The organism is Streptococcus sp. HMSC066E07, assembly GCF_001814695.1.
GTDB classification, from domain to species: Bacteria; Bacillota; Bacilli; order Lactobacillales; family Streptococcaceae; genus Streptococcus; species Streptococcus hominis.
The window spans coordinates 1-56,027 of the sequence record NZ_KV817464.1 but is presented as its reverse complement, the minus strand read 5'-3'; the positions used below and the strand labels follow the sequence as shown (position 1 = coordinate 56,027).

The 56,027-nt window shown below is 37.8% G+C and carries 48 protein-coding genes and 3 pseudogenes; 12 read left to right on the top strand and 39 right to left on the bottom strand.

Translation table 11 applies throughout. The annotated features are described in order from the left end of the window. Window positions 1–121: 121 nt before the first annotated feature. The 6 genes from csn2 to HMPREF2984_RS07990 form a co-directional block, all read right to left on the bottom strand. Window positions 122–784 (bottom strand): type II-A CRISPR-associated protein Csn2, encoded by a 663-nt coding sequence (gene csn2, locus HMPREF2984_RS08015; protein WP_049533110.1) that lies wholly within the window; start codon window positions 782–784, stop codon window positions 122–124. Continuing rightward, entirely contained in the window at window positions 774–1,118 is a 345-nt protein-coding gene (cas2, locus tag HMPREF2984_RS08010; RefSeq protein WP_049533111.1) for a CRISPR-associated endonuclease Cas2, read from the bottom strand. The genes csn2 and cas2 overlap by 11 nt, the downstream gene beginning before the upstream one ends. Next, window positions 1,115–1,981, bottom strand: a complete 867-nt coding sequence (cas1, locus tag HMPREF2984_RS08005; RefSeq protein ID WP_003041519.1) for a type II CRISPR-associated endonuclease Cas1 — start codon at window positions 1,979–1,981, stop codon at window positions 1,115–1,117. Before cas1 ends, cas2 begins: the two co-directional genes overlap by 4 nt. Then, window positions 1,981–6,141 carry a type II CRISPR RNA-guided endonuclease Cas9 gene (cas9, locus tag HMPREF2984_RS08000; protein WP_049533112.1) on the bottom strand — a complete coding sequence of 1,387 codons (4,161 nt, stop codon included), beginning with the start codon at window positions 6,139–6,141 and terminating at the stop codon, window positions 1,981–1,983. Before cas9 ends, cas1 begins: the two co-directional genes overlap by 1 nt. A 712-nt stretch (window positions 6,142–6,853) precedes the next feature. Then, the gene (gene sufB, locus HMPREF2984_RS07995) at window positions 6,854–8,239 is read right to left on the bottom strand and encodes a Fe-S cluster assembly protein SufB (RefSeq protein WP_003030005.1); all 1,386 of its coding nucleotides are present in this window, start codon (window positions 8,237–8,239) and stop codon (window positions 6,854–6,856) included. A 133-nt stretch (window positions 8,240–8,372) separates the two neighbouring features. Then, the gene (locus HMPREF2984_RS07990; RefSeq protein ID WP_003030007.1) at window positions 8,373–8,816 is read right to left on the bottom strand and encodes a flavodoxin; all 444 of its coding nucleotides are present in this window, start codon (window positions 8,814–8,816) and stop codon (window positions 8,373–8,375) included. Between the two features lie 151 nt (window positions 8,817–8,967). On the opposite strand from HMPREF2984_RS07990, the gene HMPREF2984_RS07985 reads away from it, so the two are divergent. Both HMPREF2984_RS07985 and HMPREF2984_RS07980 read left to right on the top strand, forming a co-directional pair. Further along, complete coding sequence (locus HMPREF2984_RS07985; RefSeq protein WP_070671040.1) at window positions 8,968–9,906, top strand: DHH family phosphoesterase; 939 nt, start codon at window positions 8,968–8,970, stop codon at window positions 9,904–9,906. Between the two features lie 103 nt (window positions 9,907–10,009). Beyond that, window positions 10,010–10,255: a type B 50S ribosomal protein L31 gene (locus tag HMPREF2984_RS07980; protein WP_003041527.1), complete on the top strand. Its 246-nt coding sequence runs from the start codon at window positions 10,010–10,012 to the stop codon at window positions 10,253–10,255. Window positions 10,256–10,384: 129 nt separating this feature from the next. Here the strand turns inward: HMPREF2984_RS07980 and HMPREF2984_RS07975 are convergent, their stop codons facing one another. The 13 genes and pseudogenes from HMPREF2984_RS07975 to HMPREF2984_RS07915 form a co-directional block, all read right to left on the bottom strand. After that, on the bottom strand, window positions 10,385–10,675 hold the full coding sequence (locus HMPREF2984_RS07975; RefSeq protein ID WP_003030010.1) for an AraC family ligand binding domain-containing protein: 291 nt from the start codon (window positions 10,673–10,675) through the stop codon (window positions 10,385–10,387). Window positions 10,676–10,700: 25 nt separating this feature from the next. Beyond that, window positions 10,701–11,264 (bottom strand): annotated as a pseudogene (gene ldcB, locus HMPREF2984_RS07970) (LD-carboxypeptidase LdcB/DacB); the annotation flags it as partial. A 240-nt stretch (window positions 11,265–11,504) separates the two neighbouring features. Further along, window positions 11,505–12,471, bottom strand: a pseudogene (locus HMPREF2984_RS07965) (zinc-binding dehydrogenase). A gap of 11 nt (window positions 12,472–12,482) precedes the next feature. Then, a complete protein-coding gene (locus HMPREF2984_RS07960) occupies window positions 12,483–13,202 on the bottom strand; it encodes an ATP-binding cassette domain-containing protein (protein ID WP_070671038.1) in 720 nt (239 codons plus the stop codon). Beyond that, window positions 13,199–14,731: an ABC transporter permease/substrate-binding protein gene (locus HMPREF2984_RS07955; RefSeq protein WP_070671036.1), complete on the bottom strand. Its 1,533-nt coding sequence runs from the start codon at window positions 14,729–14,731 to the stop codon at window positions 13,199–13,201. The genes HMPREF2984_RS07960 and HMPREF2984_RS07955 overlap by 4 nt, the downstream gene beginning before the upstream one ends. Next, window positions 14,728–15,180: a MarR family transcriptional regulator gene (locus HMPREF2984_RS07950; protein ID WP_003030016.1), complete on the bottom strand. Its 453-nt coding sequence runs from the start codon at window positions 15,178–15,180 to the stop codon at window positions 14,728–14,730. Before HMPREF2984_RS07950 ends, HMPREF2984_RS07955 begins: the two co-directional genes overlap by 4 nt. Before the next feature lie 241 nt (window positions 15,181–15,421). Next, window positions 15,422–16,003, bottom strand: a complete 582-nt coding sequence (locus HMPREF2984_RS07945; protein ID WP_003041385.1) for a uracil-DNA glycosylase family protein — start codon at window positions 16,001–16,003, stop codon at window positions 15,422–15,424. Window positions 16,004–16,012: 9 nt separating this feature from the next. Beyond that, entirely contained in the window at window positions 16,013–16,870 is an 858-nt protein-coding gene (locus tag HMPREF2984_RS07940; RefSeq protein WP_070671034.1) for an SDR family oxidoreductase, read from the bottom strand. 55 nt (window positions 16,871–16,925) lie between these two features. Continuing rightward, window positions 16,926–18,326 carry a dipeptidase PepV gene (gene pepV, locus HMPREF2984_RS07935; protein ID WP_049533136.1) on the bottom strand — a complete coding sequence of 467 codons (1,401 nt, stop codon included), beginning with the start codon at window positions 18,324–18,326 and terminating at the stop codon, window positions 16,926–16,928. Window positions 18,327–18,348: 22 nt separating this feature from the next. After that, window positions 18,349–18,951 (bottom strand): annotated as a pseudogene (locus HMPREF2984_RS07930) (nitroreductase family protein); the annotation flags it as partial. 106 nt (window positions 18,952–19,057) lie between these two features. After that, a complete protein-coding gene (gene uvrC, locus HMPREF2984_RS07925; RefSeq protein WP_070671031.1) occupies window positions 19,058–20,857 on the bottom strand; it encodes an excinuclease ABC subunit UvrC in 1,800 nt (599 codons plus the stop codon). A gap of 151 nt (window positions 20,858–21,008) precedes the next feature. Next, a complete protein-coding gene (gene ptsP, locus HMPREF2984_RS07920) occupies window positions 21,009–22,742 on the bottom strand; it encodes a phosphoenolpyruvate--protein phosphotransferase (protein WP_003030024.1) in 1,734 nt (577 codons plus the stop codon). A gap of 1 nt (window position 22,743) precedes the next feature. Beyond that, window positions 22,744–23,007, bottom strand: a complete 264-nt coding sequence (locus HMPREF2984_RS07915) for a phosphocarrier protein HPr (RefSeq protein WP_003023815.1) — start codon at window positions 23,005–23,007, stop codon at window positions 22,744–22,746. 396 nt (window positions 23,008–23,403) lie between these two features. On the opposite strand from HMPREF2984_RS07915, the gene nrdH reads away from it, so the two are divergent. The 3 genes from nrdH to nrdF all read left to right on the top strand — a co-directional run bounded on the left by nrdH (window position 23,404) and on the right by nrdF (window position 27,099). After that, on the top strand, window positions 23,404–23,622 hold the full coding sequence (gene nrdH, locus HMPREF2984_RS07910) for a glutaredoxin-like protein NrdH (RefSeq protein ID WP_003023812.1): 219 nt from the start codon (window positions 23,404–23,406) through the stop codon (window positions 23,620–23,622). Window positions 23,623–23,877: 255 nt separating this feature from the next. Beyond that, window positions 23,878–26,037 (top strand): class 1b ribonucleoside-diphosphate reductase subunit alpha, encoded by a 2,160-nt coding sequence (nrdE, locus tag HMPREF2984_RS07905; RefSeq protein WP_070671029.1) that lies wholly within the window; start codon window positions 23,878–23,880, stop codon window positions 26,035–26,037. A 90-nt stretch (window positions 26,038–26,127) separates the two neighbouring features. Beyond that, window positions 26,128–27,099, top strand: a complete 972-nt coding sequence (gene nrdF / locus HMPREF2984_RS07900; protein ID WP_070671027.1) for a class 1b ribonucleoside-diphosphate reductase subunit beta — start codon at window positions 26,128–26,130, stop codon at window positions 27,097–27,099. 118 nt (window positions 27,100–27,217) lie between these two features. Here the strand turns inward: nrdF and HMPREF2984_RS07895 are convergent, their stop codons facing one another. The 6 genes from HMPREF2984_RS07895 to HMPREF2984_RS07870 all read right to left on the bottom strand — a co-directional run bounded on the left by HMPREF2984_RS07895 (window position 27,218) and on the right by HMPREF2984_RS07870 (window position 33,050). After that, window positions 27,218–27,919 carry a CPBP family intramembrane glutamic endopeptidase gene (locus tag HMPREF2984_RS07895; protein ID WP_059220954.1) on the bottom strand — a complete coding sequence of 234 codons (702 nt, stop codon included), beginning with the start codon at window positions 27,917–27,919 and terminating at the stop codon, window positions 27,218–27,220. 301 nt (window positions 27,920–28,220) lie between these two features. After that, entirely contained in the window at window positions 28,221–28,934 is a 714-nt protein-coding gene (locus HMPREF2984_RS09505; protein ID WP_224785079.1) for a DUF3169 family protein, read from the bottom strand. Beyond that, window positions 28,912–29,139 carry a helix-turn-helix transcriptional regulator gene (locus tag HMPREF2984_RS07885; RefSeq protein WP_037607910.1) on the bottom strand — a complete coding sequence of 76 codons (228 nt, stop codon included), beginning with the start codon at window positions 29,137–29,139 and terminating at the stop codon, window positions 28,912–28,914. The genes HMPREF2984_RS09505 and HMPREF2984_RS07885 overlap by 23 nt, the downstream gene beginning before the upstream one ends. 189 nt (window positions 29,140–29,328) lie before the next feature. Further along, complete coding sequence (locus HMPREF2984_RS07880) at window positions 29,329–31,428, bottom strand: C69 family dipeptidase (protein ID WP_070671025.1); 2,100 nt, start codon at window positions 31,426–31,428, stop codon at window positions 29,329–29,331. Between the two features lie 192 nt (window positions 31,429–31,620). Then, entirely contained in the window at window positions 31,621–32,262 is a 642-nt protein-coding gene (locus tag HMPREF2984_RS07875) for a DJ-1/PfpI family protein (protein ID WP_070671022.1), read from the bottom strand. 47 nt (window positions 32,263–32,309) lie between these two features. After that, on the bottom strand, window positions 32,310–33,050 hold the full coding sequence (locus HMPREF2984_RS07870; RefSeq protein ID WP_037567033.1) for a lysophospholipid acyltransferase family protein: 741 nt from the start codon (window positions 33,048–33,050) through the stop codon (window positions 32,310–32,312). 119 nt (window positions 33,051–33,169) lie between these two features. On the opposite strand from HMPREF2984_RS07870, the gene HMPREF2984_RS07865 reads away from it, so the two are divergent. The 3 genes from HMPREF2984_RS07865 (at window position 33,170) to HMPREF2984_RS07855 (ending at window position 36,623) form a co-directional block, all read left to right on the top strand. Further along, complete coding sequence (locus HMPREF2984_RS07865) at window positions 33,170–35,524, top strand: cation-translocating P-type ATPase (protein ID WP_070671020.1); 2,355 nt, start codon at window positions 33,170–33,172, stop codon at window positions 35,522–35,524. 105 nt (window positions 35,525–35,629) lie between these two features. After that, window positions 35,630–36,376 (top strand): tRNA1(Val) (adenine(37)-N6)-methyltransferase, encoded by a 747-nt coding sequence (locus HMPREF2984_RS07860; RefSeq protein WP_070671017.1) that lies wholly within the window; start codon window positions 35,630–35,632, stop codon window positions 36,374–36,376. Further along, window positions 36,366–36,623 carry a GIY-YIG nuclease family protein gene (locus HMPREF2984_RS07855; protein WP_070671015.1) on the top strand — a complete coding sequence of 86 codons (258 nt, stop codon included), beginning with the start codon at window positions 36,366–36,368 and terminating at the stop codon, window positions 36,621–36,623. Before HMPREF2984_RS07860 ends, HMPREF2984_RS07855 begins: the two co-directional genes overlap by 11 nt. A gap of 33 nt (window positions 36,624–36,656) precedes the next feature. Here the strand turns inward: HMPREF2984_RS07855 and HMPREF2984_RS07850 are convergent, their stop codons facing one another. The 10 genes from HMPREF2984_RS07850 to HMPREF2984_RS07805 form a co-directional block, all read right to left on the bottom strand. Continuing rightward, the gene (locus HMPREF2984_RS07850) at window positions 36,657–38,885 is read right to left on the bottom strand and encodes a glycosyl hydrolase 53 family protein (protein ID WP_070671013.1); all 2,229 of its coding nucleotides are present in this window, start codon (window positions 38,883–38,885) and stop codon (window positions 36,657–36,659) included. A 112-nt stretch (window positions 38,886–38,997) separates the two neighbouring features. After that, on the bottom strand, window positions 38,998–40,653 hold the full coding sequence (locus HMPREF2984_RS07845) for a PTS lactose transporter subunit IIBC (RefSeq protein ID WP_049533131.1): 1,656 nt from the start codon (window positions 40,651–40,653) through the stop codon (window positions 38,998–39,000). A gap of 4 nt (window positions 40,654–40,657) precedes the next feature. Continuing rightward, window positions 40,658–40,981: a PTS sugar transporter subunit IIA gene (locus HMPREF2984_RS07840; protein WP_003030041.1), complete on the bottom strand. Its 324-nt coding sequence runs from the start codon at window positions 40,979–40,981 to the stop codon at window positions 40,658–40,660. A gap of 13 nt (window positions 40,982–40,994) precedes the next feature. Further along, window positions 40,995–42,395, bottom strand: coding sequence for a 6-phospho-beta-galactosidase (gene lacG / locus HMPREF2984_RS07835; RefSeq protein WP_049533132.1), 1,401 nt, complete (start codon window positions 42,393–42,395; stop codon window positions 40,995–40,997). Window positions 42,396–42,405: 10 nt separating this feature from the next. Then, window positions 42,406–43,242: a PRD domain-containing protein gene (locus HMPREF2984_RS07830; RefSeq protein WP_003023779.1), complete on the bottom strand. Its 837-nt coding sequence runs from the start codon at window positions 43,240–43,242 to the stop codon at window positions 42,406–42,408. Between the two features lie 254 nt (window positions 43,243–43,496). Next, a complete protein-coding gene (locus HMPREF2984_RS07825; RefSeq protein WP_049533133.1) occupies window positions 43,497–44,030 on the bottom strand; it encodes an isoprenylcysteine carboxyl methyltransferase family protein in 534 nt (177 codons plus the stop codon). Between the two features lie 98 nt (window positions 44,031–44,128). Next, complete coding sequence (locus HMPREF2984_RS07820; RefSeq protein ID WP_049533134.1) at window positions 44,129–45,061, bottom strand: 1-phosphofructokinase family hexose kinase; 933 nt, start codon at window positions 45,059–45,061, stop codon at window positions 44,129–44,131. Window positions 45,062–45,139: 78 nt separating this feature from the next. Then, window positions 45,140–46,615: a PTS galactitol transporter subunit IIC gene (locus HMPREF2984_RS07815; protein ID WP_049493402.1), complete on the bottom strand. Its 1,476-nt coding sequence runs from the start codon at window positions 46,613–46,615 to the stop codon at window positions 45,140–45,142. Window positions 46,616–46,736: 121 nt separating this feature from the next. Continuing rightward, window positions 46,737–47,042, bottom strand: coding sequence for a PTS sugar transporter subunit IIB (locus HMPREF2984_RS07810; RefSeq protein WP_003023769.1), 306 nt, complete (start codon window positions 47,040–47,042; stop codon window positions 46,737–46,739). Window positions 47,043–47,065: 23 nt separating this feature from the next. Then, window positions 47,066–47,545, bottom strand: a complete 480-nt coding sequence (locus HMPREF2984_RS07805; RefSeq protein ID WP_022525046.1) for a PTS sugar transporter subunit IIA — start codon at window positions 47,543–47,545, stop codon at window positions 47,066–47,068. A gap of 165 nt (window positions 47,546–47,710) precedes the next feature. On the opposite strand from HMPREF2984_RS07805, the gene lacA reads away from it, so the two are divergent. Both lacA and lacB read left to right on the top strand, forming a co-directional pair. After that, window positions 47,711–48,142 carry a galactose-6-phosphate isomerase subunit LacA gene (gene lacA / locus HMPREF2984_RS07800; RefSeq protein WP_003030052.1) on the top strand — a complete coding sequence of 144 codons (432 nt, stop codon included), beginning with the start codon at window positions 47,711–47,713 and terminating at the stop codon, window positions 48,140–48,142. Between the two features lie 18 nt (window positions 48,143–48,160). Continuing rightward, entirely contained in the window at window positions 48,161–48,679 is a 519-nt protein-coding gene (gene lacB, locus HMPREF2984_RS07795; RefSeq protein WP_003030053.1) for a galactose-6-phosphate isomerase subunit LacB, read from the top strand. Window positions 48,680–48,814: 135 nt separating this feature from the next. Here lacB and HMPREF2984_RS07790 read toward each other — a convergent pair whose 3' ends face one another. Further along, window positions 48,815–49,561 (bottom strand): DeoR/GlpR family DNA-binding transcription regulator, encoded by a 747-nt coding sequence (locus HMPREF2984_RS07790; protein ID WP_003030054.1) that lies wholly within the window; start codon window positions 49,559–49,561, stop codon window positions 48,815–48,817. A gap of 170 nt (window positions 49,562–49,731) precedes the next feature. Here HMPREF2984_RS07790 and lacD point away from each other — a divergent pair, with 170 nt between their 5' ends. Next, complete coding sequence (gene lacD / locus HMPREF2984_RS07785) at window positions 49,732–50,682, top strand: tagatose-bisphosphate aldolase (RefSeq protein ID WP_003030055.1); 951 nt, start codon at window positions 49,732–49,734, stop codon at window positions 50,680–50,682. 64 nt (window positions 50,683–50,746) lie between these two features. On the opposite strand, the gene HMPREF2984_RS07780 is transcribed toward lacD, so the two are convergent. Beyond that, window positions 50,747–52,303, bottom strand: a complete 1,557-nt coding sequence (locus tag HMPREF2984_RS07780) for a degradosome RNA helicase CshA (protein ID WP_070671084.1) — start codon at window positions 52,301–52,303, stop codon at window positions 50,747–50,749. A gap of 279 nt (window positions 52,304–52,582) precedes the next feature. Between HMPREF2984_RS07780 and HMPREF2984_RS07775 the strand changes: the two genes are divergently transcribed. Further along, complete coding sequence (locus tag HMPREF2984_RS07775; RefSeq protein ID WP_003030057.1) at window positions 52,583–52,981, top strand: hypothetical protein; 399 nt, start codon at window positions 52,583–52,585, stop codon at window positions 52,979–52,981. Between the two features lie 23 nt (window positions 52,982–53,004). Here the strand turns inward: HMPREF2984_RS07775 and HMPREF2984_RS07770 are convergent, their stop codons facing one another. Both HMPREF2984_RS07770 and HMPREF2984_RS07765 read right to left on the bottom strand, forming a co-directional pair. Then, window positions 53,005–53,913: a magnesium transporter CorA family protein gene (locus HMPREF2984_RS07770; RefSeq protein ID WP_003030058.1), complete on the bottom strand. Its 909-nt coding sequence runs from the start codon at window positions 53,911–53,913 to the stop codon at window positions 53,005–53,007. Window positions 53,914–54,233: 320 nt separating this feature from the next. After that, the gene (locus HMPREF2984_RS07765) at window positions 54,234–55,778 is read right to left on the bottom strand and encodes a peptide chain release factor 3 (protein ID WP_003041312.1); all 1,545 of its coding nucleotides are present in this window, start codon (window positions 55,776–55,778) and stop codon (window positions 54,234–54,236) included. Between the last annotated feature and the right edge of the window lie 249 nt (window positions 55,779–56,027).

Sequence of the window (56,027 nt, the reverse complement as noted above, 5' to 3'; positions counted from 1 at the left end):
GAACCATTCGAAACAGCACAGCTCTAAAACCTCGTGGACCAATTTTTGTCTCGAAATTTCGTAATCGCGCCATTCGTCCCAGCTAGACTTCAGCTCAAATGATTCCTTATATTTACTAATATTATATCATATTCTCACAAGATAAGAAATAGTCCTCATCCACTACATATTGAGGGAAGTCGTATACTTTTCTTGGTTCAACAAACAGTACATTTATATTATGAAGTTGAATATATTCTACCAATTTAGCTAGTTCATGTTCAGACAGATAACATGATACATTCACAAAGACAAGCAGTTTCTTTTTAGAAAGATATTTAAACACCTGAACAATCTCTAAACTTTTCTCAAAAACAGTGTCACTTAGTGTTTCAATTTTTACACCTAAAGCATCAATCAATTCCAAAATTGTTATTTCATCATACTCTAAATCCAGCTCGTTTTCTAAACATTCAAAAGCAATTAGTTCTGTAATAGTTGCAACTAATTTTTCTAACATAGATTTCACTTCAGGCTTTTCATTCAACTGTTTTTCCAAATCCGCACGAATCAATTTTAACATTGCCGGCGAATTAATATTGTAACCTAAAATATCTGTAATAAGCAATAACTCGGATTCTTTCAAGGATTTCATCTTGTTATCAAATAATTTTAGCTCATCTTCTTCCGAATAGTGATATAGGTGTTTGACAACATCGGAAAATATCAGCTGTTCCTCTAAAATAAGGAAAGTAGCCTGTTTAATTTCAATCGGTTCGTCCAGAATCGGAAAATTAATTTTCATCTGTAAAATCCTCTCCTAGAAATACCAACCTTGCATCTGAATTAGCAATACTGGTATCCCTTTCTCCATTCAAGTAGATCATGCGAGAAAATTGCTTTTCTGTTACCGTTAAAAGGGTGATACTTCCCTTCTTAGGATTATTAACTTTTAACCGCTCAAGCATGGCATTGTTGGCAGAGCTATTCAAAAGCAGCTTACTGTATACTGAAAACTGGTGCATAATGAAACCTTCTTTAATCAAGAATTTCCTAAATTTTCGATAAGCTTTACGCTCCTCTGCAGTTTCAACCGGCATATCAAACATTAAAATCATTCGCATATATCGATAACTCATATCCTAAATTCAGGAACTCCTTTCCCAGTTTGATTCAATGTCTTTATCACTTTTTTAGTGTAATCACTGACAATGTTAGATAAATACATTTCTTTCCCATTATAGAGAAAAGTATCAGAAAAAATAGTAAACAACTCTCTCTTAATTTTCACAAAGTCATTGTTCCTGTTTTCGTAAACAATCCTATCAATAATTGGGCGAAACGGCTCCATTACATCACTTGCCAGATTAAATTGATTAAACTGATTGGCATGTTTCAGCCCAAACTGAGTCATACATCCACAAACCACTACTTCCCGAGCAAACATACTTAGTATCAAGGTGTATCCGTAATCAAGAGCAGCATTAATATCATTATCTTGTTCCCTTGAAAAATCATTTCCAAATAATGTATTAAAGTAGATCCGAGCCGCGTGTCCTTCGCGGTTACTAGGATCAAACAGCTCCAACCCATTATATAAATCAATAACAGACTGTGATTTCTCAAAGAAACCACAATCTCCAAGGTACATCGCTTGATTCAGAATCTTCTGTGCAATGATTGTCGTCCAGACTTCTGCCTTGACATCTTCTGACCAAGTGATTTGATTACTCAGCTGCAAACTGGAATCGTGACGTGCATAGTAGGGCATCAGCATGGCTGTTGGCAAACGCTTATCATCACAAAAAATAACTAAAATATTCTCATCAACCAGCCGCTTAATCAGCATGGTTGACAGCACAATATCAGTTGTCTCCAACAACAAGATATCCACCTCGGACAGATGAATCAATTCTGTCCGAGAGGCATCCTTGAAGATCAAGTGATTATTCTTGTAGGAAAGTTTTGAATGTGTATTTACAACAACTGTTCTCCACCCCATCAATCTTCTCCTAACTTGCTCAAGTCAATCCGTGTTTCATAAAGACCCGTGATGGATTGGTGGATGAGGGTAGAATCCTTTAATAGCGATGAGGGAGTGTAATCTCTATATCTAGGAATTTTTACACCAAGAAATTCAAAATCTGAGGCACTTCCTAATGAGGTTAACTCAAATAAGCCTGCATTCTTACTATTAACGGCTCCTAAAAAGCTAGTACAAATTTCTTCATTGCTTTTGCTGTCAAAATCCGCCACCGCTTCTTTTAAACGCTCTCCATTTTTAGTAGCCCCCACATATTTTTCATTAAATTCTAATACATAGTTGAGCAACTCTTTAAAATCATCTCTATGCTTCTTAACATATTCTATATGATCTTTGTTGATTGGATTGTTAATTCGTTTGGCATGATATAGCAGAGTTGTGAACTTTTGTGGAACAAACAATTCATTTCCTTTATGAATTTCTCCACGTTTATTATTTGTTGAAAGAATGCTAGCTAACATGCGACGGGATCCATCTTTCAATTCAAACAAGCTGTATTTAGGTAGCTCAATGATTTTTTTAATATCTTTGTATCCTTTTCCTAACAAGAAAGCTCTTTTATCTTTTTCAAAAGTAATTCGGTCTAAAATGGAAATTCCCTGAAATTCTAGTACCATCGTTTCTTTTTTCTTGACTCCTTTTTCAATAATCGCTTTAACCAATACAGCATAAGAATTTGAAATACCTGCATAACCACCATATTTCTTAGGGTCAAGATTTCTCTTTACCCCCACTAAATTTTCACTACTATCTGGTTTAGGTTTAGGAGAAGGATTAGCATTAAAAAGTCCCCTTGGCTTCCCTCTATCTAGACCATGAGTCTGTACCTCAGTCTTCTTCACAATATTAACCTGCGGATAGGAGAGAACCTTGCGAACAATTTTAAAGTCGGTTTGTTTATTCCAAGCTATTTCGCCATCCTCGCTTGTTTCAATATCAGGCCTCTCAACTACTGTACCGTCTGCAAATTTAACCTCTTTTTTAAAGAAGTTCATCAAATTTGAATAAAAGAAATATTTTGCTGTAGCTTTTCCAATTTCCTTATCAGATTTCGCAATAAATTTACGGACATCATATTTTTTGAATTCACCATATACAAATTCTGATGCAAGTTTGGGATATTTTTTCAACAAAGCTGTTCCAATAACTGCATTGAGATAAGCGTCATGTGCATGGTGATAATCATTAATTTCACGTACTTTGTAAAACTTAAAGTCCTTTCGAAATTGTGAAACTAGATTAGATTTCAAAGTAATGATTTTAACATCTCGAATCACTTTTTTATTCTCATCATGCTTTGCATTAAAACGAGCATCTAAAACCTGCGCAACATGCTTAGTAATTTGTCTTGTCTCAACTAACTGACGTTTAATAAAACCTGCTTTATCATTTTCGGTCAGACCGCCACGTTCTGCCTTGGTTAAATTATCAAACTTACGTTGAGAAATTAGACCAGCTTTACGCAATCGCATCCAATCCGCCTTCCTAGCACGAACTACTTCTATGCTGGGAACATTATCAGACTTGCCACGATTTTCGGAAGAACTCGTTAAAACTCGATTATCAAAAGAATCGTCTTTAATAAAGGCTTGCGGAATAATGTGATCAATATCATATTGACTTAGATTGTTAATATCTAAAGTTTCTCCTGTATACATATCTTTGCCATTTTGGATATAGTACAAGAATAATCGATCATTTTGAAGTTGCTGATTTTCCACATTCTTAATATTTACAGGATTGTCCAAATTCTTCAATGAATCTTGTAATAATTTAAGACGTTGCTGTGAATTTCTACGTCCCTTATCTGTCGTCTGATTTTCACGCGCCATTTCGATAACAATATTAGCAGGGTTATACCCCATGACTTTAACAAGCTCATCAACAATTTTTAGACTCTGTAAAATGCCCTTTTTGATGGCAGGGCTGCCAGCAATATCACTAACAACTTGATTTAGATCATCCGTTTCCCCGATAACTTGTGCCTTAGCAATTTCCTCTTTAAAAGAAAGAGCATCATCATTAATCAGCTGCATAAAGTTACGATTAGCATAACCATCATCGATTAGATAGTCTAATATTGTTTTCTTATTCTCTTTATTTCGGATACCATTGATCAACTTGTATGACAAGCGTCCCCAACCAGTGTAATGACAGCGTTCCAATTTTTTCAATTGAGCCTTAGTAAAGATATCACTATATTTTTGAAGGCGCTGACGGATCATTTCTCTATCTTCAAACAGAGTTAGTGTTTGAATGATATCCTCAATTATCTGTTCATTTTCTTTGTTATCTAAGAATGATTTATCTAAAATCTTACGCAAATCATGGTAGGTTCCAAGACTGGAATTAAAGACTTTATTTTCCTTATCCAGTCCAGTTAAGTCAACAATTCTAAATTCGTCAAATTCTTTGCCCAAATAGTTTAACAGTTTATCTTTCGTAACTTTCCGATTTTCTTTAAAGACATGGTCAAAAATCTCTTGCTTCATATTTGCATCAAAGAATTTAGCTTCACCCTGTTCATTAACATACTTAACTTTGGTCAACTCGTTGTAAACGGTAAAGGTTTCGTATAGAAGACTGTGTTTGGGTAAGACTTTTTCTTCAGGTAAATACAAATCATTTAAAGTCATGCGTGTGATGAATTTTTCTGCTGATTTTTCTTTATCAAGAATATCATCAAAATTCCATGGCGTAATTTTTTCATCCGCCTTATATTCTGCCCAAGCAAAGCGACTGCCTTTTCGTGCCAAAGGACCAACGTAGTAAGGAATTCTAAACGTTAAGATTTTTTCAATCTTATCCTGATTTTCTTTCAAGAATGGATAGTGTTCCTCCTGACGTCGTAAAATAGCATGCATTTCTTGAAGGTGAATCTGATGCGGAATGGAGCCATTATCAAAGGTCCGTTGCTTTCTCAAAAAATCTTCACGATCAATTTTATCAAGAAAATCACCACTTCCATTAATTTGTAAAAGAATTCCCTTTAAGTATTTGTAAAACTCATCTTGTTTAACACCGTTTTCAATATAACCCGCATAACCTTTCTTGTTTTTATCTTTGAAAATGGCATTATACTGATCAGGAGCATTCACTTTAATAAAATCTTTCAATTTTTTAAGATCTTTTTGATGTTCCTCATAGCGTTTAACCATTGAAGCAGACAAAGGTGCTTTTGTTGAGTTATCATCTACTGTCAAAATCCCTGACAGCAATATAGCATCATAAAGATTTTTAGCAGATGCAAACAAGTCCGCATACTCATCTCCGATTTCCCCAAGCAACCCTTCCAAATCTTCTTCATATGTATCTTTAGAAAATTGTAATTTAGCATCTTCAGATAATTGGAAATTGGTTTTAAAGTTGGGTTGTAAACCCAAAGATAAAGCAATAAGATTCCCGAATAAAGTATTTTTCTTCTCAGCTGGATAATGAGCAATAAGATTTTCTAAACGACGAGATTTGCTAACTTTTTCTGTTAAGATACTCAATGCATCGACTGTCATTTCTGATAAGTGACTTTCTTCAACTGTCTTATCATATACTTCTACAAAATCCTTAAATAATGCTTGAACATTTGTGTTTTCAGCTTTTAGCTGACCTTCAATAAGAAAATGCCCACGGAATTTAATCATATGCGCCAAAGCTAAATAAACCAAGCGCAAATCAGCTTTTTGGGATATATCGGCTAGGTGCTTTCTCAAGTGATATATTGTTGGAAAATCATCATGATATTTCACTTCTGCTGCAATATTTCCAAAAATTGGATGACGTTCCCCTCTTTTATCCTCATCTACAAGAAAAGAATCATCCAAGCGTTGAAAGAAGTTTTCATCTACCTTGTTCATTTCCTCAGCAAAAATTTCTTGCAAATAGCGTAGACGATTTCTACGGCGTGTGTATCGACGTCTTGCTGTCCGTTTCAAGCGTGTCGCCTCTGCGGTTTCGCCACTATCAAATAAAAGAGCACCTAATAAATTTTTCTTGATAGATTGTTTATCAGTATTTCCTAAGACTTTCATCTTTTTAGCAGGAACCTTGTAGTCATCCGTAACAACAGCCCATCCAACACTATTTGTGCCGATATCGAGGCCAATAGAATATTTTTGATCCATCTTTTTCCTCCTGATGTAAAGATTGATTTTTTATATAAAAGCAATTATTGAGAGCGTGAGCCTCTAAAACTAAGTTACTAAAATTAAAATGTTTATTTATCACAGTTGCTGAAAAGGTTATTTATCAAAAAATAAAAATCTTTAGAAGCTACTTATAAAATTATGAAACGAAAACCTTAACTATATCAACAAGAACCTTCATAAGTTTTAACAATTCCGTTATAATAACAAGTTCGTCCTTTTTAATCTAATTTTCTTTAAAATCAACTCCTTAAGATACAACTTTTATAATTTATGATTTGATTATATCACATATTTTTAAATTTTCAACAAAAATAATGATGAATTTCTATAAAAATGTGATAGAATTAATAGAAAGTTGTATCTTAGTTTTAGAGTTGTGTTGTTTCGAATGCTTCCAAAACTACACCAAATTTCTTAGATTTCCACAGAACTATATATTTTAAACAGATCGTTCACACTAAGTTTTCTCATATAACAATATAATTTCCTCAGTATATTAATATTTTATCAGAAAAACGTTTACATTTAAAGAAAAATATTGTATACTATCATTGTTGGAACCATTCGAAACAACACAGCAAGTTAAAATAAGGCTTTGTCCGTATCCAACTTGAAAAAGTGGCACCGATTCGGTGCTTTTTTCTTTCTCTTGTTTCAACAAAAAACAGCCTCACGACTGTTTTTACTTTTATCCTACTGAGCCTTCCATACTCATGTTAATGAGTTGGTTGAGCTCCACTGCGTATTCCATTGGAAGTTCTTTGGTGATCGGTTCCATAAAGCCATTGATAATCATGGCAGTTGCTTCTTCTTCGCTAATACCACGGCTCATGAGGTAATAAAGCTGATCCTCCGAAACCTTAGAAACCTTAGCTTCGTGTTCCAGTGCAACATTCGAATTGTGAATTTCATTAAATGGAATGGTATCCGAGCTGGATTCACCATCCATGAGAATCGTATCGCACTCAATGTGAGACTTTGAACCAGCACTGTTCTTGCCAAAACGGACTTGACCGCGGTAATCCGTCTTACCACCGTCTTTAGCAACAGACTTGGAAATCAATGTGCTAGAAGTCTTCGGCGCATTGTGATAGACTTTACAGCCTGCATCTAAATGCTGACCATAATTAGCAAAGGACATAGAAAGAACAGAAGTTCTTGCATTGCGTCCATTCAAAATGCTGCAAGGGTATTTCATATTGACCTTGCTGCCCAGATTTCCGTCAATCCATTCCAAAGTACCGCCTTCTTCAACCGTTCCACGCTCTGTTACCAGATTATAAACATTGTCTGACCAGTTTTGAATGGTTGTATAGCGGAAAAAAGCATCTTTTTTGACAATAATTTCCACATTTGCAGCATGAAGACTATTGGTCGTATAAGTCGGCGCTGTACAGCCCTCAATGTATTGAATAGAGCCACCCTCTTCTACAATAATGAGCGAGCGTTCAAATTGACCAGCATTTTCTCCATTGATACGGAAATAGGTCTGAACTGGCACCTGACATTGAACATTTTTAGGAACATAGATAAATGTGCCACCTGACCAAACAGCACTGTTCAAAGCAGAAAACTTGTGCTCTGCATTAGAAATGACTGTGCCAAAGTATTTTTTCACCAAATCCGGATATTCTTGTACTGCCGTGTCGGTATCGGTAAAAATAATGCCTTGCTTGGCAAATTCTTCTTTCATGTTGTGATAGACTACTTCAGATTCATACTGAGCAACTGCTCCTGACAAAAATTGACGTTCCGCTTCAGGAATACCCAGACGCTCAAAGGTTTTCTTTATTTCATCTGGCACTTCATCCCAGTTTCTAGCCCGATCCCCACTTAATTTTTGATAATAGACAATATCATCAAATCGTATGCCGGATAAATCTGGTCCAAAATCAGGCATGGGCAATTTATGGAACAATTCTAAAGAACGCAAGCGATAATCCAACATCCATTGCGGCTCATTTTTAATTTCAGAAATTTCACGAACAACCTCTTCTGTCAGACCCTTACCAGTCGAGAACAAAGGCTTCACATCGTCATGAAATCCAAAAGCATAATCTCGTTCTTTCGTCATCTCATTCCTCCCATTGATACAATTTCTCTTCTTTTATTATACTATTCTATATTAGAAATGTCAGAATATATGCCTAAAATCGAATAAATTAAGCTAAAAAAGGCTAGGAAAATTTCCCAGCCTTCTTACATGATTACCGTACTTTTTCGGCTAATGCTTCAGCGAATTTCTCCAGATTTTCAATATCTTCATCTTCTGCTGATAGATCGACTTTGACATTTTCAGCACCTTTTTCAGCACCTGTCGCTGCAAAAGCGCGATCAAAGTCATCTACTGCCTTACAAAACTCATCATAGAATGTATCACCTGACCCGACAACACCATAAATCTTTCCAGTCAAGTCAAGACTAGCTAAATCTTCATAAAAATCAACAATTTCATCAGGCAACTCGCCGTCACCGTATGTGTAAGAAGCAACGATTGCGATATCTGCTTCTAGAAATTCCTCTGCATCAACCGTTGTGCATTCATCAATATCTACTTCTAAACCAAGTTCTTTTAATTTATCAGCTACAATATCTGCGATTTCTTCTGTATTTCCTGTCATACTCGCAAATACAATTTTTGCTAAAGCCATAATTTCCTCCCAAAAATTCTATCAGTTTATTATAACACATTGAACAAATTGTTGCACTTCAAATCTCTTAAAGTTCCCTACTTTTCCCTTTTACTTTTTAAAATAATCATCTTATGATACAATGAATAAAAGGTAGAGCGGAGGTTATAACATGGACATTTTTAAGCAAATTTTACATAAAATTAAAGAATACGATACGATTATCATTCATCGTCACATGCGACCTGATCCTGATGCCTTAGGAAGTCAAGTCGGTTTGAAAAAATTACTTCAAGTCAATTTCCCTGAGAAAAAGATTAAAGTAGCAGGAAAGACTGAACCTACTCTTGCTTGGCTGGCTAAAATGGATGATGTTTCAGACGATGATTACAAACATGCTTTAGTTATTGTTTGTGATACGGCAAATACTGCTCGGATTGATGATGAACGGTACAACAAAGGGGATTTTCTCATCAAAATCGATCATCATCCAAACGATGACATTTACGGGGATATTTCTTGGGTAGATACTAGCTCTAGTAGTGCTAGTGAGCTAATTGCTCTCTTTGCATTAGAAAATAAACTGAAACTAGATGATTATTCTGCTAAGTTACTTTATGCTGGAATCGTTGGTGATACTGGGCGTTTCCTATATCCTGCCACAACCGCCCGAACTATGGCTATCGCCAGCAAACTTCGCGAATATCCTTTTGACTTTGCTGCTTTAGCGCGGAAAATGGACTCTTTCAGCTATCAAATCGCTAAACTTCAAGGCTATGTTTATGACCATTTAGAAGTCGATGGAAATGGTGCAGCTCGTGTCATTTTAACTCAGGAACTTCTCAAAGCCAATCATTTAACAGATGCTGACACTTCTGCTATCGTTTCAGCTCCAGGGCGTATTGACAGCGTTGAATTATGGGGAATTTTTGTTGAGCAAGAAAATGGCAATTATCGCGTTCGGTTGCGGAGTAAATTTATCCCGATTAATGAAGTAGCTAAAAAACACGACGGAGGCGGTCATCCTCTTGCCAGTGGTGCCAATGCTTACTCCAAAGAAGAAATCGAAGAAGTTTATCAAGAATTGAAAGAATTGGCAAAAAGGAAATAATTTGGTAGAAAAGACTTGTCAAATCCGCTAGAATTTGGTAAACTATCAAAGTAACGAATCTATGGCTCGCAGAGAGACCATGGCAGAAAGGAAATTTTTAAAAATGAGAAAAGATATTCATCCTGAATACCGTCCTGTTGTCTTTATGGATACTTCAACTGGCTACAAATTCCTTAGTGGTTCTACTAAGTATTCTAGCGAAACTATTGAATGGGAAGATGGAAACACTTATCCTTTGATCCGTGTGGAAATTTCATCAGACTCACATCCATTCTACACTGGACGTCAAAAATTCACTCAAGCAGATGGACGTGTGGATCGTTTCAACAAAAAATACGGTCTCAAATAAAGATCATATTTACATTACAAAGAATGTTGATAATAAGCCTTTTCCAATTTTGGGAAAGGTTTTTTATATAATCAAAAAAACTTGGAATCTACGACAGTATGACTTCCAAGTTTTTACCTTTTTTCACATTCAGTATTTTAATTGTTGAATAACCAATACATGGCTATCTTTTACACCATATAAACTATGAAGTTCATTTGGTTCCATGGTTAAAAAACTTCCGGGAACAAGTTGAACTGTTTGACCAGATGATGTAAAATCAACCTTTCCTTCTAGACAGACAACAGTCACCAAAGCATCAGCCTTATGTTCAGGAATTATTTTTCCTTCTCCTAAGTGAAGGTGACGGATGATGCGACTAGTTTCTTCAACAGGTGTTTCCACGACATCAATAGTAGGGTTCATTGTGTAGATTTTCATGTGTATTGTCTCCTTGTGTTCAACTTTAATCCTTATAATCTCCCCCGGAAAAGCCGAAATACTCTTCTAAAGATAGTCCTGAATCTGCAATCTCTTTTGCTTCTTTCCCAACATAACGAAGATGCCATTGCTCTGGCATATATCCAGTTTTGTCTTCTTTACCATTTAGATAGCGCACGACAAAACCATATTCGGCAGCATGTTTCAAAAGCCATCTGCTCGCCTTTTCTTCTGTTACTAGATTTCCGTCTGTGCCAATCAAGTCAAATGCCAAGCCTGTTTGGTGTTCACTATAGCCAGGTCGGGCAGAATAACGATCTGCTGCTTCTTTCCCGTCTTGATTGATATAATTTTGATAAAGAGTAACCTGCGTTTGATAACTACGGAAACCGCTATATTGATTACTGATAGGATAGCCTTTGCGCTGCATAGCAGCAATCAACTCCAGCAATTTTGCTTTAGCAGTAGGATTTTCACCGGGATTGTAATCTGAAGATAATGGATAATGTTTATTTGCGATGACAATTTCATCGTATTTTCCTTTTACACTATAGTAAGAACCATTATAATGAACTTTTGCTTTTTTCTTTACTTGCTCAGAGGATGCAACTTTTGCAGATGTTGCTTTTCCTTCTTGTTTCGTTTCCACATTCGTTTTCTTTCCCCCACAAGCTGTCAAAAGAAACAAACTCGCTACTAATAAAATCCCAATCCTTTTTTTCATCTGTATCGCCTCATTTATAGAATTTTCTAATTTACATTATAGGCGTAGATATACTGTATGTCAATTCAAAAAAGCATGCATTTGCACACTTTTCATTTTTTCTAGTTAATCATTTAAGACGACCACTTTCCCAAATCCCGCTTGACTTTCGATATAAGAATGGGCTGCTGGGATTTGCTCTAACGAAAAGATTCGTTGAGAAGATACATTTTTCTGGTAAGCATCAATATAGCTAAAAAGTTCATCAATAAGCTGCTGGCTCACATTGCCTGAATGAAAACTCGTCAAAAAACTATTATTTTTTATTTCTACGATTGGGTCAAACTCCTCTACATACCATTTGCCACCTAATTGACCAGTGTTACAGATAATTCCTGCACTTTGAATATGGTCAAATGAATTTTTTAGAGTAGCCGGACCGACTAATTCAAGGATTTTATCAAACTTTTCCTCAGTTTGCAAAACTCCTTTTTCATCTAAAATAATTTCATCAAAACCTCGATATTGAAGCAAATCTTTTTTAGCGAGAGAACGAACTGCGCCAACTACACGATTCTGTGGGAATTGCGCCTTTACCAATTTTAAGAAAGCTAATCCAACACCACTTGTCGCAGCTCGGACTAAGATTGAATCTCCTTCTTTTATCTGCAGATTTTTGAAGGAGCCAAAAGCGGTATAATAGGTCTCTGGTACTGCTGCTAACTCAGACCAAGGTAATTGGCTATCTACGGGATAAATCTGCTCATTTGGAAGTAGAGCATATTCAGCATAAGAACCGTCAAGGGCATGTCCCATTTCACCCCATGATAGAGACAATTTTTTATCCAATTTGTAAATCTCTCCTTGTCGTTTCAACCACTTGTCCTACACACTCAATCCCCAAAATTCGAGGAAATTGAACATCTGGAGATAGACCTTTCCGAGTGAAAATTTCTGAATGATTGATCCCAAAACCTTTAATCTTGACTAGAGTCCAGCCTTCTTTTACATTCGGGAATTCTCATTCTTCTAGAACAAATTTTTCTGGACCACCAGGCTCATAAATCACCATGGATTTCATTTTTTGATTCATAGAACTTCTCTTTAGCTTGCTAATTCTAGTAGTTTTCGTACAAAGTCATTTGCAGGCTGCATTTTTATTTCCTGTGGCGTGCCATATTGCTGGATTTCTCCCTTATCTAAAACGAGGATTTTCGTGCCTAGTTTCAAGGCTTCTGTTATATCGTGTGTGATAAACACAACTGTAATGCCGGTTTCTTCATGCAAGGATTTCAACTCATGCTGCAGTTGATAGCGCGTAATAGCATCCACTGCTCCAAAAGGTTCATCCATTAGCAAAATATTAGGAGTTGCAGCTAATGCACGTGCAATCCCCACTCGTTGCGCCTGTCCGCCCGAAAGAGCTGCTGGATAGCGATTTTTTAGCTGGGTATCCAAACCAAGCATAGCTAACTTTTCATTGATAATCTTCTCTATTTCTGCCTGATTTTTCTTTTGCAAATTCAACACATAAGCGATATTCTCGGCAACTGTCAAATGCGGAAAAAGCCCATTTCCTTGAATCGAATAACCGATGTTTCGTCGCAATTCAATCAAATCCGTGTCCTGCACATCTTGACCATTGATAAGGATTTGCCCTTGATTCGGCTTGACCAAACCATTTATCATCTTTAACAATGTCGTTTTGCCTGAGCCAGAAGTCCCCACAACTGTCAGAAAAGTGCCGTCTTCAATCTTTAGATTTAGATTTTTGATAATGTCTTGATTTCCATAAGATTTGCTAATTTCTTTGTATTCAATCATTTTTTCAAAATTCCTTTCTCTACAAGATAGTCATGAGCGACTTTAGCCGGCTCTTCTTTGTCATTTTCTACTTTGTGGTTTAGTTCTGCCATTTTACTATCTGTTAAAATACCATCTAATTTTGCCAATGCTTTTTTCAATTGTGGGTATTTTTTTAGAGTAGCTTCTCGAACAACTGTCCCTGCCTGATAAGAAGGATAGATTTTTTTATCATCTTTCAAAACCACTAGATTGGCACCATAAAGCTGTCCATCTGTGGTAAAAATATCAATCGCATCAACTTTTCCGGATTTAATAGCCTGATATTTCAGTCCGCTATCCATATCCACTTGAGATTTGAACTTCATACCATAGGCAGATTGTAAACGTGCAAAACCGTCTTCACGACCAAAGAAATCATACTCCGCACCAAAAGTTAAATTAGGACTAGCTTTAGCAAGATCGCTAAAGGTTTTAATATTGTATTTTTCTGCTACATCCTTGCGAACGGCTAAGCCATATGTGTTATTAAAGCCAAATGTATTTACCCAAGCAAGTTGATATTTCTTGCGGTATTGACTTTCAAGCGTCTTAAATTGACTTTCATCATACGAGCCTGATTTTTTGAGAATAACTTCCCAGATTGTACCGGTGTATTCGGCATAAATATCAAATTCCCCTTTAATCATCGCTGGATGGATATTGGCAGTCCCACCACCGACACCTTTAGTCATTTTGACCTTCAGATTGGTGTATTCTTCAATGACTTGTTTTTGCATTTCTCCTAAGATATAGTTTTCTGTCTGTGGCTTGGTCGCAATCTTGACCGTTCCACCCATTGGATTCATTTGCAAAAATGCGATGATTCCTGCCATCAAAAGAACTATAGAGCTGAAAACAGCTAACCATTTTTTAGATACTTTTTTATGACGTAAGATTGATTTTTCAACCAAAGAAAGGAGAAAATCAAAGACCAATGCCAACAAAGCTACTAAAATACTTCCGACCAAGGTCAAGGTTTGATTATTAGTGGTAATCCCACGGTAGATCGCAACCCCCAGACCGCCAGCACCGACGAAAGAGGCAATCCCAGCTAGCGCAATGGTCATCGTCACCATATTGCGAAAACCAGACATCATGACCGGAAAGGCAAGTGGCAACTGAACCTTGGTTAAAATCTGCTTGCGAGTAGAACCCATTCCTTCTGCTGCTTCAACGAGAAGCGGATCAACACCTGTAATACCTGTATAAGTGCTCCGTACCATAGGTAAAAGTGCATACAAGGTTAAAGCTACAATTGCTGTTTTGTTACCAATTCCTGTAATTGAAATCAAAATCCCTAAAAGGGCAATAGAGGGAATTGTATAAAGAATATTCACTATTCCGATAACGACACCAGCCCAGCTTTTTTTGAAACTGATGAAAATTCCAAGTCCAACTCCCAAAATTAAAGCAAGTAAGATAGACAAGCCCGATATCCAGACATGATCCCACACCATACTAAATAGAAACTGCCATTGATTGGTCACTAATTTAATGAACTCGTTCATGCTTTATCCTTTCTTGGCTTGGTTAAATTTGCCACGATACGCTCCAAATAAGTCTCAAATTCATCAATTTCTAGGTCAGAAAATCCGCTGTAAAAGATTTCAATTATTTCCTTAGAAATCGCATTATACTCATCTTGCAGACCTTTGGCATAGCCCGTCAAACAAATCATCTTTTTTCGCTTATCTTTTTCATGATAGCACCGCTCCACAAGGTTCATGCTAATCATTCGGTCAATCATTTTCGTAAGAGTATTCAACGTCAAGCCAGTCTTCTCCGATAATTCGGTTTGACTCTGATAATCTTTTTGCCAAAGCGCATGTAAAATGCGTCCTTGCTCTCCGTTAAAGGCTTGAATTCCTCGTTCTAACAAAATGTGGTTCATCAGTCGATTGGACAAACGATGAATTTTCCCGATGTAAAACCCACCATTGATTACTTTTTTACTCATTTTCCTTCTTTCTAAAATATACGATATAGAAGTTTACGTTTATTCTACTGTATAGAACATTTTTTGTCAAAGATTTTGTTTAAAAAAAGAAGCTGGGGCAAAAGTGCCTAGCTTCTATTATTTATGCGTTATGCTTGCAAAGCGCAGCGGTTTGGAGAAATTCATTAGGCGCTTCCGTACTAATGAACCACTGTGGAGCAACAAAATCAAAAACTTTTAAATGATTAACTTTTGTTCCACACTATGAAATAATCTTTTGTACCCGTTCCCTTAAATCAGGAATTACGGTTTCTGCAAACCAAGGATTCTTAGCCATCCAAATTTGATTTCGTGGTGAGGGGTGGACAAGCGGGAAAAATTCTGGCAAGTAGTCTTGATAATGTTTTACCGTATCAGTTAGTTTTACAGTTCCTTTTTGATGAAGGTAGTATTTTTGAGCATACTGACCAATGAGAATCGTCAATTCAAGATCTGGCAGCAATTCTAAAATCAGCTGATGCCATTTTTCAGCAAAGCCCTTGCGAGGCGGTAAATCGCCTGATTTTCCATGACCTGGGAAATAAAAATCCATTGGAATCGCAGCAAAATAACCTGAATGATAAAAAGTATCATAATCAACCCCCATCCATTCACGCAAGCGATCACCACTCTTATCATTCCAGTACAAGCGTGTTTCCTGCGCTTTGATGCCCGGCGCTTGACCGACAATGTTAATACGTGCCGTTTTAGGCGCTGCAAAAAGTGGCTCAATTCCTCGCTCGGTATATACTTGATTTTGTGAATCAGCCATAATAGCTTTCTTAATATCTTCTAGCGTTTCCATTTCTTGCCTCTATTTTTGATAATTTTTCATCATGTAGCTTTTCAAATCAGTTGCTTGCCGTCCTGTGATTGTCCGAAAATCATCTGTCACAATGTCCAAACAGCCTCGGCTTCCAGCTTGGTAAAGAGAAGCCAGCACAACACCGAAACCTTTTGGTTGGTCATAAAGGACAGCAAATTCCTCAACTGTCACCGGCTGGTAGCTAATCTCGTGACCAGAAACCTCGGACAAAAGATTAGCCAGCTCCAACATTGTGTAATTGCGTTCTTGAGTCAAAACATACGTCTTTCCCTGTAGGACAGGCGACATAGCCAGTTTGACAATAGCTTCTGCACTATCTTCTCGCGAAATAAAGCTCATTTTGGCATTTTCCATTGGATAGATGACCGCCTTGCGCTCTATTAACTCAGGTAAATAAGGTACCAATGGATCAGCATACATAGCATTTTTGATAATGCTGTAAGAAAATCCAGCTGATGCTAGACGAGTATTGGCATAAGCAAAGAAAGCCGCCATGTGAAAAGGGCTATTAACTTGATCGGCGAAAAATCCAACAAAGATAAAGTGCTTAACTCCAGCTCTTTCTGCCGCAATAACTGAATTTTCAAACTCGGGTACACGCACAATACTTGGATGAGAAATACTTGGAATGTAAATCAAAACATCCGTTCCACGCCAAGCCTCGACCATAGAATCCACATCTAAATAATCAGCTTCTCTGACATCAATCCCTGCTGCTGCATACTGGCTCGCTTTTTGGGGACTCCGAACAGATAGCCGAATGTCATTAGAATTTAAATATTTTTGTGCTTCAGCAACGACCTTTTGCCCCAATTGACCTGTCGCACTTGTAATTGTATAAATCATAATGGTCCTCTTTCTTTGAAAGAAACTCAACTATTTCTAGCTGAGTTTACGTCCTTTATTTAATCAATTCATAGATTGCCTCAGCATAAATAGCTGCTGCACGGAAAAGATCTTCTACATCTATAAATTCATTTGCTTGGTGCATGGTATCTGTATAGCCTGGGAACATGGCACCATAAGCAACACCGCGTTTCAAGAGACGACCAAACGTTCCTCCACCAATAATTTGCTCATAACCTTTCAGACCTGTTTGCTTTTCATACACATCTAAAAGTGTCTTCACAAGCGGATCTTCCATTGGAACATAGTGGGGAACATGCTCGTGCTCGGACAATGTCACTGTCTCCACAGGTAAGTTTTCCAATTTAGATTTGATCATTTCTGGATTGGTTCCTTGTGGATAGCGGAAATTAAGGGCAATGGTGTTGTCGTTGCTTGCTTCATCGAAGCGGAAAACACCAGCATTCATAGAGAGAGCACCCATTTTTTCATCTACATAATCTACTTTCAGAGCTTTTCCTGCATGGTCTTCTAAAAGAATGTTCCCAGCCACTTCAAGATAATCCTTAGCAGAACCTGCAAAGTCAAACTGGGTCAAGAATTTCGCCAAATAAGTCGCACCATTAACACCAGATTGCGGTGAAGCGCCATGAGCAGATTTACCAACAATTGTAACTGTTATTTGACCACTCGGTAATTCTTGGTATTCAAATTGAAGTCCGTGTTCTTTTGCAAATTCGTCCAATTTATCTACAAGATTTGGCACATTTCCTGATACTACTGCTGTTGCAGATTCAGGGACCATATTTTCACGAAGTCCACCAGTAAAGCTATGCAAGCGCGCAGCTCCGCTATTTTCCCCTGCAAAATGAAGATATTCGGTAATATTTCCTTTTTCACCATTGATAATCGGAAATTCTGCATCTGGCGAAAAACCAAAATCTGGCTCTGGCAGACCAACATGTTTGAAATAATAGTCCATATCAGCCCAACCAGATTCTTCATCTGTACCAACTACAAAACGAACTTTCTTAGACGTCGACAAACCTAATTCTTTGATGATTTTCAGTCCATAATAGCAAGCCATCGTTGGCCCTTTGTCATCACTCGCACCACGCGCATAGAGTTTTCCATTTTTAATTGTTGGTGTATAAGGATCTGTATCCCAACCACTTCCAGCCGGCACCACATCCATGTGCGCAAAAATTCCAAGCACTTCTTTTCCTTCGCCATATTCAAAATGCCCTGCATAATTGTCCACATTCTTTGTTGGATAGCCATCACGCGCAGCTAGTTCTAAGAATTTTTCCAAAGCCTTAACAGGTCCAGGCCCAAAAGGATGTTTTTTATCTGCTTTCATGTCATCTCGCTCGGAGTTAATTTCCAAAAGGCTAAACAAGTCAGCCAATAGAGCGTCGCGACGTTTCTCAACTTCTGCTTTAAAATCAATCGTCATAAAATCAGATTCCTTTCTATCAACGTTTTTCAATAATCTCGTCCACTGGCAAACGATAGCTTGGCTCCAGTTTGTCATCTGTATAACCAACGGTAATTAAAAGTTCTGGACGGAAGCGTTCATCAATATCTAGCACTTGATTGACTTTCGACTTATCAAATCCAAGTATAATATTGGAAGCAATTCCTTGGTCAGTCAAAGCCAACACAAGATTCATTGCCACCAAACCAGCATTTAAAGCCAAATAATCACTTTTTTGTTGCTCAGAATAATGACTATACTCAACCGGTAAATTTTGCATATAATATTGCAACAATTCGTCGGACATATTATTAACCCCAGCCACACGAGCAATTTTCCGAGCGCGTTTAACTAAGTCTGTATCTGTAAAAAGAGCAATCGTCACAGGTGCTTCTGTGATTTGGTCTTTGTTTGCACCGAAAGCAATCTCAGCCAGCTCTGCATTTTTCTCACGCACAACTACAAATTTCCAAGGCTGGCTATTGTGAGCACTTGGCGCTAAAGTTGCAATTTCAATCGCCGTCCGCACATCTTTCGGATCAACTGCTTTATCATTGAAATGCTTCGTTGCATGACGCTTTTTATTTAATTCAAGAAATTTCATAGGGACTTTCCTTTTCTTATTATACTAATTTCATTTTACCATAAATTGGAAGAGCTTGCAGAGGTTTTTCACGAGAAATAGTCTGATGAACTTGCTTCCCTAAAATCTAGGAGTTGGTTATCTTTTTATCTGTAGATTTGCTCAATTTCTCCTGCACAGCCTCTGCCACTTTTCGCGGCACACCCACTTCGACAATTTCATCCACGCTGGCTTTCTTGATGTTGGTCAAGGATTTAAAATGTCGCATCAAATTTTGCTTGCGCTTGGGACCCAGTCCTTCAATGCCATCTAGTTGTGATGAGAAGGAATTCTTAGACCGGAGCTGGCGATGGAAGGTAATGGCAAAGCGGTGGACTTCATCTTGGATGCGCTGCAAAAGGAAAAATTCCTGTGAATTGCGAGATAATTCGACCACTTCCAATGGATCACCAAAAAGTAATTCATGAGTCTGATGCTTGTCGTTCTTTTGCAAACCAGCGATAGGAATATCTAAACCTAATTGATGTTGAATGACGTCTTTAGCAACGTTGACTTGGCCCTGACCACCATCAATGACAATCAGATCAGGCGGTATTAAACCATCTCGCATAACTCGGCTGTAGCGACGCTTGATGACTTCCCGCATACTGGCATAGTCATCCGGACCGATAACTGTCTTAATCTTATACTTGCGATAATCTTTTTTGCTGGGTTTGCCATTAATAAAAACCACCATAGCTGAAACAGGACTTGTCCCCATAATATTGGAATTATCAAACGACTCAATCCGAACTGGAGTGGGAATATTGAGGAGCCGGCCTAGATTTTCAATTGCTCCTTGCGTTTTTTCAACAGATTTCTCTAATAAGTCAAACTTCTGCTGTAAACTAACTTGAGCATTCTTAATTGCTAGATTGACCAGCTGTTTCTTTTCTCCTCGTTGAGGCTTAAGAATTTTTGTATCCACCACAGCCCGTACTGATTCCTCGTCAATATCAGATGGAATCAAAATTTCATTGGGCACCAGATGAGATTTATTCTGATAAAATTGTCCAATATAAGTAAGAAAATCCTCGTCAGGGTCATTGTAATAAGGAAACATATTTACATCTCGCTCAATGAGTTTTCCTTGACGGACAAAGAAAACCTGCACACACATCCATCCTTTGTCCACATAATAGCCAAAGACATCCCGATTTTGTAAATCCCTTGCCATCACTCGTTGCTTGGTGCGAAGTGTCGCAATACTTTGAAGCAAATCTCGGTATTCAGCTGCTTTTTCAAATTCCATCTTTTCAGCAGCACTAGTCATTTTTCCTTTCAATTCATCAATAATCTTATTATCATGACCTTTGAGGAAATCTGCTACTTCTTGAGCCATCTCTTGAAAGAAATGTGGATCATTATGGCAGATAGTGTGAGCTCGGCACTGCCCGATGTGGTAGTAGAAACAAACTTTTTCAGGCGGATTAGTGCATTTGCGAAAAGGGAAAATTCGATCCAGCAGGCGCTTAATTTCATTGGCAGCACCTACATCAGGATAAGGACCAAAGTAGAGACCCCCATCCTTTTTGACCTGACGCGTAATAATTAGACGCGGATATGTCTCATTGGTAATTTTGATAAAAGGGTAGGACTTATCATCCTTGAGCATGATGTTGTACTTAGGCTGATTTTCCTTGATGAGATTGATTTCAAGCAGCAAAGCTTCAATGTTAGACTCCGTGACAATAAACTCAAAATCCTCAATCTCAGACACCAGTGCTTCGGTCTTAGTATCATGGCTCCCACGAAAATAAGAGCGCACTCGATTGCGCAAATTCTTAGCCTTACCTACGTAAATAATGGTACCATTTTTATCTTTGTGAATATAGCAACCTGGACTGGTTGGCAGCAATTCTAATTTTGATTTAATCAAGTTATTCATAATTATCATTATAGCAAAAATGAGCAAAAGGAAGTAAAAAGGAACACAGAAAGCCTAAATGATTTGCAATATAAAGAAAGAGGACAACAACGCCCTCTTTCAATAACTGAGATTCCAATTATCTTAATTGACAATGGTCTTCGTTTCGATATTATTCAAAATCAAGATATTCTTTTTCAAGTTCAAGAACTTCTTCCATCGTTGCACATTCTGTAAGAGCACGTTGAGCGAGTTCTTGCATCTTCTTCGTATCCAATTTCTTCATCAAGCTACGTGTACGAAGAACAGATGTTGCACTCATTGAGAACTCATCCAGACCGATACCAACTAGAAGTGGAACAGCAGTTTGATCGCCTGCCATTTCACCACACATACCAGCCCACTTACCTTCAGCGTGAGCAGCTTTGACCACTCGATCCACTAAGCGAAGGATAGAAGGATTGTATGGTTGGTACAAGTAAGAAACTTGTTCATTCATACGGTCAGCAGCCATTGTGTATTGAATCAAGTCATTGGTACCAATTGAGAAGAAGTCAACTTCTTTTGCAAATTGGTCAGCAAGCATTGCTGCCGCTGGAATTTCAATCATGATACCAACTTGAATATTGTCCGCAACTGCCACACCCTCTGCAAGCAATTTAGCTTTTTCTTCTTCCAAAATGCCTTTTGCAGCACGGAATTCAGTCAACAAAGCAACCATTGGGAACATGATACGCAATTGTCCATGCACAGATGCACGCAAAAGTGCACGTAATTGTGTGCGGAACATTGCATTTCCTGTTTCAGAAATAGAAATACGAAGAGCACGGAATCCAAGGAACGGATTCATTTCTTTTGGCAAATCAAAGTAAGGAAGTTCTTTGTCTCCACCAATGTCCATTGTACGGACAACAACTGGTTTGCCATTCATCCCTTCAAGTACAGCTTTATAAGCTTCATACTGCTCATCTTCTGTTGGGAAATCTTGCGAATCCATATAAAGAAACTCAGTACGGTAAAGCCCGACAGCTTCTGCACCATTTGCATTCACACCTTCGACATCTTTAGGTGTACCGATATTTGCAGCCAGTTCAAAATGTTTTCCGTCAGCTGTTACTGTTTCAGCATCTTTCAGCAAATCCCATTCAGCTTTTTGCTTTGCATAGGCTTCACCCGCTGCTTTAAAGGTTGCAACTTGTTCTTCTGTTGGATTGATAATAACCTCACCAGTAATTCCATTCACGGCAACTATATCACCGTCTTTTACTAATTCGGTAATGTTATTTGTTCCAAGAACCGCAGCAATTTCAAGAGTACGAGCCATAATAGCTGAGTGACTTGTACGTCCACCAATATTGGTTACAAAAGCTTTAACAAAGTTTTTATCTAATTGAGCGGTATCAGAAGGAGTCAAGTCATGGGCAATCACAACTACTTCTTCATTAATCATAGCAGGGTTTGGCAAGCGTACACCAAGCAAGTGAGCCAACACACGTTTGGTCACGTCGCGAATATCTGCTGCACGTTCTTGCATGTATGGATTATCTTCCATATTTTCAAAGAGAGTGATGAACATGTCTGTTACTTCTTTCAGACCTGCTTCAGCATTCACTTTTTTTGCACGAATTGTTTCTTTAATCTGACCAATCATTTCTGGGTCAGAAAGTACCATTAAATGAGCATCAAATACTTGAGCTGCTTCTTCTCCAAGGCTTTCTACTGCTTTCTCACGGATAACAGAAAGCTCGTTCTGTGAAGCTTCAAGAGCTACATCCAAACGAGCCTCTTCTGCATTTGTATCTTCGACTGAAGCAGTCTCAAATGATAAATCCGGTTGAACGAGTAGATATGCCTTAGCAACAGCAACACCGTCAGATGCTGCAATTCCTTTTAGCATTTCTGTCATGTTAAGCCAATCCTTCTTTTGTCATTGTTTCTGCGATTGCTACAATTGCATCATCAGCGTCTGCACCTTCTGCAGTAATTGTTACATCAGCCCCTTGACCAACACCAAGGCTCATAACACCCATGATTGATTTAAGGTTTACTGATTTACCTTTGTATTCAAGAGTAATATCTGAAGCAAATTTGCTAGCAGTTTGAACTAACAAAGTTGCTGGACGTGCGTGAATACCTGTTTCTGCCACAATGTGGAAATCTTTAGAAGCCATAGTTTGACTCTCCTTTAATGTAATCTTTTTGGGGTCTCATGTGATAACCCTTACAATTCTAGATTATAACATCTTTGTAAAATTTTTTCAAGAATTTTATGTGTATTCAGCAAGTCTTTTTTATGAGAATTACTGAAATTTCATTAAAACGAGATTTTCACTATCCAATTGATTGACACATTTTTTATCCATTGTTCCCTAAGGAAAGCTTAGTCTAACGAAGCCCAAAATAGGAGTTCATCCTATCTTTTTCTTTTTTAATAAAACACTATATCTAGTATCATGATATTTAAAACCCCAAAACAAAACACAATATTTAGAACATAATAGTTGACAAAATTCCCTGTTTTGGATATACTAATTCCATACTGAATTTAAAGAAATTAGGAGTTCATTATGGTAACTATTTATTCAAAAAATAATTGCGTTCAATGCAAAATGACAAAACGCTTCTTAGACACTAACCATGTAGAATATCGTGAAATCAATTTGGACGAACAGCCTGAATACATCGATCATGTGAAAAGCTTAGGCTTTAATGCTGCTCCAGTCGTTCAGACTCCAACGGAAGCATTTTCCGGTTTTCAACCAGGTAAATTGAAAAAATTATCATAATTTATGACATGTACATAATGGGAGAAATGGTTAAAACTGCGATAACTAGACAAGACCTTCTCCGTTCACTTTTTATACTCGGAAGAGTACCTTTGATGAAAACTTTGTTTTCTTCGTTCACCACCTCAACACTTTTCAAAACTGTTGAGTAACTTTGTGGGGTGAGACTACGAACTAAAATTTGCAATTTTTAGTTCTTGCCCACCCCTCTTTCTTTTGCCAAATATCAAACCTAACATTTAGAAAAGGAACACTATGGGACTCAAACAATTAGAAGATGTGACGTATTTCCGTCTCAATAATGAAATCAACCGTCCAATCAACGGACAGATTATGCTTCACAAAGATAAGGAAGCCTTGGAAGCATTCTTTAAAGAAAATGTTGAACCAAATACAAAAAAATTCTCTTCTATCACAGAAAAAATTCACTATTTAATTCAAGAAAACTATTTAGAAAAAGAATTCATCCAGCTTTATTCACCTGAATACATCGAAGAGCTAGCCAGCTTCATTCATGAACAAGATTTTCATTTTAAATCTTTCATGGCAGCTTATAAATTCTATAATCAATATGCTCTCAAAACAAATGACGGTGAATATTACCTTGAAAGCATGGAAGACCGCGTTCTTTTCAATGCGCTCTATTTTGCCGACGGTGATGAAGCAATTGCCAAAGATATTGCCAATGAAATCATTCATCAACGGTATCAACCAGCAACTCCAAGTTTCTTGAATGCCGGACGTGCTAGGCGTGGTGAATTAGTTTCTTGTTTCTTGATTCAAGTCACTGATGATATGAATTCAATCGGTCGTTCTATCAATTCAGCTCTGCAATTATCTCGGATTGGCGGTGGCGTTGGAATTTCCCTCAGTAACCTGCGGGAAGCAGGTGCCCCTATCAAAGGTTATGAAGGGGCTGCTTCTGGTGTAGTACCAGTTATGAAGCTCTTTGAAGACAGCTTTTCATACTCTAATCAATTAGGTCAACGTCAAGGAGCTGGTGTTGTTTATCTTAATGTCTTTCACCCAGATATTATTGCTTTTCTTTCAACTAAGAAAGAGAATGCCGATGAAAAAGTTCGGGTTAAAACTCTTTCTTTAGGAGTTGTCATTCCAGATAAATTTTATGAATTGGCTCGTAAGAATGAGGAAATGTACCTCTTCAGTCCTTACTCTATTGAACGCGAGTACGGTGTCCCATTTGCTTATATTGATATTACTGAAAAATATGACGAATTGGTTGCCAATCCTAAGATTAGTAAAACGAAGATTAAAGCTCGTGATTTAGAAACTGAAATTTCCAAGTTGCAGCAGGAATCTGGCTATCCTTATGTAGTTAATATCGATACTGCTAATCGTGCGAATCCAGTAGACGGCAAGATTATCATGAGCAATCTCTGCTCCGAAATCCTGCAAGTCCAAGAACCAAGCCTCTTGAATGACGCTCAAGAATTCGTTCGTTTAGGAACAGATGTTTCTTGCAATCTCGGCTCTACCAATGTGGTTAATATGATGACTTCGCCAGATTTTGGTAAGTCTATCCGTACCATGACGCGGGCGCTGACATTTGTTACAGACAGTTCTCACATCAAAGCTGTTCCGACTATTGACCACGGCAACAGCTTAGCTCACACTTTTGGGCTAGGTGCCATGGGCTTGCACAGTTATCTGGCTCAGCAATTGATTGAATACGGATCAGCTGAATCTGTTGAGTTTACCAGCATTTACTTTATGCTCATGAATTATTGGACACTTGTTGAGTCCAATAATATTGCCCGCGAGCGCGGGGTGGTTTTCCATAACTTTGAAAAGTCTGATTATGCAAATGGTTCATACTTTGACAAATATGTGACTGGTGATTTTGTACCAAAATCTGACCGAGTGAAAAAACTCTTTGAAAATATCTTTATTCCTTCTGCAAAAGATTGGACTGAGCTACGCGAGAAAGTCATGACAGACGGTCTTTATCACCAAAATCGCTTAGCTGTTGCGCCGAATGGTTCTATCAGCTATATCAATGATGTCTCTGCTTCTATCCACCCAATTACACAACGCATTGAAGAACGCCAAGAAAAGAAAATCGGAAAAATCTACTACCCAGCAGCAGGACTGTCAACTGAGACTATTCCTTACTATACTAGCGCTTACGACATGGATATGCGTAAAGTCATTGACGTTTATGCAGCAGCTACTGAGCACGTAGATCAAGGGTTATCTCTGACCCTCTTTATGCGCAGCGACATTCCACAAGGACTCTACGAATGGAAAACCGAATGCAAACAAACGACACGCGACCTGTCTATCCTGCGCAACTATGCCTTTAACAAGGGCATCAAATCAATCTATTATGTCCGTACCTTTACAGATGACGGCGGCGAAGTTGGAGCCAACCAGTGTGAGAGCTGCGTGATTTAACGAGAATTAAAATTTCTAAAAGCCTTTCAGAACAAATTTAAACTATCTGTAAACAATAAGAATCAACTGGAATAAAAGAAAGTAATCAACATGAAAACCTATTATAAAGCCATAAACTGGAATGCCATTGAAGATGTCATTGACAAATCTACTTGGGAAAAACTGACCGAGCAGTTCTGGCTCGATACACGAGTCCCCCTCTCCAACGATTTGGACGACTGGAGAAAATTATCACCTGAAGAAAAAGACCTTGTTGGTAAGGTCTTCGGCGGATTAACATTATTGGATACGATGCAATCCCAATCAGGTGTCGAAGCTATCCGAGGAGATATTCGCACACCTCATGAAGAGGCTGTGTTGAATAACATCCAATTCATGGAGTCTGTTCACGCTAAGTCGTATTCATCTATTTTCTCAACCCTTAACACGAAATCAGAAATTGACGAAATTTTTGAATGGACCAATACAAATCCTTATTTGCAAAAGAAAGCAGAAATTATCAACGAGATTTACCTCAATGGAAATGCTCTTGAAAAGAAGGTTGCCAGTGTCTTTTTAGAAACCTTCCTCTTCTACTCTGGTTTCTTTACTCCGCTCTACTATCTTGGAAATAACAAATTAGCCAATGTAGCTGAAATCATCAAATTGATTATCCGCGATGAATCTGTCCACGGAACGTATATTGGCTATAAATTCCAATTAGGCTTTAACGAATTACCAGAAGAAGAGCAAGAAACATTCCGAGAGTGGATGTACGACTTGCTCTACACCCTCTATGAAAATGAGGAAGGCTACACAGAAACCTTATATGACGGTGTCGGCTGGACAGAAGAAGTCAAAACTTTCCTTCGTTATAATGCTAATAAAGCTCTCATGAATCTTGGTCAAGACCCACTTTTCCCTGACACGGCTGATGACGTCAATCCGATTGTCATGAATGGTATTTCAACCGGAACTTCTAACCACGACTTCTTTTCTCAAGTCGGAAACGGTTATCTTCTTGGTGAAGTTGAAGCCATGCAAGATGATGATTACAATTATGGGTTACAAAATATCAATTAACAAAAATAACATCTGATAACACAAAAACACGAATGAAGCAAGACTAGCAAGTAGCTGAAACTAAAATCGTTCGTGTTTTTATTATATTATTGTAAATGATTGTACTATTTTTACATCGCTATCGAAACATCGCAAACAGCATAACGAGAGCTGCTGGTGTGTTGTTTAAAATATGCACAGCTATTGAATCTTTCAGATTTCCTCGACGTGCAAAGGCAGCATAAAGGACTAATCCCATGGCAAAATAAAGTGGAAACTCTGTCCATTTTGAGATATGAGGAAGTGCAAAAATGATAGATGTTATGATGGCTGCTGATATTTTTTGATCTTTCTCAAAGAAAAAGATTGTCGCAAAACCACGGAATACTAATTCTTCAATCACCGGAGCTATTATTGCAACAGTTACTACATATAACAGAGCAAAAAAGATATGATTAACAGACATAATTTTTCCTAGATTTTGTAAAGCACTATCGTTACTGGTCGTACTTTGCCCTGTTAAAAAGATGTTTAGATAAGTTCCTAAAACCGCTACTACTCTTGCCGCTAAAAAGAACAACAATGCTTTCCCAAAATCTCCCCAAGAAAATGACAGGACTTTGATATCCTCTGAGACATGTGTCTGGTATCTCCTCCATAAAGTGCGGATAGCAAAAAACACGAGCACAAGGTAGGCTAAAACCAGTAAAATTTCTGTATATATTGGTAGATTTTGTCCTTTTGCTAAGAATAACATAGGAATGCCATTGATGACCATGACTAACACAATCAGTCCCAATAACTTTAAAATGCCAAGTCCAATATGGGCTATTTTTTTCATTAAAATGCTCCTCGTATAACTAGTTATGTTTCATGAGATTGGGACAGAACTTATCTTGAAAAATTTAAGTTCGTAGTTCCCTCCCTGCAAGACTGCTCAACAGTCTCCCTGACTGTTGAGGCGGTGGATAAAAAACAGAGTTTTCGTCAAAAGTGTTCTTTCTAGCTTGAAAAGCGAACAGGTTTGAGACTTGCTTCGCAAGCCCTATCCGCCACCTCAAAGCAATGCTTTGAGCAATCACCTACTGTGCTATTCGCTTATCACTAAATGAGATAGAGTCAGAGATACTTTTTGACCAGCCTTATTTAAAGTATTTCTTTATCATAGAAATATTTACTACATTGATGTAGAGGTGGATAAAGACCACGATTGCAATAGGAAGGTATTGAACTTCACGTAATAGAAGCGAAATAGTGAACAGGAGGATGTAAAACGCTGGCAAAATGAACTGATTTAACTGAAAAAGAATCTTAAAGCTCTGCTCATAATGTGCTTCTCTTTCTGCTTCATCATAGGTCTTCATCAAGGCTAAAACATCTTCAGGAAATGTAACGATTGGCAATTTAAAATGCCGAACCTGCTCAATTGTCTTTTGGAGACAATATTGTCCATATAGAATAAAAGTAAGTGCTACATAAGGAAATAAACTGCCTGTAATCAAAACACTATTTTTAGTAATGAATACATTAAATGATGTTAGTATATCAAAAATCGTCAAGATTGTCACAACGTCTAATAAAATAGTACCATATTCCAGATTTTTGAACATCTTCTGATAAAGTTGTTCATTTAATTCATCTCCATTTGTTGACTGCTTTTGAATTGTTCGACTAGACTGTAGTAAATAAATCGTCATGCAGAATAAAAGCAGATTGAGCACACGAATAATCCAACCCCAAAGTATGCTATTTAAAAAGATTGGAAAATGGAAATTTCCGAGCCAACTACTTGCTACAAAAATTCCTAGCAAAACACTCACTACTAGTAAACCACTAATTTTCATCCATTTTTTCATCGCTATTCTCCTTTAGATAAAATACATTTTCTACGTTTTCTCCAAAAATATGTGCAATCTTCAAGGCAATGATGACAGACGGAGCATACTCTCCCCGCTCAATCAAACTGACGGTTTGTCGAGAAACTCCTGCTTTTTTAGCCAACTCTGTTTGATTCAACCTATCTCGCGCTCGAAGTTCTTTTAATCGATTTTCCAGCTTCATATGCTCCTCTCCTTTCATCTCTATTGTAACTCATTCGTGTCACTTTGTCAACTATTATTGTCAAAAATAATATTATCATTGTCAATTTAATGTAGAAATTTATTCAATTCATATAAAAATCCCCCAAAGTTAGTTTTGTATCCAACTTTGAGGGAATTCTTCAACATGATGTTGATTTTCTTGCTTCAACTAGTCATTATTCTTTTTTGAACGTTTTGCTAAGATGAAGATGACAACTCCTAAAATGACAATTCCTACTAAACCAAGGAAGGTTACTTTTTCACCAGTTGACGGAAGGAAGCCACGTTTATTTTGTTTTGGTGCTTCTTTGACAACTTTGTAATTTACTTTGTAAGTAGAGAAGTGGGTTGTTTTAAAGCTAATCGTTTGATCTTTGTTGAGAACAAAATCAAATTTTTCCGCTTGCTTGCCGTCTTTCATAGCATAAACAGATTCCACCGTAGCACCTTGCTTCACTGGCACTGTCACTAATGTTGAGCTGACTTGTGATACTGTTTCGCCTTTTGGATTGGTCAAGGTAATGTCATAGCTGTCTGCGTTTTCTTCAATCGTCTTTTTAACTGCTAATTTGAGATTAGCTTTCACTAAATCTACATTTTGCAAGCGAACACCTGTGGCTGTATCCACTAAGGTATCAGAAGTTTCGCCTGGTTTAGGTTTTTCAGTATCCGATGAACTAGATGTAGACGTTTCATTTGTACTTGACGAAGATTGAGATTGAGATGTAGACGAAGTGGAAAATGTGGTTGAAGATGACTCACTTGTACTTGAAGATGGTTCTGAGCCAGAGCTTGGTGGCGTTTGCTCATTTTTAATCTTTTCTTCCATTTCAGCTTCTAGAGCTTTCATTTCTTTAAAGACTTCCTCTGCACGCGCCATACTAGACGCAGTCACTTCTTCTGACGAAGCTCCACCTGCAGCTGCGTATTGTTCATCTAATTTGGCTTGTTCTTCAATCAATCGTGCTTCCAAAGCTTTCCATTTTTCTTGAATGCTATTGCCAAATAATTTTTGATGCTTGGCTGCCATATCGTAAATGTGTGACGCAACCCAGTACCAAGAATCTTTGTCATATTTCGTTGTATCAACTTGATAAGCAGCATAAGTATTGTTGATATTTCCATAGTATGGCAAGTATGGTGCAAATCGAGGACTACCAACAGAAAGCCACATTGTGCCACCACCCATGCTGGCAGGGATATTATCTTTCAATTGGAAAATATGGGCTTCCATTACATTTGGATTGCCAAGAGGATATTTGTAGACTGGATCTACTTTTCCACGTTGAGGAATGCCTTTCCCGTCCAATTCCATTTGATCAAGGGGCTTAAATGGCGTTCCTTCAAAACGGTTCCGCTGCATCCGCATCACATCTGCAACGCTGATTTTTTTATTGCTAGATTGCAACAAATCAAAATATTTATCATCATAATTGACTGGTGCGTCTGGGTTCAAAGCCTTAATACCAGCCCAAGCCCGTGAACGATCAGCTTCTGCCATTGGCGGATTGTAAGATTGGGAAATATGGAATTTACCATCGATTTCCTTATAAGAATTAGCATCACGCGCTACTTTTTCCACATTTTCTGAGGCAATAACATTTTCCTTATCATTAAAATCAACACTTCCTAAGAAGAAGGTATTAGGGAAAATACTGTATTTGTCGTCTGGATATTTAATGGCAACATATTGATGACCAGACAAGATTTCCATGTACCAGACACCTGTCTTATCTGCAATTGTCACAATGTTTCCTTCAGCAGCTCCTTGTTTTTTGACAATCTCTGCGATGAGCTCCACACCTTCACGAGCTGTTTTGACATGTGGCAAGACAACCGTTGTCATGATAGATTCTGCCAGACCTTTTTCCACATAAGGATCAACTTTCTGGATAGCTTTATTCGCCTTAGCTGACACTGTAGCAGAAATGGAAACTCCATGCTCATTGAAGCCTACTTCATCAAAAATACCTTCTTTTGGTGTAACATCCGAAACAGAAGTATATTTATAGCTATGTGCGGGTAATTGCCATTCAAAGCCATTGGCTTCATCAATCAGCTTTTCTCCCGCTTGATTGTCCTTGGCTGGATGAACTTTAAAGACTTTGTTATGATTAGGCTCCAAATCCTCTGTACGACCATACAAAGTAGAGCCGTCTGCCGTCAAGTTCTTCCCGACAATGAAACCTGTACAGGCTTCTACTGCTTGAAAAGGAAAGAGCATAAGAGCAGATAACAGAATTGTTAAGCGAAAAATCAATTTTTTCATATATTTCTCCTTTTATGATTGCATGTTGAATACATCAACTTTTAAGAGTGAGCATCACTCTTATCACCTTTTTAAACCGTATACCTTAAATTTAGTATACTATTTTAAGTCTATTTTAGCAAGCGCTTTCATGTATGTTTTGTGTGTTTAGGTTCTTTTTATCTTAAAATTCATAGTAAAAAAACCAGAAAATCATTTCTGGAATTTTTGTTCATATCGTAAAATTTCTTGCAGTATTTCTTGATAATCAGTTGTCTCTAAATGATACGTTAACTCTTCGGGAGTGTAAGAATTTTTTCTCAAAAAGAAATCGCTCGGCACTTCTAATCCTAAAGCATCCAAAACGGTCTGAAAAAATTCTACATAAGCAAATCCAATAGCTGTAATAACATTCTTATCTTTTACAACAGGCTGATGGAGAAAATTTGCTTTTTCCAAAAAAGAAAAATACTCTACCAACTCCATATACAGACCACCTGTGTAATACCGGCTTCTCAACAAACCAGCTTTTCCTAAAAACATAGGAGATGAGGAAATAGCCGCTACTATCGTCCGCTTTGTGTCTACCCTCTCCAAAAAAGAGATTAGTCTGGAATCATAAAGGCTAACAAATGGCTCTAGTGTGCCTGGCAATATGATACAATCATACTTTACATTTTGTACTTCTGCAAAAGTAAAATCTGGAATAACTTGCAATCCTTCTTCACTCGTAGAGACTTTCTTTTCTGAAGCAAGATAGTCCAAAGACTGCCCAAAAGAAAGACAAAGCGTTGATGTCAAAGTTGTGATTTCCTGCAATGAACATGCTGAATACAGCAAAATTGCTATTTTCATAGATGCTCCTTCTAGAAAAGGTGAGACATGCTTCTTTTACAAGATTTTTATTTCCTATGTTTGTCAGGATCCCAAACGAAACTTGCGATGAAACTGAAAGCAAATGTTAGTAAGCCAACAACAATTGACAGTAACAGAGCGATCAAACGGGGGAGTAGCAATAATATATTTGGATTTTTTTTCACTTGAAGTGTAGCTACTTCGGCATCTAAGCGATCAAATTCTGTCTGAATACGACGGGCGACTTCTTCCACACCCTCGTCATTCATCTTTTTGATATCTGAAATATCAATAGGTTGTCCAAAATCCATGTCTACACGTTCGCCTTTTGCTAAACCTTTCAGACTCATCGGTCCTACATAAACAACTGGAAGAATGCGCACCTTTGCCATTTTAGCAATCAGTGCAACGCCACCTTTCACATCTGTCGAATGTCGGCTTCCACTTGGAAACATAATCAAAGACCGATTGCTTGATTTCAACATCTTGACGGGGTATTTAATAGCAGATGCTCCTGGATTTTCACGGTCAATTGGAAATGCGCCACACATGCGAATCCACCAGCCGAAAACGCGATTTGTGAACAGTTCTTTCTTTGCCATAAAGATAAATTGCTTGGGCCTTGTTGCAAAAGCCATGTAAACAGGATCCCACCAAGTACGGTGTGGAGCCACTAAAATATAATTTTCCTCTTGGTCTGGAATGTTCTCTAAATGGTGGTAGTGAGCATTACCATTTAAAGCCCATAAAATCAACATCACCAATCTTCTTAAATATCTATAAAACATAGGCTCTCCCTTCTTATCCTTTTCATTATACCTTATCCAATGCCCACTCGCAAACTTTTTTTGCTTTGAAACTGTTACAGCTGAATGAATTCTATTAGAAATTTTACTAAAAAAATGGTATGATTAACCTCATGAACATGAAAGAATTTACGGGATTAACCCACCAGCAAGTCCAAGAAAAAATTTCACAAGGACTCACCAATGATTTTACAGTCAATACAAGTATCAGCACTTGGCAAATCATCAAGCGTAATGTTTTTACGCTATTTAATGCGTTAAATTTTGCAATCGCTGTCGCTCTCGTTTCTGTTCAAGCATGGAGCAACTTAGTTTTCTTCGCTGTTATCTGCTTTAATGCTTTCTCTGGTATCGTCACAGAGTTACGCGCCAAGCACATGGTTGATAAGCTCAATCTCTTAAATAAAGAAAAGATTAGTGTTATCCGTAATGGGCAAACCACATCTATTAATCCAGAAGAATTGGTTCTAGGTGATGTCATTCGCTTAACTGCAGGGGAACAAATTCCAAGTGACGCAACTGTTTTAGATGGTTTTGCAGAAGTCAACGAAGCTATGTTAACAGGAGAAAGTGACCTTGTCCAAAAGGAGATTGGGGATCAACTGCTCTCAGGAAGTTTTCTTGTCAGTGGTCATGTAGTAGCTGAAATCACCCATGTTGGATCTGATAACTATGCTTCTAAACTGATGCTAGAGGCTAAGACTGTCAAACCAATCAATTCTCGTATCATGAAATCCATGGACAAGATTGCAGGTTTTACAGGAAAAATCATTATCCCTTTCGGAATTGCGCTCTTTCTAGAAGCTCTCTTGGTAAAACATTTACCTGTCAAAGACTCAGTTGTCAATACCTCAACGGCTCTTCTAGGAATGCTACCAAAAGGAATTGCTCTTTTAACGATTACTTCTCTTTTAACAGCTGTCATCAAGTTGGGGTTACGAAAAGTCCTTGTACAGGAAATGTACTCCGTTGAAACGCTGGCTCGTGTTGATATGCTCTGCCTTGATAAGACAGGCACCATTACACAAGGAAAAATGCACGTCGAAACAGTCAGCCCGCTTACACAAGATTTTTCAGAACAAGCAATTGCTGATATTCTTAGTGCTTATATTGCGGCAAGTGACGACAATAATCCAACTGCCCAAGCAATCCGTAAACAATTTACAAGTCCTTCTAATTACCAAACGAGTAACGCTATTCCATTTTCTAGTGACCGTAAATGGGGAGCTATGGAAATGTCGGACTTAGGTACTGTCTTTCTCGGTGCGCCTGAAATGCTCTTTAACAAAGAGATTGAGGTTGCCCAAGCAGCCCAACAGCGTGGTTCGCGTGTGATTGCTTTAGCTATTAGTCCTGAACGCATTGACCATAAATACATTCACTTACCAAGTAGCATTCACCCCATTGCCATTTTAGAAATCACAGATCCGATTCGTGACGGGGCAGCTGATACTTTGGAATACTTACGCTCACAAGAAGTTGGCTTAAAAATCATCTCAGGTGACAATCCAATTACTGTATCAAACATTGCTGCAAAGGCAGGATTTGCAAACTACCAAAGTTATGTTGATTGCTCAAAAGTAACAGATCAAGAGTTGATTGAGCTGATAGAAACGACTGCTATCTTTGGCCGCGTTTCTCCTCATCAAAAGAAACTTATCATTCAAACCCTGAAAAAAGCAGGGCATACCACAGCTATGACCGGTGACGGGGTCAATGATATTCTGGCCTTGCGTGAAGCAGACTGCTCCATTGCCATGGCTGAAGGAGATCCCGCAACCCGACAAGTTGCCAACCTCGTCTTGCTTAATTCTGATTTTAATGATGTCCCTGAAATTCTCTTTGAAGGACGCCGCGTTGTTAATAACATCGCCCGCATTGCACCAATTTTCCTCATTAAAACAACCTATTCGTTCATTTTGACAATCATTTGTATTTCTAGTATTCTGTTGGGACGAGCAGAATGGCTCTTAGTCTTTCCATTTATCCCCATTCAAATCACCTTGATTGACCAATTTGTTGAAGGTTTGCCGCCCTTTGTCCTCACCTTTGAGCGAAATATCAAACCTATTGAACAAGATTTCCTTAAAAAAGCAATTTTCAAGGCGCTACCTAGCGGGCTAATGGTCGTCTTTAGCGTTTTATTTGTCAATATTTTTGGTGGACTGCATGGCTGGTCACAAGTGGAAATCTCAACTTTACTTTATTATTTATTAGGCTCTATCGGCTTTCTATCTGTTGTTCGTGCCTGCCTGCCACTTAATCTCTGGCGGATTCTGCTGATCCTCTGGTCCCTCGTAGGCTTCTTTGGAACAGCCATTCTTCTACAAAAATACATTGAAATCGCTACTCTAACCAGCAATAGCTTCCCTATCTACATTATTCTGATGATTCTCTTTACAATTACTTTTATTGTCGTGACACACATACAGAACAAACGGGAGCAAAGTTTATAAATCTTAAGAATAATACCTACAGGCAGTAAGAAAAACCGTACATTTTTGTCTTACTGCTTATTTTTGTTACTTCTTTTCCTCTACATCATGATATAATAAGGGTATATGGCAGAAATTCTTTTAAAAGACGGTGAGCGAGTCAATCAGCTCTTTTCTACTGACGTCAAAATTATTCAAAATCGAGAGGTCTTTAGCTACTCAGTAGATAGTGTACTCCTCTCCCGTTTCCCAAACTTACCTAAGCGCGGTCTTATCGTGGATCTTTGTGCTGGAAATGGTGCTGTCGGACTTTTTGCAAGCACCCGAACCCAGGCTCAAATCATAGCGGTTGAAATTCAAGAGAGACTGGCAGATATGGCAGAGCGCTCTATTGAGCTAAATGGTCTAACCCACCAAATGCAGGTCATTCAGGATGATTTGAAATATCTCACCCACTATATTGACGGTAGTAAAGTGGACATGATTTTATGCAATCCGCCTTATTTTAAAGTAGATGAACATTCTAATCTCAACGCAAGCCGACACTATCTGCTTGCACGACATGAAATTGCGACCAATCTGGAAGAAATCTGTCGAATCTCCCAACGAGTTTTAAAGTCCAATGGACGTTTAGCAATGGTGCATCGCCCTGAACGATTCCTTGATATTATTGACACCATGATAGCGCATAATCTAGCTCCAAAACGTATTCAGTTTGTTTACCCAAAAGCAAATCGCGAAGCCAATATGCTCCTCATTGAAGCTATCAAAGATGGTTCCCGTGACGGGTTAAAAATCCTGCCACCGCTTTTCATTCATAATGAAGATGGCAGCTACACTCCAGAAATTCATGAGATTTACTATGGAAACTAAAGCCTACATGTACGTTCTGGAATGCGCCGATGGCTCTCTCTACACAGGGTACACGACCGATGTCAAAAAACGACTTCATACGCATAATACTGGAAAAGGCGCCAAATACACGCGTACACGATTACCCGTTACTCTTTTGTATCAAGAAGAATTTCCCGACAAACCTTCTGCCATGTCAGCCGAAGCTCTCTTTAAAAGAAAAACACGACAACAAAAATTAGAATATATTGCAGATAAGAAAAAGTAGAAAGCGGGAGGTCTTTCTACTTTTTTCAATGATTTATTGGTTATTTTTCTTAGAAATGACAGCAACAAAGACACTCAGAAAAACAACACCGATACCAGCTAAATATGACATGCTAGTCCCTGTACTTGGTAATAATTCTTTGGTTTTAGCTAATTTTTTGTCACTTGTAGTAGGCAAAGTTTCCTTGTTCCTATTCGTTTGAGAAGACTTTCCATTTTTATTAGACGAATCAGAATCTGTCAACCCAGCATGGGAGTTTTCTCCCTTTTGTTCTTTGCTATTAGAATTTTCCTTTGTTTTTTTGCTATCTTCATGCTGAACATTAGATGAAGATTGATTTTCTAGTGGTACAAGGGCTCGAATGGCAGTCTGTAATGCTTCACATTCTGCATCAATCTCTGCTTGTGTCGCATCATCTTTTTGTAAAATAGCTTGTGCCTCTTCTACTTGTTCTTTTAAGTTCGCAAGTGAATCCTTTGTATAATGCATAGTTTCCGCTAATTTTTCTTTTGCCGAAGAAAGAGTGGTTCCCAACTTTGTCTTATCTACTCCTTCTTTGGTTAAAAGCAAATCGTCAATTGTTCCCCATGAACCTTTATTTGCTTTCACACATATTCCCAGTGTCACCTCGGTCTCTTTTGTTAATGTAAAGCTCAATTTTGCTGTCTGCCAATTTGACCAACCAGCTAGTTTGACTTTTTCACTTTGAACATTTACTGCCTCAGCACGAGCAAAAGCATAAATATCTTCAGAGCCATTCGTATCACCACCTTGAATTTGAGCAGAAAATTGATAAGTTCCTGCTGGAAGTGTTATCTTTCTTTCAACGCCAGTTGTATAATCGCTTGTGCCATTGTAGAAATTCATGGCATACTTGCCTGTTTTAGGCGTGTCTTGTCTACGCTTGATAAAATCGTTAAAAGTATAATCTGAAAGATCTTCTTCCTCAAAGCTAGAATTGGATAACAAACTCTTTTGCAGCTCTGTTTCTTCATTCTTATCATATTCTAGATTTGTATTCAACCCAGTATAAACATATTTAAATGTCGCAAGTGACGGCAAAGCTTTTCCTGTAAAATCAAACAATGCTTGATTATCCCATTCAGAGCCACCGTAATTTTCCTGATTAACATTTGGATCATACCCAATGACGGCACTAGAAGCCCAGCCCGAACCGTATTTTTCCCAAATAGGTGTATTTACTTCTTTTCCTTTGGAACTAACCGGTATCCAAGCTGGCTCCCAATAAAAGATGCCTAATGCACTTGCTTTATTGGCTGCATCAATGACATCTCGTAAGGCATGCGATTGCCCTTGAATAGAGGCAGGATAGCCACCCACCAGCATTTGATTTTGTGTTCGGATAACATTTTGTTGACCATCTCCATCTTCTAATGTATAGGCATAAGAAGTCTCTGCTACAAGTGTCTTTTTCCCATACTTTTCGGTCACTGTCTTTAAAACTGAAGTCAGATTATCTAAATTACCATGCCAAAAACTATAATAACTAGTAGCAAACACATCATAATCAATATGGTGATCTGATAAACCTTTTGCGTAATTCAGTATCGTTTCCGTTTTATCTGGGTTAGTAAAATGAAAAGCTATCAATATAGTTGCATCCACTTCTCGCACTGCTTTGGCGCCTGCTGCAAACAACTGATAGCGTTCCTCTCCTGCTTCACCTGCTATCCCACTACTCGTTGTTTCATTACCAACTTGAACCATTCCTACATTTACACCAGCTGCTTTTATTTTTTCAAGACTAGCTTTGGTGTATTGATATAAAGCCTCTGATTTTTCAGACACATTCATATTTGTCCAATCTTTTGGTGGAACTTGACGTCCTGGATCAGCCCAAAAATCTGAATAATGAAAGTCTACTAGTAGCCGCATACCATGTGCTGTAGCTCGTTTTCCAATCTCAATCGCCTTTTCTATATCGCTATTTCCAGCGCCATAACCATGTCCGTTATGATCATAAGGATTATTCCATACTCTGACGCGAATGTAATTTACACCATTTTCTTTCAAAATATCAAAGATATCTTTGACATTCCCATTTTCATCTTTGTACTCTACACCACTTTGTTCTTGAGCAATTACTGTTGAAATATCCGTCCCCATGATAAAATCAGATGATAAATTTTCTACTTTATCAACACGTATTTTAGTATTTTCATTAGCTTTAATAGGAATGACTCCTCCAAGCAAACAAAGACTAGCAGCAAAAACAAGCGACAATCTTAATCCTATTTTCATACAGTTTTCCTATTTCTATTTAGTTTAATATTTTAGTGTTCGCTTTAAAAAACTGATAAAACAAGAAATAGGTTTTATCAGTTTTTAAACGAACATTTTATAAGAAGGCTAGTTATTCAAAATGCGAAAGAACGAATTGCACAGCGCCTTTAGGATCACGTGTCAATTTGATATATTCAGCACCTTTTGTCGCAACAAGTTTGATGCCCAATTTATCCGTATCTTTCTTAATATCTTCATAGTAAGAATTGACTTGTGGAGCTAGCACAACCATGTCAAAATCTTTCATAATATCGTAGTGCGAACCATAAGCACCAGCTGTTGAACTGAGGTCTATGCCTAACTCTGCTGCGCCTTCTGTTAGTGCATTTGCTAGCATGGCGCTTGTCCCTGCACCGGCACATAGAACCAAAATATTATGATGCTTTCCATCTGCAACCGCTTGAATTTGATCGTCTATTTCAGCTTCTGCTGCTTCTTCAAGCTCAATCACTTCTGCCTTTTTCGCTTCTTCTTCTACTAATGAATCATCGTACGCTTTAATAAATGGAAGGTAGATGAGAGAATCAACTACAATCAACAGCAGCATCAAGACAATAGATAAGATTCCTGCACCCGTACCTAAAATCAAGCCAATCGGTGCTGGCGTTGCCCAAGGAAGGACATACATAAAGCTATTCATACCTAACACATCAACAAAGAACTTGAAAGCACAAACATTGATCATTGGAGTGATTAAAAATGGAATAAAGAAATAGGGATTTAAAATAATAGGCGTTGCAAACAGCAATGGTTCATTGACTGCAAAGCAAACTGGAACAAAGGAAGCTTTCCCGACAGCTTTTAATTGCTTAGATTTTGCAAAGAGCATGAAGAGGAATGGAACAACCAATGTTGCACCTGTACCACCCATTGTGCCAACGAAGTTTCCAAGTCCAACTGTCAACACGTTTGAAGCATGGTGACCTGCTTTTACCAACTGTAAATTCGTTTCCACATTTGCATAAATAATCGCGACAATAGCTGGTTCTACAATTGAAGGACCATGCACACCAACAAACCAGAAGAGTGCCATTGCTCCCCAAATAATCGAAATTCCTAAATAGCCATCAGCTGCGGTAAATAAAGGTTGGAGAAGTGTGATAACGGCTTCTGCAAACGAATGCCCAAAGAAATAACGCACGATTGTATCAATCAAAACAGCAGCAAATACTGCAAATGAAAATGGAAAGACGTCACGGAAAGTTTGAGAAATTGTTCCAGGGACTTCTTTTGGCATCTTAATAGTAATGTCTTTCAATACACAGAATTTATAAACATTCACCGTGATAAAAGCTGCTACAAAAGCCGCTAAAATCCCTTTTGTTCCCATGTAGCCATTGGCTAAACCGTTTTCAATTTGATCCACACTTAAAAGGAGGAAGCTCACAATGGAAGCCAACATAACAGAAACCGAATTGATAGTCTTGTTGGTCGGCATATTGCGGTTCATTGATTCTGACAAACAACGAGCAGTCGTAGCGGACACGAGAATAGCTACTACCCCCATAGAATAGCCATATACTTTCCAAAGCCAGGTGGAAACATCATTTGGCAACTTAAATCCAAAAATTTCTGGAATTGCTGCTAGCAAGATAAAAATACTTGAAAATAAAATGGCAGGCATGGCGGCTAAAAAGCCGTCACGAATAGCGCCAAGATAAATATTGCGTGATATTTTTTCAAAGAAAGGTTTTCCTTTCTCAATTTGTTTGATAATTCCGTTCATGGAATTAGTCCTCCTTGTATTGATTTTTATATAATTCAATAAAATCTACGATCAATTCTTTTAACAATAATGTCGTCATCAAATGATCTTGACCGTGAATAAAGATAAATCCTAAATCTAAATCTTCCCCAGCTGCCTCTTGTGCTAAAATCTGCGTTTGTGAATTGTGGGCTAAATTTAAATTTTCATCTGCTTCTTTTAAAGCAGCATCTACATTTGTAAAATTACCTTGACGAACCTCTTTCAGCAAATTCAGTAAACAACTACGTGCATCCCCCGAATAAGCTACGATTTCAAATCCTAACATTTGTAATTCGTTTTTATTCATCTTATCTCCCTTCTTAAATCACAATCTTTGTTTCACTAACATGCTTGTACCAATAAGCTGATTCCTTAGGGTAACGCTTTTGAGTTTCAAAATCAACGTAAAACAAGCCATAACGTTTATTGTAGCCATTTGACCACGAGAAAACATCCATTAAAGACCAAAGAAAATATCCTTTTACCACAACACCAGCATCAATAGCTTTGCTTAAAGATTGCAAATACACTTTCAAATAATCAATCCGCGGCTTGTCCATAATGATGCCATTGTCAAACTCGTCTTTATAGCCCATTCCATTTTCAGTGATATAAATCTTTTGATAATGTGGGTAGTCTTTTTTAATTCTCAATAAAAGGTCATACAAACCTTCTGGGTAAATAATCCAATCCCAGTCTGTTCGTTCAATCCCTTCCTTATAAATCCGTTCTCCAATGCCTTTCACTTTATAAACCGAAGTGCCTTTATCACCCGTTCCATTATGATGAATAGTTGATTCGCCCTGATAAGCCTTAACAAAATGACATTGATAATGATTGATTCCAAGATAATCATTTCGATGACTAGCTTTTTTCATTTCTTCAAAGTCGCTTTCAAGGAATTCATAACTAGCGTTGTTAGCAGCGCAAATTTCATTAAGAGCTTCCATTGTTTCCTCAGAATAATACCCCAGATAAGTAGCATCTAGCAAGAAACGAATAGAAAGCGCATCATCCAGAAAAGCTGCATGCTTATCTTCTTCGCTGTCTGTTGCTGGGTATTTTGTTTCCAAAGAATGCACCACTCCAATTTCACCAAGGTAACCTTTCTCCTTGAAAAGATTTACTACACGCGCATGCGCATACATCATATTGTGAAGACATTGAATCACCTTACTCAAATCATACTGAATCCCCGGAGGAAAGACACCGAGCAAGTATTGATTGGTCGCAACAGGATAAATTTCGTTAAAAGTGCTCCAATGATGAACCTCTGGAAATTCTTGAAAACAAAATTCAGCATATTCCACAAACGCTTCAATCGTATCACGATTGAGAAAATCACCTTGATCAAACAAAACTTTCGGAGTATCAAAGTGATGCAGTGTAACAAATGGCAGGACATGGTGTTTCGCACATTCAGCAAATACACGGTGATAAAACTCTACTCCTTCTTGGTTGACCTTGCCATGTCCCTCTGGAAAAATACGGCTCCAAGCAATAGACAAGCGCAAACCATTGACACCAAACTTCTCACACAGCTCAATATCTTTTGGGTATTGATGATAGAAATCACTAGCCGGATCTGCTAAAAATCGTCCTTGTTTTTCTAAAAATTCATCCCAAGCGACCGGACCTTTTCCACCTTCTTTTGTAGCTCCTTCTACTTGATAAGCAGCTGTTGCACCACCAAAAATAAAATCTTCTGGTAATTGAAACATGTCTTCTCCTTTACAATAATCTTTGAATATGAATCACCAAATACACCTTTTCATTTGGATGAAGTCCTCCACCCAAATGCTGACGAATGACTTCATAAATATCTTCGCCAATTTGATAGGCTTCTGGATAATCCTTTTTAATATGCTCTTCTAAATTCTTCATGGAAACTTTTGAACCGCTGTCATCTTGATCCAAACGCTCAATAAAGTATGTCAAATGAATCATCAAACGGTCGTAAAAATTACTATTCTTTTTTGTCCGCTTAATACCATGTTTTAAAAGTTCCTCTTGCACCAAAGCAATCATTTGTCGGGTCAGTGTTTGTTCATCTTTACTAATCACGACATCTTCGCCTTTCGCATTGATAAACTGTAAGGCTAACCGCCCAATCTCATCTTTTGGAAAATCCACATCCAATTTTTCTTTTAAAATCACCAAAGCGTGCTCAGCAATTTTGTACTCCGTCGGATATTGCTCCGACATATCCGGCAAGTGATTACTTTTATAAGTATTTCTTTGCAGCGCTTGATAACTACAATAAATATGATCTGTCAAAGTTACATAGATGTACTCTTGAACTGGAAATTGGAACTGTTGAATACCATAATCAATAATTTCATAACTAGTCGTGATAAAATCCAAGGGAACATCTTTTAACAAAGCAGAAAAGTTTTCGCGCGATTCTTCACTTTTCAGTTGAAAGACTTTTTCTACTCGTTCTTCTGCCAACAAATCCCCTTTTTTCTTTTTAAAAATGATACCGAGCCCCATGACAACAGCCTGTTCACCACTTTCATTTTTGACCACCGCAACATTATTATTTAGTGGCTGGACAATTCGAAACATTCATGTCCTCCTTCCTAACAATCTTTTTGTAAAACATAAAAAAACCATAAACAAACCAAGATTTTTTACTTGGGTCATTTATGGTCTCGCCTAATTTCTTAGTTACAATCCATGTTTTATTTAACTTTATGAATAGAGTTTAACACATTTTCAAACTTTTGTAAACCCTTTCTTACTTTATTTTTTAAAAATTTATACAAAATGGATAATTTGTATAAATTTAAAATCTTTCATTCTACACTTAAAAAAATAACTTACTTCTGCGCAATACCATTTGGGATAATGACTTCTTTGAGCAGTTTCTCTTCTTCCTTGATGCGATTATACAAAACTACCGCATACAGAGGAAATAGAATACAAAATGAAAGAAGTGCATGGCAAAGAAGTGCTAAACCAATCAACTCTGGAACGATATTCAAGAAATAATTTGGGTGTTTCACATAGCGGAAAAGCCAATGATCGACAAACTTATGATCGTTTACAAGCATCAATTTCACTGTCCAAATGTCCCCTAATAATTGCGTCACAACATAGAGCATAAACATTGAAAATAGCAACAGGCCAAATCCTATAGCACTAAGTGCGTCAAACTGAACCTGACGTATCGTAGCTTCAGTAAAGCAAGAAAGGTAAAATAAAATGTGAAGAATAGTGATATACTTGGTATTTTGCACGCCATATTCGCGCCCACCATTTGCCAATATCGCTTTCTCATTCTTCATCGATATTTTTAGAAATACCAACCGAAATACAAATACCGCTAAAACAATAAGTCCTGATAAAGTCATACGACCTCCTTATAATAAAATAATCTATTTTATTATATAAAGAGGGGATTTTCTAAGTCAATACATTCAAAAAATATCATATAAACTGTAGAAAGAAACTACAAAGTTGTTAGTTCGATTTCGTCTACAATTCGTTTTACATCGGCTAGGTCTACTTTTGGAGTCCATTGCAGGCAGTTAGCTGTTGCATAAGCACAGGCACGAATGACAGCTTCTCTATCAACTCTCCCTTTACTTTCTAAAGCATGGCAGAGACTTCCAAGGAAAAAGTCCCCTGACGCAATAGGATTTTTGACATGAATTGCTGGAAACGTCAGTTGGAAAACATCATCCTGCAGGCGTGCTACGACTCCTTTTCCTCCCATTGTCACAATGAAATAAGGAATTTTAGTATATTCTTTGAGAAGTTTTGCTGCTTCTTCTGCAGTTTCAACTGGACATCCTGTTAATTCTGCTAATTCTTCATCGTTAATTTTTACAATGTCAGGCTGTGCTGTGAAAGCTGCTTTTAGTGCGGCACCACTTGTATCTACTACTAAATTCACATCTTCTGGCAAAAGACGACCAATTTGTGCAATATAATCATCTGGCATCCCTTTCATCAAAGAGCCAGAAAACACAACGCTATCGCCAGGTTGAATGTGCTTTATAAGATTTGTGGTGAATTGTTCTAATAAATCCTTATTCAGCTCAAATCCAGCTTCATACACAAGATAGGTCTTTCCTAATTCTGTATCAATCATAATTGTACAAGTACGCGTATTTTTATCAACCTCTGTCACAACAAGCGGAATACCATCTTCTTCATTTAATTGTTGAATATATTCGCCCATTTTGCCACCTAACATTGTATGAATGCAAAAATTTCCTTGCTCTTCGCCTTTCTCGCAATTCAGGACATAAGCCACATTAAAACTCTTTCCGCCAGCATTCTCATGCACTTGATTTGGTCTGTTGACCACATCTTCTTTAAAATGACTAAGTAAAACTGTCCGATCCAAAGCTGGATTTGGACAAACTAAATGAATCATGTTTCTTCCTTTCTTTTTTTCAATCAAAAGCCAGACTATTTCAAAAGGAATAGCCCAGCTTATTGTTATCTTATTCTTCTATTTTGCATTTGCAGCGTATTCTTCATTTCGCTTAATCATTTGTTTTCTATACCATGCAAAGATACCAATATAGAACACTAGAAAGACAATAACACCAAAGATAGCTTTGATATCGCCTGTTGTAGCATTTCCGATTGTCCAACCAAGTAATTTTTCAATTGGACCTTCAAGAGTAGAGTGGGTAATCAATTGTGTGCTAGCTACCCCTTTAGGAAATGCATCTACGCCTTTCGCTAAGTCCGTAACAAATGGCGCAATAAGGGTTCCAGATAGAAGGAAGAGCGGAAGCAATAGAGTTCCAAATACAATCATCCGAATGAGTTTACCACGTGTAACAACCAGAAGTGCTGGAGTAACACCCATTGCAATAATCCCAGCAAGTGGCAAAATACCATTTCCGACTTTAGAAAGAAGGACTGCTTCTACTAGCATAATTGGTGCTAAAACATTGGCACATGCCCAGATTTCTGCACGACCTGCGATAAATGGCCAGTCAAGTCCAATATTGAATTTACGTCCTTGAAGACGTTTTGTTGCAACATTTGTAATTCCTTGTGAAAGAGGTTCTACTGCCGCGATGAACCAAGAACCAATAAGTGAGAACAATTCCAAGCAGACACCAGCTGTCAAACCAAGAGATAACCAACCCTTGATAACAAGTGACCATTTTGCTGCTTCGGCAACGCCAGATACTGGATGCGGCGTTCCCATAATTCCAATTACAATCCCAAGGATAAATCCAATGAAGAATTTAGAGCCCCAGAAACCAATTTTCTTATTCAATTTTGCAGCGTCAAAGTCATATTTATCCAACCAAGGGAAGAATTTATCAAAAATCTTATCCAAAACCATGATAACTGGATTCATCATGTAGTTCATGTGAGTAGAGGTCATTGGTGATGAGCTAGGCGCATTAAGCAAGTCATCAAATGTTGGTTTCATTAAGTCAGAGTTAATAATTTTCATTACTCCGACAAGTACGACTGCAAGCGTTGCCACAAAGAGCGACACTCCTTGGCTAACACCATTATTATCCGCATACCATTTAATCAATAGACCTGTAATTGATAAATGCCAAATATCAAAAATATCAACATCTAAGGTATCCGTTTTTTTCGTAATTAACATCACGACATTAACGATGAGCATAATGAGTAAGAAGTAAAGCGTCCAAGCAGAACCCCATGTAATCGTCGCCAATGGTGCCCAACCAACGTCTGTAATATTGAGTTGAATTCCTGTATTTTCAACGAATTTCGCAAGTGAAGCCGAGAAAGCACCATTTAACATACCGATAATGGCACCAATACCCGTAAGAGCTATGGCAAGTTTAATACCACCTTCCAAGGCTTTGGAAAACTTCACTCCAAAGCATAAAGCAAGCACCGTTAAGACTATCAACATGATAATTGGTGCCCCCATATCTAAAATGGGTTTAAAGAAGCGATTGGCTAAGTCAATAATGACATTCATAAAAAATCCTCCCGATTTTATTTTTTGAAAGATAGTGAACGAAAAGTGAAATAACTATTTCAGTAGATAAAAATTGTTTTTATCTAGCGTTTCAATTTTTCATTTTTTCTAATGAATTACTTTAACTAAGTCCATGTTCCTTAATAGCTGCTTCAATATTGTCATATACTGGTGCACTCATGGCTGGAATACGGAATAAAATTGGTCCTGCTTCAATAACAGGAATCCCCGGTTCAAATCCCAAATCCGTTGCTGCTATTGGGGTGAAAATATCATAACCTTTTATCAAGTCTTCATTCACATCTTTGACCATTACCGCATCGCATTGAACATCATAGCCGCGATTTGAAAGTTCTTCTTCAAGAGCATTTTTGATTTGGTGGCTTGAGTTTACCCCTGCTCCACAGGCTGCTAAAATTTTAATCATTGTAAAATCCTCCATTTTTATTTTTAATGATTTATTGTTTCCGATATATAATGAAATAGTTTATCTTCCTCATCCAACTTGGATAAGGACTCTAGGTTGCCGTCAGCAGTAAAGAAGTCCATCAATTGAGCCAAGATATTCGTTTGACTGGCATTAGAATTATTGATAATGAAGAACAAAAGCGATACTTGTACTTCATTTGACGGAACAATCATATTATGAAAAGTCACCGGCTGATCCAAGCGGACTACAACCACTTTTTCTGCTAAATTATGAACAATATCCGTATGCGGAATTGCTACATTTGGCAAATCTTTTCCTAAAAATTCCATGTCCAGCCCCGTAGGAAAGGACTTTTCTCGTTCAATTAAGGCATTCTTATAAGAAGACGTTACAATGTGTCTATCTTCAAGAAGGTCAGCAACTTGATTAAAAAGGTCTTCCTGACTGTCGGCTTGCAGACAAAAGACTAAATCTTTATCGAATAACTGATAAAGTTCCATCATATTTCCCCTTCTATTTTGTTTTATTTTGTTTATAAACAAAGTATATCATTATATGTAAACGGTGTCAATAGTTTATTTTGTTTTTTTATGTTATTTTTTGTTTGACAATATTTGTGTTAGATGTTATGATGTTGTTGTGAAATAAAAAAAGGAGGTATAACAATGAAAGTTATACTAGGTACAGACCGTGATGGTTTTGAGTTAAAAAATAAAGTAAAAACTCATTTACTCCAACTTGGTTATGACATTAAAGATCTCAACGAACAAGAAGGTGCTGCTGATTTTGTCGACTCGACAGACGCTCTTGTTGAAGAATTACGAAAAGATGATACTGCCCGTGGTATTTTGTTTGACCGTTTTGCAGTTGGTTCTTATATGGTTGCGAATAAACACCGTGGGATCATTTGTGCTGCTGTTTCAGATGAGCATTCTGCCATGATGACCATTCGCCACAATTCTACACGCATTATCACTCTCGGTGCAGCTATTCTCGGTGAAGAATTGGCAAATGCCTGTGCAGAAGCTTATTTAAAAGCTGACTATGATGCTGGGCGTCACCAAGTTCGCATTGATATGCTTAATAAATTATGTTAAAGGGTAGGAGGAAAAATTATGAAAATCGCTCTCGGCTGTGACCATATCGTAACAGATACAAAAATGAAAATTTCTGAACATTTAAAAGACCTCGGTCATGAAGTCATTGATGTCGGAACCTACGACTTTCACCGGACTCATTATCCAATCTTTGGTCGTCTGATTGCAGAAAATGTTGTTTCAGGAAAAGCTGATCTTGGAATTGCCCTTTGCGGTACAGGAGTCGGTATTTCTGCTTCTGCTGATAAAGTTCCCGGTACTCGTGTAGCTCTTGTTGGTGACGTTCTAACCGCACGCTATGCAAAGAAAGAACTCAATGCAAATATCATCGCTTTTGGTGGACGTATTCTTGGTCAAAATCTTATTCACAATATCGTTGATGTCTTTCTTGAAACAGAGTATGAACCAACAGAAGCCAACAAACAATTGATTGAAAAAATCGATAATAGCATTGAAGTTAGCCCTGAAATCGCTAAAAATGACCATATTTTCGATGAAGAAAATGCTAAATGGGCTCGCGGTGAATACCACGACTAAAAGCTCAATACTCAGAAAATCAGGCTCAGTCTAATATGGACGAGACCTGTTTTTTAATAGGATGTATCAATACCGCACGAAAGATACAAAACAAAAATCACCTGCTCCTATATGAACAGGTGATAAAAATATTAACTATAAAACATTTGTATATGATTTATACTTTTCCTTGACCTTTGGTGAGATATGATCATCTGTAATTACTGCATCCAAACCATCCAACTGATAGAAACAATAGAAAGAATAGCTGTCAAATTTGCTATTATCTGCCACAATGTACTTTTCAATCGCATTGTTCAAGATAATGGCATTGCCATTTCCTTCTTCTTCATTGGCAGTCGTGACATTATGACCGTCAATTCCATTGACGCCAATAAATGCTTTAGAAACTTTGATTTCTTTCAATAATTTATTAGCAAATTGTCCGACAAACGTTTGTGTTTTCACCCGATAACGACCGCCAATCAGAATAATGTCACAATTGGGATTATCTTTTAATTTTTCAAAAATAGGAAGCGAATTTGTCACAATACTCACACTTTTATCAGCCAAATAATCTCCGATAAAATCCGTCGTTGTTCCCGAACCGATAAAAACTGTATCACCAGAAAAAATCAAATTGGCACATTTTTGAGCAATTGTTCGTTTTTCTTCAATATTTAACATTGTTTTTTCAGTATGGGAGGCTTCGTTCAAGCCATTTTTTACTTTTTTATGAGCTCCTCCATGAACACGAGTCAACAAACCTTGCTTTTCCAAGTCAATCAAATCACGACGTATCGTCATATCCGTTACATCTAGTAACTCTTTTAATTTCTTGACAGAAACCACTCCTTGCTGATCCAATTCTTGGAGAATCACTCTATGCCGTCCTTCTTTCATTTTGTCTCCTTTCTAGTTTTATATAATTTTATTCCTCAAATATATTATACAACAATTTATTCATTTTGAAAAATTAAAAACAATATTTTTTTGATTTTTGTAAAATATTGTTTGACTTTGTTTTATTTGTGTTCTATAATTAAACTATACAAAACAAAAGGAGCCTAAAGATGACAACAAAACAAGAAAAATTAAAACGTTTATGTGATAAAAACAGAATTATCGGCGCTTTGGCTATTGACCAACGAGGGGCTTTGCGTCGTATGCTTGGTGAAGACACTCCAGTTGAGCAATTGGAAACCTTTAAAGTGCTAGTTTCGAAATACTTAACAAAATACGCTTCTTCTATCCTTCTTGATCCAGAGTTAGGTTGGAAAGCGGCGGAAGCTCGTGATAAAAACGCTGGATTATTAGTTGCCTATGAAAAAACAGGTTATGACAAAACTGTTCCCGGTCGCTATCCTGACCTCGTCGAAAATGTCTCCGTCCAACGTCTCAAAGCAAACGGTGCTGATGCTGTGAAAGTCTTACTCTATATAGATATTGACGAAGATAGAGCAGTCAATGACGTCAAAGAAGCCTTTATTGAGCGAATAGCTTCTGAATGCAAAGCAGAAGACATACCTTTTTTCCTTGAGTTAGTTTCTTACGATGCCAAGGTGACGGATGAAAAAGAATATGCTAAACTCAAACCTCGCAAAGTCATTGAAGCAATGAAGCTTTACTCACAAGAACGATTTGGTGTAGATGTTCTCAAAGTTGAAGTTCCAGTCAATATGAAATATGTTGAAGGATTCGCAGAAAATGAAGTTCTTTACACCAAAGAAGAAGCTGCTGCCTTCTACAAAGAACAAAGTGATGCCACTTCTCTTCCATTTATTTTCTTATCTGCTGGAGTATCCGCACAGCTTTTCCAAGATACACTTCGCTTTGCTAAGGAATCCGGCTCAACTTTCAACGGTGTCCTTTGCGGTCGTGCAACTTGGGCTGGTGCTACCAAAGCCTATCAAGAAGGTGGCGAAGCTGCTACAATTAAATGGCTTGAAACAATAGGTAAACAAAATATCGTTGAATTAGATGCAGTTCTCCAAGAGACTGCTACGCCTATTGTATTTAAATAACTTTGTATCTCCTTATAAAAACATAAAAAGACGAACTTCTATTCGCCTTTTTATTATTGTATAATTACTTATCACCTTTATTACGGATGACAAATCCTGTTTTCTTCTCACTTGAAGTATTACGAGGTTTTTTGTGGTCTTTGCGGTAACGCTTTTCTTTGTCAAAGCGATCGTGGCGACCACCCTTTTTGTAATTGTCACGCCCATTAGTACGGTCACGACGATCATTACTACGACGCCCATTTTTGCTGTTACGATTGCCTTTATTAGCTCTCGAAACATACTTAAATGGTAATGGCTTTTCACGCGCAATTTCTACTTCTGGTAGAGTGTCTGGATCTTGTACGGTTAAGGTCAATATATATAAAGCCAATTCCTCCGGTGTAAATTCAGCTGCCAGCTTGCGAGCGTCTTTGCCAAACTTTTCAAATTGGTTGCGAATACTTTCATCTGCAAAATCTCGCTCAATCTTTTTGAGTGCAACTTTTTTCTTAGCTTGAAAGGCTTCTTCTGCCGTTGCTGGCTTCATACCTTTCATCCGTTTTTTAGTTAAGCTTTCAATGACTTGAAGATACCCCATTTCATTTGGTGCAACAAATGTAATGGATTGACCAGATTTCCCAGCACGACCTGTCCGTCCGATACGATGCACATAACTTTCGGGATCTTGTGGAATATCGTAATTGTAAACATGCGTGACACCAGAAATGTCCAATCCACGTGCTGCGACGTCCGTTGCAACAAGAATATCTAAATTACCATTTTTGAAGTCACGAAGAACACGGAGACGTTTTCCTTGGTCTAAATCGCCATGAATCCCCTCTGTGCGGAAACCACGGATTTTAAGTCCACGAGTCAATTCATCAACTCGGCGTTTGGTACGCCCAAAAACGATAGAAAGTTCTGGTTGTTCCACATCCATGAGACGTGTCATGGTATCAAATTTTTCATTTTCTTTTACACGGATATAATATTGATCCACCAGTTCTGTTGTCAATTCTTTTGCTGCAATTTTGACATGTGTTGGCTCTTTCATAAACTTCACGCCAATCCGCTTGATAGCATCTGGCATAGTAGCTGAAAAGAGAAGGGTCTGACGCTCTTCCGGCACGCGTGAGATGATTGCTTCAATGTCTTCTAAGAAACCCATATTGAGCATTTCATCCGCTTCGTCTAAAATTAGCGTTTCTACATGATTGAGTTTCAGTGCTTTGCGCTTAATGAGGTCTAATAAACGTCCTGGAGTTCCAACGACAATGTGCGCGCCTGAACGGAGAGCCTTGATTTGCTTTTCAATGCTAGATCCACCATAAACCGAGCGAACTTTCACTCCTTTGCTTCGACCAAAGCGGAAGAGTTCCTCTTGACTTTGAACAGCCAATTCACGAGTTGGTGCAATGACTAAAGCCTGAACAACAGGATTTTCTGTGTTAATTTTTTCGAGAGTTGGAAAACCAAAAGCAGCTGTCTTTCCTGTACCAGTCTGAGCTTGTCCAATCACATCTTTCCCTGCCATAGCAAGCGGGATTGTTTGTTCTTGGATTGGACTGGCTTCAACAAAGCCTGCTTTTTCAATTTCTGCTAACAATTCAGCAGACAAATGTAATTCATTAAATTTCAATTTTTTCTTCTTTCTAAAAAGGTAGTGCGAAGCTACCTTATAAAACATATTTTGCTTTCTCATTCAGTAAATTTGATACCAGTATTCCAATAGAAAAGACTTTATCTTAATTACTTGCCAAAAGCAACTGAGAAAGCTGACTATTTTGTAACTTATCTAGTATAACACAAAGAATGATAAAAAGATAGGATTTCTGCTAACTTTCTTTTTTGATATAAGATTTAACTTGAAAATGTACTATTTTCTTTTATAATGAAAAAAAAATAAAAAAGAGTCACTATGAATAAGTTTTTACGCTTTGCCTTTATCCTACTGATTGTAGCCATGCTAGGGGCTGCTGTTATTCAAATTTTCCAACCCCAACTTTTAGGTTCTGACTCAGCTTACGGTCTTTCCGTCTACTGGCAGCGAGAAATCGACTTTTGGAACTTAGCCCTTCTGCCTCTGCTGATTGGTGTTCTCATTAAATATGACTGGTTTTATCTGCGTCTAGTACTCTTAGCACTAATTCTTGGCGGGCTAGGTTTTGGAACCAACTATCTGCTAGGCTACCTACAACTGCCTAATAATGCCAACCTTCTAGGCTGGCTGGAAAACTATTTTTTGGTTCTGCTCCGGCTGCTGGGCTGGTATTTGGAAAGCAAAAAAAGAAATAAAAGTGATGAAGCTAGGTCCTAAATTGGGGTAAGGCTACATCATTTTTATTTTTTATTAGCCAACCATTTCAAAGCTTTGGTCAATACAATCCAAAGAATAAGACTGATAATAACTATATAAATCCAAGCATTTTTATCATTAGACAACGGAAGTGGCACATTCATACCAAAGAATCCCGTGATAACTGCTAGGACTGCTAGGAGGACTGAAATGATTGTTAAAACGGTCAAATTATCATTCAGATTGTTGTTCAAAATATTGTTGTAAGAACCTGACAATTGACTGAGAACTTGAGAAATCAAGTCTGTCATTGCTACTAATTGGCGAGCTTCAATCATGACATCGTCAAACTGCTCTTTTTCAATTTCATCTAAATGACGATAAAGTGCATGTCCTTTAATGTGCTCTAACAGCATACGATTTTGCTTTGCAGCTGCTACCAAGTAGACTATGGAAGTTTCCAAGTCTGCTAAAGCAAAGAGATTTTTCTTAGTGGTTGTTTTGTGCAATAGACTATTGATGTTATCCTTTGTTTCATCCATTTTTTCAATTACAGGATAATAAGAATTACACACTAATTCTAAACTAGCAAATAGAAATTTATAAACTGTTACAGGCTCATGGTGTTCAACATAATTTTTCATCATATCTACAACATAAGTATTTGCTTTATTGCTAACTGTTAAGAGTTTATCTTTCTGTACAATAAAGGTCATAGGAATAGTTTCATAATAATCCTTATCCCTTTTTAAGTTTAATACGTTGAAAATAAAAACGACTGTTCCTGTTTCACGATTGTAATCCATGTGTGCTCGTTCATTTTTATCTAACGCGTACTCTATCGTTTCTTCATCAATATTGTATTCCTTATAAGAATCTGGATGTTGACTTAAAATATCTGCATCTAAGTTTATCCAAGACATTCCATCTTTTAATTCTTTTTCAATAAACACCCTTTTCTCCTTTATTGACTTTTAATATAAAGAATTGAAAAAGATGCTCAATTCTTCACCAATCGTTATTACACTTCTTTATCTATCTAAACGCTTAAGATTCTAACAAACAAACTCACTTAAAACCCAGTTCTGTTTCAAAAATTATTATGAGAAAGCTCGAATAATAGCGTAATTTTCAAACTTTGCTCATATGCCGTGCAAGTCTCACATTTTCTTTAACTGAGTTCAAACTAAATCCTCGGAAAATAGATAAATCCTCCTAGAAGCAATTGCTTCTTCTCCAGATTTCCTAATTTTCTGTCGGATTTTTAACGCTCTCACATCTTCTCTTCCAACTTGACATCTGGATATTTATCGGCAAACCAGCGCAAGGCGAAGTCATTTTCAAAGAGAAAGACTGGCTGGTCAAAGCGGTCTTTGGCTAAGATATTGCGACTTGAGGACATTCGCTCGTCCAGATCATCTGGTGAAATCCAGCGAACAGTCTTTTTGCCCATGGGTGTCATGACTACTTCGGCATTATATTCATTTTCCATGCGGTGCTTGAAGACCTCAAACTGAAGCTGACCAACAGCTCCCAACATATATTCACCAGTCTGGTAATTGCTATAAAGCTGGATAGCTCCTTCCTGTACCAATTGCTCAATCCCTTTGTGAAAAGATTTTTGCTTCATGACATTTTTAGCTGCAACCTTCATGAAAATTTCCGGGGTAAAAGTTGGAAGCGGTTCAAACTCAAATTTGTTTTTACCGACAGTCAAGGTATCGCCAACTTGGTAAGTGCCGGTATCGTAAACTCCAATAATATCTCCAGCCACCGCATTTTCTACATTTTCACGTGACTCAGCCATAAACTGGGTGACATTTGAGAGTTTGACAGCTTTTTTGATACGGGTCAGATTCACACTCATGCCGCGCTCAAATTCGCCCGATACGATGCGGACAAAAGCGATGCGATCACGGTGTCTTGGATCCATATTGGCTTGGATTTTAAAGACAAATCCTGAAAAATCCTTATCCAGCGGGCTGATTTCCTGATTGTCTGTGGTTTTGTGTCCGTGAGGTTCTGGTGCAAACTCCAAGAAAGTGTCAAGAAAAGTCTGCACTCCAAAATTGGTCAGGGCTGAACCAAAGAAGACAGGGGTTAATTCCCCATTAAAAATAGCTTCCTGTGAAAATTCATTTCCTGCTTCCTGTAGGAGTTCAATATCCTCTAAAACCTGAGCATAAAATGGATTGTTGCCAAATATTTTTTCTCCCTCTTCGATGCTGGCAAAGCGCTCATCACCCTTATAAAGCTCCAGTCGCTGATTGTGCAAATCATAGAGACCTTCAAAGGATTTCCCCATCCCAATTGGCCAATTCATCGGATAGCTGGCAATGCCAAGTACTTCTTCTAATTCTTCCAGCAAATCAAGGGGTTCACGCCCGTCGCGGTCCAGTTTATTGATAAACGTAAAGACTGGGATATTGCGGTGTTTGACAACTTCAAAGAGCTTTTTAGTCTGAGCCTCAATCCCTTTGGCAGAGTCCACCACCATGACTGCGGCATCCACGGCCATGAGAGTGCGGTAGGTATCTTCTGAAAAATCTTCGTGCCCAGGCGTATCAAGAATATTGACCCGTTTTCCGGCATAGTCAAACTGCATGACAGAAGAGGTCACTGAAATCCCCCGCTGCTTCTCAATATCCATCCAGTCAGATTTTGCAAAGTTCCCGGTCTTCTTACCCTTGACCGTACCCGCTTCACGAATCTCGCCTCCAAAGTAAAGCAACTGCTCTGTAATCGTGGTCTTCCCTGCATCCGGGTGAGAGATAATCGCAAAAGTTCGGCGTTTTTTAATTTCGTCTTGAATCGTCATTTTGTCCTCTTTTTCTTTTTTATACTTTTTCTTTCGATTTCTGTGAAAATTCTTATTACATTGGACTACTCCTAACTTGTTTCAACTTACCTATTATAGCGGATTTAAAGGATTTTTTCAATTGCTTAGAACATATAAAAAATCGCTCTGTTCGAGCGATTTTCTGTTTCTTAATATAAGAAACTACCCGTGGTGCTAGTTAAACTCAAAACACTATAAAAAGCCCATTTGGACTATACTGTAAGTGAC

What these genes read in the sequence shown, in the direction of transcription:
- lacD (WP_003030055.1), top strand. Translation starts at nt 49,732, where the DNA reads ATGACAACAAAACAAGAAAAATTAAAACGTTTATGTGATAAAAACAGA.
- HMPREF2984_RS07775 (WP_003030057.1), top strand. Translation starts at nt 52,583, where the DNA reads ATGAATAAGTTTTTACGCTTTGCCTTTATCCTACTGATTGTAGCCATG.
- lacG (WP_049533132.1), bottom strand. Translation starts at nt 42,395, where the DNA reads ATGTTTCAATTACCAGAAGATTTTATTTTTGGTGGTGCAACAGCTGCT.
- HMPREF2984_RS07950 (WP_003030016.1), bottom strand. Translation starts at nt 15,180, where the DNA reads ATGAGTAAAAAAGTAATCAATGGTGGGTTTTACATCGGGAAAATTCAT.
- cas9 (WP_049533112.1), bottom strand. Translation starts at nt 6,141, where the DNA reads ATGGATCAAAAATATTCTATTGGCCTCGATATCGGCACAAATAGTGTT.
- HMPREF2984_RS07825 (WP_049533133.1), bottom strand. Translation starts at nt 44,030, where the DNA reads ATGACTTTATCAGGACTTATTGTTTTAGCGGTATTTGTATTTCGGTTG.
- cas2 (WP_049533111.1), bottom strand. Translation starts at nt 1,118, where the DNA reads ATGAGTTATCGATATATGCGAATGATTTTAATGTTTGATATGCCGGTT.
- lacB (WP_003030053.1), top strand. Translation starts at nt 48,161, where the DNA reads ATGAAAATCGCTCTCGGCTGTGACCATATCGTAACAGATACAAAAATG.
- HMPREF2984_RS07990 (WP_003030007.1), bottom strand. Translation starts at nt 8,816, where the DNA reads ATGGCTTTAGCAAAAATTGTATTTGCGAGTATGACAGGAAATACAGAA.
- HMPREF2984_RS07850 (WP_070671013.1), bottom strand. Translation starts at nt 38,885, where the DNA reads ATGAAAATAGGATTAAGATTGTCGCTTGTTTTTGCTGCTAGTCTTTGT.
- HMPREF2984_RS07765 (WP_003041312.1), bottom strand. Translation starts at nt 55,778, where the DNA reads ATGACGATTCAAGACGAAATTAAAAAACGCCGAACTTTTGCGATTATC.
- HMPREF2984_RS07880 (WP_070671025.1), bottom strand. Translation starts at nt 31,428, where the DNA reads ATGAAAAAATTGATTTTTCGCTTAACAATTCTGTTATCTGCTCTTATG.
- uvrC (WP_070671031.1), bottom strand. Translation starts at nt 20,857, where the DNA reads ATGAATAACTTGATTAAATCAAAATTAGAATTGCTGCCAACCAGTCCA.
- HMPREF2984_RS07820 (WP_049533134.1), bottom strand. Translation starts at nt 45,061, where the DNA reads ATGATTCATTTAGTTTGTCCAAATCCAGCTTTGGATCGGACAGTTTTA.
- csn2 (WP_049533110.1), bottom strand. Translation starts at nt 784, where the DNA reads ATGAAAATTAATTTTCCGATTCTGGACGAACCGATTGAAATTAAACAG.
- HMPREF2984_RS07845 (WP_049533131.1), bottom strand. Translation starts at nt 40,653, where the DNA reads ATGAACGGAATTATCAAACAAATTGAGAAAGGAAAACCTTTCTTTGAA.
- ptsP (WP_003030024.1), bottom strand. Translation starts at nt 22,742, where the DNA reads ATGACAGAAATGCTAAAAGGAATTGCAGCATCTGACGGTGTTGCTGTT.
- HMPREF2984_RS07940 (WP_070671034.1), bottom strand. Translation starts at nt 16,870, where the DNA reads ATGATTTATACAATTACAAGTGCGACAGGTCAATTGGGGCAAAAGGTC.
- HMPREF2984_RS07985 (WP_070671040.1), top strand. Translation starts at nt 8,968, where the DNA reads ATGGACATTTTTAAGCAAATTTTACATAAAATTAAAGAATACGATACG.
- nrdH (WP_003023812.1), top strand. Translation starts at nt 23,404, where the DNA reads ATGGTAACTATTTATTCAAAAAATAATTGCGTTCAATGCAAAATGACA.
- HMPREF2984_RS07855 (WP_070671015.1), top strand. Translation starts at nt 36,366, where the DNA reads ATGGAAACTAAAGCCTACATGTACGTTCTGGAATGCGCCGATGGCTCT.
- HMPREF2984_RS07955 (WP_070671036.1), bottom strand. Translation starts at nt 14,731, where the DNA reads ATGAACGAGTTCATTAAATTAGTGACCAATCAATGGCAGTTTCTATTT.
- HMPREF2984_RS07860 (WP_070671017.1), top strand. Translation starts at nt 35,630, where the DNA reads ATGGCAGAAATTCTTTTAAAAGACGGTGAGCGAGTCAATCAGCTCTTT.
- pepV (WP_049533136.1), bottom strand. Translation starts at nt 18,326, where the DNA reads ATGACGATTGATTTTAAAGCAGAAGTTGAGAAACGTCGCGACGCTCTA.
- lacA (WP_003030052.1), top strand. Translation starts at nt 47,711, where the DNA reads ATGAAAGTTATACTAGGTACAGACCGTGATGGTTTTGAGTTAAAAAAT.
- HMPREF2984_RS07960 (WP_070671038.1), bottom strand. Translation starts at nt 13,202, where the DNA reads ATGATTGAATACAAAGAAATTAGCAAATCTTATGGAAATCAAGACATT.
- HMPREF2984_RS07945 (WP_003041385.1), bottom strand. Translation starts at nt 16,003, where the DNA reads ATGGAAACGCTAGAAGATATTAAGAAAGCTATTATGGCTGATTCACAA.
- HMPREF2984_RS07810 (WP_003023769.1), bottom strand. Translation starts at nt 47,042, where the DNA reads ATGATTAAAATTTTAGCAGCCTGTGGAGCAGGGGTAAACTCAAGCCAC.
- HMPREF2984_RS07885 (WP_037607910.1), bottom strand. Translation starts at nt 29,139, where the DNA reads ATGAAGCTGGAAAATCGATTAAAAGAACTTCGAGCGCGAGATAGGTTG.
- HMPREF2984_RS07915 (WP_003023815.1), bottom strand. Translation starts at nt 23,007, where the DNA reads ATGGCTTCTAAAGATTTCCACATTGTGGCAGAAACAGGTATTCACGCA.
- HMPREF2984_RS09505 (WP_224785079.1), bottom strand. Translation starts at nt 28,934, where the DNA reads ATGAAAAAATGGATGAAAATTAGTGGTTTACTAGTAGTGAGTGTTTTG.
- cas1 (WP_003041519.1), bottom strand. Translation starts at nt 1,981, where the DNA reads ATGGGGTGGAGAACAGTTGTTGTAAATACACATTCAAAACTTTCCTAC.
- HMPREF2984_RS07895 (WP_059220954.1), bottom strand. Translation starts at nt 27,919, where the DNA reads ATGAAAAAAATAGCCCATATTGGACTTGGCATTTTAAAGTTATTGGGA.
- HMPREF2984_RS07870 (WP_037567033.1), bottom strand. Translation starts at nt 33,050, where the DNA reads ATGTTTTATAGATATTTAAGAAGATTGGTGATGTTGATTTTATGGGCT.
- HMPREF2984_RS07980 (WP_003041527.1), top strand. Translation starts at nt 10,010, where the DNA reads ATGAGAAAAGATATTCATCCTGAATACCGTCCTGTTGTCTTTATGGAT.
- HMPREF2984_RS07875 (WP_070671022.1), bottom strand. Translation starts at nt 32,262, where the DNA reads ATGAAAATAGCAATTTTGCTGTATTCAGCATGTTCATTGCAGGAAATC.
- HMPREF2984_RS07805 (WP_022525046.1), bottom strand. Translation starts at nt 47,545, where the DNA reads ATGGAACTTTATCAGTTATTCGATAAAGATTTAGTCTTTTGTCTGCAA.
- HMPREF2984_RS07790 (WP_003030054.1), bottom strand. Translation starts at nt 49,561, where the DNA reads ATGAAAGAAGGACGGCATAGAGTGATTCTCCAAGAATTGGATCAGCAA.
- HMPREF2984_RS07830 (WP_003023779.1), bottom strand. Translation starts at nt 43,242, where the DNA reads ATGTTTCGAATTGTCCAGCCACTAAATAATAATGTTGCGGTGGTCAAA.
- HMPREF2984_RS07975 (WP_003030010.1), bottom strand. Translation starts at nt 10,675, where the DNA reads ATGAAAATCTACACAATGAACCCTACTATTGATGTCGTGGAAACACCT.
- HMPREF2984_RS07865 (WP_070671020.1), top strand. Translation starts at nt 33,170, where the DNA reads ATGATTAACCTCATGAACATGAAAGAATTTACGGGATTAACCCACCAG.
- HMPREF2984_RS07815 (WP_049493402.1), bottom strand. Translation starts at nt 46,615, where the DNA reads ATGAATGTCATTATTGACTTAGCCAATCGCTTCTTTAAACCCATTTTA.
- nrdF (WP_070671027.1), top strand. Translation starts at nt 26,128, where the DNA reads ATGAAAACCTATTATAAAGCCATAAACTGGAATGCCATTGAAGATGTC.
- nrdE (WP_070671029.1), top strand. Translation starts at nt 23,878, where the DNA reads ATGGGACTCAAACAATTAGAAGATGTGACGTATTTCCGTCTCAATAAT.
- HMPREF2984_RS07840 (WP_003030041.1), bottom strand. Translation starts at nt 40,981, where the DNA reads ATGAATAAAAACGAATTACAAATGTTAGGATTTGAAATCGTAGCTTAT.
- sufB (WP_003030005.1), bottom strand. Translation starts at nt 8,239, where the DNA reads ATGACGAAAGAACGAGATTATGCTTTTGGATTTCATGACGATGTGAAG.